The organism is Labrys sp. F242 (assembly GCF_057813875.1).
In genome coordinates, this window is sequence record NZ_JBVASG010000006.1 from 227,090 (window position 1) to 282,933 (window position 55,844).

At 65.0% G+C, this 55,844-nt stretch carries 51 protein-coding genes (2 of these 51 running past the window's edge); 20 read left to right on the forward strand and 31 right to left on the reverse strand.

The features are described 5' to 3' along the window. Nucleotides 1–681: the 5' portion of a branched-chain amino acid ABC transporter substrate-binding protein gene (locus tag ACZYTC_RS29345; RefSeq protein ID WP_488991201.1), read on the reverse strand. The gene continues 453 nt to the left of window position 1, outside the view; only the first 681 of its 1,134 coding nucleotides appear in the window; its start codon is at nucleotides 679–681; the stop codon falls past the left edge of the window. A gap of 255 nt (nucleotides 682–936) precedes the next feature. Here ACZYTC_RS29345 and ACZYTC_RS29350 point away from each other — a divergent pair, with 255 nt between their 5' ends. The 5 genes from ACZYTC_RS29350 (at nucleotide 937) to ACZYTC_RS29370 (ending at nucleotide 5,847) form a co-directional block, all read left to right on the forward strand. Then, nucleotides 937–1,854 (forward strand): branched-chain amino acid ABC transporter permease, encoded by a 918-nt coding sequence (locus tag ACZYTC_RS29350; protein WP_434959956.1) that lies wholly within the window; start codon nucleotides 937–939, stop codon nucleotides 1,852–1,854. 3 nt (nucleotides 1,855–1,857) lie between these two features. Continuing rightward, complete coding sequence (locus ACZYTC_RS29355) at nucleotides 1,858–3,045, forward strand: branched-chain amino acid ABC transporter permease (RefSeq protein ID WP_488991202.1); 1,188 nt, start codon at nucleotides 1,858–1,860, stop codon at nucleotides 3,043–3,045. Next, a complete protein-coding gene (locus ACZYTC_RS29360) occupies nucleotides 3,042–3,845 on the forward strand; it encodes an ABC transporter ATP-binding protein (RefSeq protein ID WP_488991203.1) in 804 nt (267 codons plus the stop codon). The genes ACZYTC_RS29355 and ACZYTC_RS29360 overlap by 4 nt, the downstream gene beginning before the upstream one ends. Beyond that, nucleotides 3,838–4,536, forward strand: coding sequence for an ABC transporter ATP-binding protein (locus tag ACZYTC_RS29365; protein ID WP_434959959.1), 699 nt, complete (start codon nucleotides 3,838–3,840; stop codon nucleotides 4,534–4,536). The genes ACZYTC_RS29360 and ACZYTC_RS29365 overlap by 8 nt, the downstream gene beginning before the upstream one ends. A gap of 150 nt (nucleotides 4,537–4,686) precedes the next feature. Beyond that, the gene (locus ACZYTC_RS29370; RefSeq protein ID WP_434959960.1) at nucleotides 4,687–5,847 is read left to right on the forward strand and encodes a LysR substrate-binding domain-containing protein; all 1,161 of its coding nucleotides are present in this window, start codon (nucleotides 4,687–4,689) and stop codon (nucleotides 5,845–5,847) included. A 233-nt stretch (nucleotides 5,848–6,080) separates the two neighbouring features. On the opposite strand, the gene ACZYTC_RS29375 is transcribed toward ACZYTC_RS29370, so the two are convergent. Next, a complete protein-coding gene (locus ACZYTC_RS29375) occupies nucleotides 6,081–7,061 on the reverse strand; it encodes a quinone oxidoreductase family protein (protein WP_488991204.1) in 981 nt (326 codons plus the stop codon). A 115-nt stretch (nucleotides 7,062–7,176) separates the two neighbouring features. On the opposite strand from ACZYTC_RS29375, the gene ACZYTC_RS29380 reads away from it, so the two are divergent. Beyond that, complete coding sequence (locus tag ACZYTC_RS29380; RefSeq protein WP_434959962.1) at nucleotides 7,177–8,058, forward strand: LysR family transcriptional regulator; 882 nt, start codon at nucleotides 7,177–7,179, stop codon at nucleotides 8,056–8,058. Nucleotides 8,059–8,087: 29 nt separating this feature from the next. Here ACZYTC_RS29380 and ACZYTC_RS29385 read toward each other — a convergent pair whose 3' ends face one another. Genes ACZYTC_RS29385 through ACZYTC_RS29415 form a run of 7 tightly spaced genes read right to left on the reverse strand, consistent with a single transcriptional unit; the run spans nucleotide 8,088 to nucleotide 16,154 of the window. Beyond that, entirely contained in the window at nucleotides 8,088–9,077 is a 990-nt protein-coding gene (locus tag ACZYTC_RS29385; protein WP_441771595.1) for an ABC transporter ATP-binding protein, read from the reverse strand. A gap of 8 nt (nucleotides 9,078–9,085) precedes the next feature. Next, nucleotides 9,086–10,045: an ABC transporter ATP-binding protein gene (locus ACZYTC_RS29390; RefSeq protein WP_434959964.1), complete on the reverse strand. Its 960-nt coding sequence runs from the start codon at nucleotides 10,043–10,045 to the stop codon at nucleotides 9,086–9,088. Further along, nucleotides 10,042–11,013, reverse strand: coding sequence for an ABC transporter permease (locus tag ACZYTC_RS29395; RefSeq protein ID WP_434959965.1), 972 nt, complete (start codon nucleotides 11,011–11,013; stop codon nucleotides 10,042–10,044). The genes ACZYTC_RS29390 and ACZYTC_RS29395 overlap by 4 nt, the downstream gene beginning before the upstream one ends. Beyond that, nucleotides 11,013–12,029, reverse strand: coding sequence for an ABC transporter permease (locus ACZYTC_RS29400; protein WP_434959966.1), 1,017 nt, complete (start codon nucleotides 12,027–12,029; stop codon nucleotides 11,013–11,015). Before ACZYTC_RS29400 ends, ACZYTC_RS29395 begins: the two co-directional genes overlap by 1 nt. Before the next feature lie 20 nt (nucleotides 12,030–12,049). Then, nucleotides 12,050–13,711, reverse strand: a complete 1,662-nt coding sequence (locus ACZYTC_RS29405; protein ID WP_488991205.1) for an ABC transporter substrate-binding protein — start codon at nucleotides 13,709–13,711, stop codon at nucleotides 12,050–12,052. Nucleotides 13,712–13,735: 24 nt separating this feature from the next. Continuing rightward, entirely contained in the window at nucleotides 13,736–14,641 is a 906-nt protein-coding gene (locus ACZYTC_RS29410; RefSeq protein WP_454816941.1) for a proline iminopeptidase-family hydrolase, read from the reverse strand. Next, nucleotides 14,631–16,154, reverse strand: a complete 1,524-nt coding sequence (locus ACZYTC_RS29415) for a leucyl aminopeptidase (RefSeq protein WP_488991206.1) — start codon at nucleotides 16,152–16,154, stop codon at nucleotides 14,631–14,633. Before ACZYTC_RS29415 ends, ACZYTC_RS29410 begins: the two co-directional genes overlap by 11 nt. A gap of 279 nt (nucleotides 16,155–16,433) precedes the next feature. Here ACZYTC_RS29415 and ACZYTC_RS29420 point away from each other — a divergent pair, with 279 nt between their 5' ends. Beyond that, nucleotides 16,434–17,336, forward strand: a complete 903-nt coding sequence (locus ACZYTC_RS29420) for a LysR substrate-binding domain-containing protein (protein ID WP_441771598.1) — start codon at nucleotides 16,434–16,436, stop codon at nucleotides 17,334–17,336. Nucleotides 17,337–17,342: 6 nt separating this feature from the next. Here the strand turns inward: ACZYTC_RS29420 and ACZYTC_RS29425 are convergent, their stop codons facing one another. Continuing rightward, the gene (locus ACZYTC_RS29425) at nucleotides 17,343–17,933 is read right to left on the reverse strand and encodes a HutD/Ves family protein (RefSeq protein WP_488991207.1); all 591 of its coding nucleotides are present in this window, start codon (nucleotides 17,931–17,933) and stop codon (nucleotides 17,343–17,345) included. A gap of 49 nt (nucleotides 17,934–17,982) precedes the next feature. Beyond that, the gene (locus ACZYTC_RS29430) at nucleotides 17,983–18,795 is read right to left on the reverse strand and encodes a hypothetical protein (protein WP_454816947.1); all 813 of its coding nucleotides are present in this window, start codon (nucleotides 18,793–18,795) and stop codon (nucleotides 17,983–17,985) included. Between the two features lie 209 nt (nucleotides 18,796–19,004). Here ACZYTC_RS29430 and ACZYTC_RS29435 point away from each other — a divergent pair, with 209 nt between their 5' ends. Then, on the forward strand, nucleotides 19,005–19,691 hold the full coding sequence (locus ACZYTC_RS29435) for a hypothetical protein (protein WP_488991208.1): 687 nt from the start codon (nucleotides 19,005–19,007) through the stop codon (nucleotides 19,689–19,691). Continuing rightward, nucleotides 19,684–20,370 carry an RES family NAD+ phosphorylase gene (locus tag ACZYTC_RS29440; protein ID WP_488991209.1) on the forward strand — a complete coding sequence of 229 codons (687 nt, stop codon included), beginning with the start codon at nucleotides 19,684–19,686 and terminating at the stop codon, nucleotides 20,368–20,370. The genes ACZYTC_RS29435 and ACZYTC_RS29440 overlap by 8 nt, the downstream gene beginning before the upstream one ends. 86 nt (nucleotides 20,371–20,456) lie before the next feature. Here ACZYTC_RS29440 and ACZYTC_RS29445 read toward each other — a convergent pair whose 3' ends face one another. The 4 genes from ACZYTC_RS29445 to ACZYTC_RS29460 all read right to left on the reverse strand — a co-directional run bounded on the left by ACZYTC_RS29445 (nucleotide 20,457) and on the right by ACZYTC_RS29460 (nucleotide 24,649). Beyond that, nucleotides 20,457–21,230, reverse strand: coding sequence for an SDR family NAD(P)-dependent oxidoreductase (locus ACZYTC_RS29445; protein WP_434959974.1), 774 nt, complete (start codon nucleotides 21,228–21,230; stop codon nucleotides 20,457–20,459). Between the two features lie 139 nt (nucleotides 21,231–21,369). Beyond that, a complete protein-coding gene (locus ACZYTC_RS29450) occupies nucleotides 21,370–22,191 on the reverse strand; it encodes a carbohydrate ABC transporter permease (protein ID WP_488991210.1) in 822 nt (273 codons plus the stop codon). 3 nt (nucleotides 22,192–22,194) lie between these two features. Further along, nucleotides 22,195–23,085, reverse strand: a complete 891-nt coding sequence (locus tag ACZYTC_RS29455) for a carbohydrate ABC transporter permease (RefSeq protein ID WP_488991211.1) — start codon at nucleotides 23,083–23,085, stop codon at nucleotides 22,195–22,197. A gap of 244 nt (nucleotides 23,086–23,329) precedes the next feature. Continuing rightward, nucleotides 23,330–24,649 carry an ABC transporter substrate-binding protein gene (locus tag ACZYTC_RS29460; protein ID WP_434959977.1) on the reverse strand — a complete coding sequence of 440 codons (1,320 nt, stop codon included), beginning with the start codon at nucleotides 24,647–24,649 and terminating at the stop codon, nucleotides 23,330–23,332. 465 nt (nucleotides 24,650–25,114) lie between these two features. On the opposite strand from ACZYTC_RS29460, the gene ACZYTC_RS29465 reads away from it, so the two are divergent. After that, entirely contained in the window at nucleotides 25,115–26,452 is a 1,338-nt protein-coding gene (locus ACZYTC_RS29465) for a hemolysin family protein (protein WP_488991281.1), read from the forward strand. Nucleotides 26,453–26,525: 73 nt separating this feature from the next. On the opposite strand, the gene ACZYTC_RS29470 is transcribed toward ACZYTC_RS29465, so the two are convergent. The 9 genes from ACZYTC_RS29470 to ACZYTC_RS29510 all read right to left on the reverse strand — a co-directional run bounded on the left by ACZYTC_RS29470 (nucleotide 26,526) and on the right by ACZYTC_RS29510 (nucleotide 36,229). Beyond that, a complete protein-coding gene (locus ACZYTC_RS29470) occupies nucleotides 26,526–27,680 on the reverse strand; it encodes an alpha-hydroxy acid oxidase (protein ID WP_488991212.1) in 1,155 nt (384 codons plus the stop codon). Between the two features lie 51 nt (nucleotides 27,681–27,731). Further along, entirely contained in the window at nucleotides 27,732–28,478 is a 747-nt protein-coding gene (hutC, locus tag ACZYTC_RS29475) for a histidine utilization transcriptional repressor HutC (protein WP_488991213.1), read from the reverse strand. A gap of 68 nt (nucleotides 28,479–28,546) precedes the next feature. Next, entirely contained in the window at nucleotides 28,547–29,563 is a 1,017-nt protein-coding gene (locus ACZYTC_RS29480; RefSeq protein ID WP_488991214.1) for a zinc-dependent alcohol dehydrogenase, read from the reverse strand. A gap of 3 nt (nucleotides 29,564–29,566) precedes the next feature. Continuing rightward, nucleotides 29,567–30,898, reverse strand: coding sequence for a histidinol dehydrogenase (hisD, locus tag ACZYTC_RS29485; protein WP_434959981.1), 1,332 nt, complete (start codon nucleotides 30,896–30,898; stop codon nucleotides 29,567–29,569). A 40-nt stretch (nucleotides 30,899–30,938) separates the two neighbouring features. Beyond that, a complete protein-coding gene (locus tag ACZYTC_RS29490; protein WP_434959982.1) occupies nucleotides 30,939–31,739 on the reverse strand; it encodes an ABC transporter permease in 801 nt (266 codons plus the stop codon). Continuing rightward, on the reverse strand, nucleotides 31,736–32,680 hold the full coding sequence (locus tag ACZYTC_RS29495) for an ABC transporter permease (RefSeq protein ID WP_441771610.1): 945 nt from the start codon (nucleotides 32,678–32,680) through the stop codon (nucleotides 31,736–31,738). The genes ACZYTC_RS29490 and ACZYTC_RS29495 overlap by 4 nt, the downstream gene beginning before the upstream one ends. A 187-nt stretch (nucleotides 32,681–32,867) precedes the next feature. Further along, a complete protein-coding gene (locus tag ACZYTC_RS29500; protein WP_434959984.1) occupies nucleotides 32,868–33,974 on the reverse strand; it encodes an ABC transporter substrate-binding protein in 1,107 nt (368 codons plus the stop codon). Nucleotides 33,975–34,026: 52 nt separating this feature from the next. Continuing rightward, a complete protein-coding gene (locus ACZYTC_RS29505; RefSeq protein WP_434959985.1) occupies nucleotides 34,027–35,166 on the reverse strand; it encodes an ABC transporter ATP-binding protein in 1,140 nt (379 codons plus the stop codon). 283 nt (nucleotides 35,167–35,449) lie between these two features. After that, on the reverse strand, nucleotides 35,450–36,229 hold the full coding sequence (locus ACZYTC_RS29510; RefSeq protein ID WP_488991215.1) for an SDR family NAD(P)-dependent oxidoreductase: 780 nt from the start codon (nucleotides 36,227–36,229) through the stop codon (nucleotides 35,450–35,452). A 214-nt stretch (nucleotides 36,230–36,443) separates the two neighbouring features. Between ACZYTC_RS29510 and ACZYTC_RS29515 the strand changes: the two genes are divergently transcribed. Continuing rightward, on the forward strand, nucleotides 36,444–36,956 hold the full coding sequence (locus tag ACZYTC_RS29515) for an OsmC family protein (RefSeq protein ID WP_434959987.1): 513 nt from the start codon (nucleotides 36,444–36,446) through the stop codon (nucleotides 36,954–36,956). Nucleotides 36,957–36,971: 15 nt separating this feature from the next. On the opposite strand, the gene ACZYTC_RS29520 is transcribed toward ACZYTC_RS29515, so the two are convergent. The 7 genes from ACZYTC_RS29520 to groES form a co-directional block, all read right to left on the reverse strand. Next, a complete protein-coding gene (locus tag ACZYTC_RS29520) occupies nucleotides 36,972–37,769 on the reverse strand; it encodes an ATP-binding cassette domain-containing protein (RefSeq protein WP_434959988.1) in 798 nt (265 codons plus the stop codon). Nucleotides 37,770–37,772: 3 nt separating this feature from the next. Next, nucleotides 37,773–38,693 (reverse strand): ABC transporter ATP-binding protein, encoded by a 921-nt coding sequence (locus ACZYTC_RS29525; protein WP_488991216.1) that lies wholly within the window; start codon nucleotides 38,691–38,693, stop codon nucleotides 37,773–37,775. A 23-nt stretch (nucleotides 38,694–38,716) separates the two neighbouring features. Beyond that, the gene (locus tag ACZYTC_RS29530) at nucleotides 38,717–39,592 is read right to left on the reverse strand and encodes an ABC transporter permease (protein ID WP_441771612.1); all 876 of its coding nucleotides are present in this window, start codon (nucleotides 39,590–39,592) and stop codon (nucleotides 38,717–38,719) included. Next, nucleotides 39,592–40,539: an ABC transporter permease gene (locus ACZYTC_RS29535; RefSeq protein ID WP_322433053.1), complete on the reverse strand. Its 948-nt coding sequence runs from the start codon at nucleotides 40,537–40,539 to the stop codon at nucleotides 39,592–39,594. Before ACZYTC_RS29535 ends, ACZYTC_RS29530 begins: the two co-directional genes overlap by 1 nt. A gap of 15 nt (nucleotides 40,540–40,554) precedes the next feature. After that, on the reverse strand, nucleotides 40,555–42,135 hold the full coding sequence (locus tag ACZYTC_RS29540; RefSeq protein ID WP_488991217.1) for an ABC transporter substrate-binding protein: 1,581 nt from the start codon (nucleotides 42,133–42,135) through the stop codon (nucleotides 40,555–40,557). Between the two features lie 102 nt (nucleotides 42,136–42,237). Further along, complete coding sequence (groL, locus tag ACZYTC_RS29545) at nucleotides 42,238–43,866, reverse strand: chaperonin GroEL (protein ID WP_434959993.1); 1,629 nt, start codon at nucleotides 43,864–43,866, stop codon at nucleotides 42,238–42,240. Nucleotides 43,867–43,940: 74 nt separating this feature from the next. Continuing rightward, nucleotides 43,941–44,228, reverse strand: coding sequence for a co-chaperone GroES (groES, locus tag ACZYTC_RS29550; RefSeq protein ID WP_322433050.1), 288 nt, complete (start codon nucleotides 44,226–44,228; stop codon nucleotides 43,941–43,943). Between the two features lie 331 nt (nucleotides 44,229–44,559). Between groES and ACZYTC_RS29555 the strand changes: the two genes are divergently transcribed. The 9 genes in view from ACZYTC_RS29555 to ACZYTC_RS29595 are tightly spaced (at most 58 nt apart) and all read left to right on the forward strand, a layout consistent with a single transcriptional unit that may run on beyond the window. Next, entirely contained in the window at nucleotides 44,560–45,981 is a 1,422-nt protein-coding gene (locus ACZYTC_RS29555; protein WP_488991218.1) for an NtaA/DmoA family FMN-dependent monooxygenase, read from the forward strand. After that, nucleotides 45,978–47,219, forward strand: coding sequence for an acyl-CoA dehydrogenase family protein (locus tag ACZYTC_RS29560; protein ID WP_488991219.1), 1,242 nt, complete (start codon nucleotides 45,978–45,980; stop codon nucleotides 47,217–47,219). The genes ACZYTC_RS29555 and ACZYTC_RS29560 overlap by 4 nt, the downstream gene beginning before the upstream one ends. Before the next feature lie 12 nt (nucleotides 47,220–47,231). After that, on the forward strand, nucleotides 47,232–48,677 hold the full coding sequence (locus tag ACZYTC_RS29565) for an LLM class flavin-dependent oxidoreductase (RefSeq protein ID WP_488991220.1): 1,446 nt from the start codon (nucleotides 47,232–47,234) through the stop codon (nucleotides 48,675–48,677). 39 nt (nucleotides 48,678–48,716) lie between these two features. Then, nucleotides 48,717–49,982, forward strand: a complete 1,266-nt coding sequence (locus ACZYTC_RS29570; protein ID WP_488991221.1) for an acyl-CoA dehydrogenase family protein — start codon at nucleotides 48,717–48,719, stop codon at nucleotides 49,980–49,982. A gap of 5 nt (nucleotides 49,983–49,987) precedes the next feature. After that, the gene (locus ACZYTC_RS29575; protein WP_488991222.1) at nucleotides 49,988–51,253 is read left to right on the forward strand and encodes a GNAT family N-acetyltransferase; all 1,266 of its coding nucleotides are present in this window, start codon (nucleotides 49,988–49,990) and stop codon (nucleotides 51,251–51,253) included. A 58-nt stretch (nucleotides 51,254–51,311) separates the two neighbouring features. Beyond that, on the forward strand, nucleotides 51,312–53,090 hold the full coding sequence (locus ACZYTC_RS29580) for an ABC transporter substrate-binding protein (protein WP_441771621.1): 1,779 nt from the start codon (nucleotides 51,312–51,314) through the stop codon (nucleotides 53,088–53,090). A gap of 24 nt (nucleotides 53,091–53,114) precedes the next feature. Beyond that, the gene (locus ACZYTC_RS29585; protein WP_441771622.1) at nucleotides 53,115–54,743 is read left to right on the forward strand and encodes a dipeptide ABC transporter ATP-binding protein; all 1,629 of its coding nucleotides are present in this window, start codon (nucleotides 53,115–53,117) and stop codon (nucleotides 54,741–54,743) included. After that, a complete protein-coding gene (locus ACZYTC_RS29590) occupies nucleotides 54,736–55,689 on the forward strand; it encodes an ABC transporter permease (RefSeq protein WP_441771623.1) in 954 nt (317 codons plus the stop codon). The genes ACZYTC_RS29585 and ACZYTC_RS29590 overlap by 8 nt, the downstream gene beginning before the upstream one ends. A gap of 10 nt (nucleotides 55,690–55,699) precedes the next feature. Beyond that, a protein-coding gene (locus tag ACZYTC_RS29595; protein ID WP_434960002.1) for an ABC transporter permease crosses the window boundary here: on the forward strand, nucleotides 55,700–55,844 show its start. 851 nt of this gene lie beyond the right edge of the window; 145 of the gene's 996 nt are visible here — the first part of the coding sequence; its start codon is at nucleotides 55,700–55,702; the stop codon falls past the right edge of the window.

Below are 55,844 nucleotides of genomic sequence, written 5' to 3' on the forward strand. Positions count from 1 at the left end.
GATGGCATCCGGCGCCTCGCCCTTGATGCGGGTGAGGATGGTGCGAAAATCCGTGGTGCCAACAGGCAGCAGGTCGGTCGAGGAGGTCTGGCCGCCGGCATCGCCGAAGAACTTCTTGAAGACATCGGCATTGGAGACGCCATAGTCGGAGGTATCGGCCACGATGGCGATCTTCTTGGCGCCCAGCGTCTTGAAGGCCCAGTCCGCCAGCGGCTTGTTCTCGGCCACGAGCGTGGGCGTGACGCGGGTGATCTCGGCCAGGTTCTGCTCGGTGATCTTCGGGCCGATGGCGCCCCACACGATCATCGGCATCTCGAAACGATGGAAGACCGGGATGGTGGCGAGCGCCACAGGGCTGTTCCAATGGCCCGTGGCCGCCACCACCGCTGAATCGTTAGCCAGCTTCATGGCGGCCGACACGCCGGTCTGCGGGTCGGACGCATCATCGAGCGCCACGCCTTCGACCGTATAGGGATAATTGCCCTCATTGGCCTGCTTGATGGCGAGCAGGAAGCCATTGCGGGCGCCCAGGCCCTGGGGCGCGTTGCCACCGCTGAGCGGGCCGAGGAAGCCGAGCTTGATGGTGTCCTTGGCGAAGGCCAGCGTCGGCAGTGACGCCATGGCGGTCGCCAGCAGCACACTGCCGAGAAGGCGGCGCCGGCGTGCGTTGAAGATGGTCATGTCTATTCCCTTGCTCGATGGTACGCCGGACCACGGGTGGGATGCCTGGACTTGTCTTCTTGTTTGAGAGTCCGTGGCCGGTCGGCTTTGTCCGAGGACGAAGGCAAGGGTGCGAAGTTTTTGCGAAAGCGAGAAGTCGCAATTTTTGAAGCACTGCCTCAGAAATGCCTAAGCAGCGCCGGCTTTCATCGCTGCCCCGCCTATGCCTAGAAAAGAAGACCGGACACTCGGCAAACGAGGCGGGAGGGGAATTCTATGGATGCGCTGCTCGCGCAATATCTGCTCAACTGGCTGGTGCTGGCCAGTATCTATGCCTTGGTGGCCTTGGGGTTCAGCCTGCTGTTCGGCGTGCTCAATGTCATCCATTTCTCGCATGGTGACGTCTCGATCACCGCGCCCTTCGTCGCCCTGGCGATGATCCAGATCCTGACCGGCGGCATGCTGGGCTTCGATACTGTGCCGGCCGCCCTGATTGCCTGCCTGATCGCGATCGCCTTTGTCGGCCTGCTCGGCGTGCTGCTCGACTGGCTGGTGATCCGCCGCTTTCGCAACGCCCCGGCCATGATGGCCCTGGTCGCCACCGTGGCGCTCGGCACCGTGGTGCGCGAGCTGATCCGCACTTTCTATCCGCAAGGCAGCAACCCCAAGCCGTTTCCCGCTTTGGTGACGGGCGAAATCTCGCTCTTTGGCCTGACAGTACCGGCCTTCAGCCTCACCGTGATTGTCCTCTGCATCGCGATGGTGGCGGTCCTGTTTGCCCTGATGCGGCATACGCCGCTTGGCATGCGCATCCGGGCCGTCGCCGAAGACCGCAACACGGCGCGCCTGATGGCGATCAATCCGAGCCGGATGTTCGCCGCCACCTTCCTGCTCGCCTCGGCGGTCGGCGCTATCGGTGGCCTGTTCTATGCCAGCCATGCCGGCGTGGTGCGCTTCGATTTCGGCATCCAGCTCGGCCTGATCGGCTTTTCGGCGGCCGTGATCGGGGGCCTCGGCTCGATGCAGGGCGCCATCCTCGGCAGTCTCCTGATCGCCGGCATCGAGATGCTGGCGCAGGCTTTGCTGGCGGATGGAGCCTCCTATCGCCTGGTGTGCATTTTCGTCCTGGTGATCTGCGTGCTGGTGTTCAAACCCTCGGGCCTGCTCGGCAAGCCTGTCTTCGAGAAGGTGTGAGCCATGGCCGCCACCACGCATAATCTATCGCAGGCGCGCGCCGGCACTTCCTTCGGCGCCTTGGCTACCGTTCTCGGCGTCGAACTCATCGGGGCCGTTCTGCTCGGCACCTTGCTCCTGGCCGAACGGACCTCGATCATCGTCGCCCTGTTGGCCTTGCTCGGGGCCGGCTTCGCCGCCCTGCAGCTCAGGCCGCAGATCGAGGAGCATATCATCGTGGCCTTCCGGCGCTATCGCACCAGCGCCACCGTCCTCGGCATCGCCATCGTCCTGGCGTTTCCCTTCTTCATGCAGGGCAGCAGCTACGCGCTGCATCTGCTCATCGTGGCCCAGCTTTATTCGGTGCTGGCGCTCGCCCTCAATTTCCAGCTCGGCAGCGCCAATATTCCGAACTTCGCAACGGGCGCCTCCTATGGCATTGGTGCCTATACTTCGGCGCTGCTGGCGATCAATTTCGGCATTTCCTTCTGGCTGACCCTGCCGATCTCGGCGGTGGTGGCGACCTTGTTCGGCTTTGCGCTCGGCTTCCCCTCCATGCGGACCAAGGAAAGCTACCTTGCCTTAGTAACCATCGCCTTCGGCATCGTCGTCCAGCAATTGCTCAACAACCTGTCGTGGACAGGAGGGCCCAACGGCCTGGTCGGCATTCCCGCGCCGACCTTCTTCGGGCATTCCTTCATCAAGCCCCTCTATGTCTTCGGCTACAAGCTGCCGAGCCAGGCCAATTTCTACTATCTTTCGGCGGCGCTGGTGGGTCTTGCCATCCTCTCGGCGGGACGCCTCCACCACAGCCGGGTGGGCCTGGCCTGGAATGCCTTGAGGGCCGACCCGCTCGCGGCGCGCTGCCAGGGCATCAACGTGGTCTGGTACAAGATCCTGGCCTTCGGCGTCGATGCCTTCCTCGCCGCCTTCGCCGGCACCGTCTACGCCTTCTATGTGAGCTACATTTCGCCCGACAATTTCACCTTCGTGGTGTCGGTCACCATCATGACCATGGTGATCGTGGGCGGCATGGACAACACGCTCGGCGTGATCATCGGTGCCTTCCTGCTGACGCTGCTGCCTGAAAAGCTCAGGGTGTTCTCCGACTACCGCCTGCTCTTCGTCAGCATCATCGTGATCGCCTTCCTGATCCTGCGGCCCCAGGGCCTCTTCCCGCAGCGCGTGCGCAACTATGGGGGCCAGCCATGAGGGAGCCGGTCATAAACCAGACGCTTCTGGAGACCCGGGACCTGACCATCAAATTCGGCGGGCTGACGGCGGTGGACGGGGTCGACCTCCGGCTCGATCGCTCGGAGATCCTGTGCATCATCGGGCCGAACGGGGCGGGCAAGTCCACCCTGTTCAACGTCATCACCGGCATCTACCGGCCCTCCAAGGGCACGGTGGCGCTGGAAGGACGCGACATTACCGGCAACCCCGCCCACCGCATCGCAGCCGCCGGCATCACCCGTACCTTCCAGTCGAGCCGGCTGTTCAACGACCTGACGCTGGTCGACAATGTGGTGATCGGCATGCATTGCCGCACCCGCACAGGCGTGCTCACGGCGCTGCTGCGTCCGGGCAAGGCACGCGCCGAACTCGACGAGGCTGCCGAGCGCGCGGGCGAATTGATCCGCTCCATCTCGCCCGACCTCTACGAACGGCGCCATACCTTGGCAGGCACGCTGCCCCAGGCCGACCGCCGCCGCCTGGAAATTGCCCGAGCGCTTGCTTCCGACCCGAAGGTGATCCTGCTCGACGAGCCTTCCTCGGGCATGGACGATCGCGACACCGATGCCTTGATGGCAAGCATCCGCTCCGTGATGGACCGGCGAGCCGGCCTGTCCTTCCTGATCATCGAACACGACATGCGTCTGGTCAGGGCGCTGCCCGACCGGGTTGCCGTCATCGATTACGGCCGGAAGATCGCCGACGGCGACTTCCAGGAGGTGCGGCAGCTGCCGCGCGTCCAGCAGGCTTATCTCGGACACAAGGCCGGTCATGCTTGAACTCAAATCCGTCTCGACCAGCTATGGGCCGGTGCCCATGCTCCGCAATGTCTCGCTTCAGGTGAACAGGGGTGAGCTCGTCTGCCTGCTCGGGCCGAACGGTGCCGGCAAGAGCACGACCTTCAATGCCATCTGCGGCCTCCTCAAGCTCGACACGGGCTCGATCGGCATCCTGGGCAAGGACGTGGCCGCGGTTGGCACCGAAAGGCTGGCGTCGCTGGGAGTCGGCTTCGTCCCCGAAGGGCGCCGACTCTTCCCGACCCTCAATGTGCGCGAGAATCTCAAGCTCGCCTTCGACGCTGCCAGATGCCGGGTACCGTTCGGGGACAGGCTGGAGGCGATGGCCGGCCTGTTTCCACGCATTCGCGAGAGGTTGACGCAGGGAGCGGGGACGATGTCGGGCGGCGAGCAGGCCATGGTGGCCCTGGCCCGCGCCTTGATCGGCGATCCGCAGCTGGTTGTGATGGACGAGCCCTCGCTCGGCCTATCGCCGAAGCTCATCGACGAATATTTCGACATCGTCGGGCGCATCCGCGACCAGGGCAAGACCGTATTGCTGGTCGAGCAGAATGCCGAGACCGCGCTGTCGATCGCCGATCGCGGCTATCTGCTGGTGCGCGGCCAGATCGCAGCGAGCGGTACCAGCAAGGACCTGCTCGCCAACGACACGGTACATCACCTTTATCTCTAGATCGGCTTTGACCAGTCCGGATCGTCGTGCTGCGGCTTTTCCGAACCCGTGCAGCGGAATTCCATATTTTCCAGCGCCGACGATTTCCGGAAGGATCGATCGGCGGAAGGCCGGGGTGACACCGGCTTCAAGACCAACAGGAGAGCGCGGATGGGCGTGGAGATCGATCCAAAGGTGCGCGAGAAATTCCTCGGCGGCATGAGCCAGGCCGCCTGCACCGTGAACGTGGTCTCCACCGACGGGCCGGCCGGCCGGGCAGGGGTGACCGTCTCGGCCATGGCCTCCGTCTCGGCGGATACGGATCTGCCCACCATGCTGGTCTGCGTCCACCATCTCAGCCCGGCGGCGGCCAAGATCGTCGAGAACGGCGTTTTGTGCGTCAACGTCCTGCGGGACGACCAGTCCTATATCTCGGATGTCTTCGCTGGCCGTTTTCGCGACGAGATCGGCGACAAGTTCGAATGCACCGAATGGGTGACCGCATCGACCGGCGCGCCGCGCATCGCCGATCCCTTGGTGGCGTTCGACTGCAAGCTCTTATCGAGCGAGAAGGTCGGCACGCACCACATCTTCTTGTGCGAAGTGCGCGATATCCATCTCTCCCGCCACGGTTCGCCGCTGATCTATGCCAATCGTTCCTATGGTTCGTCGAACCGGATCGAAGGGGCGAGTTCGCTGCGCGCGGGGCTGGCGGGCGAGACAGCCCGGTTGGTGATTGGCTGTTTCCACACGTTCGGGCCCTATCTCATGCCCTCGCTTATCCGCGAGATGGGCGGCATCGGCGTCAAGCTGATCGAAGGCGATCATCGGCGCCTGCGCGAAAGCCTGCTGGCGGGCGAGAGCGAACTGGCGCTGCTTTATGATTTCGACCTGGGCGGCGAGTTCGAAAAGCTATCCTTGGGCGAGTTGACACCCTATGTCCTGCTCTCAGCCAATCATCCGCTCTGCCATCAGAGCGAGGTGGCGCCCGAGGATCTCGCCGCCGAGCCGATGATCCTGCTCGATGCCCCGCCCAGCCGGGACTATTTCACCGGCATTCTGGAAGACGCCGGCATCAAGCCGCTGATCGCCTATCGCTCGATCTCCTTCGAGATGGTGCGCGGCATGGTGGCCCATGGCCTGGGCTATTCGATCCTGGCGACCAAGCCGGCCTCGGACATGAGCTATGACGGGCTCAATCTGGTGACCCGCCCTCTGACCGGCAAGCACCGCGAGAACCGCATCGTGCTGGCCCATCGTGCCGAGCGCGAGCTTTCGCCTGCGGCCCGGCATTTCGCCGATCTGTGCGCGAAGCGTTTTGCAAAGCGGTGAGATAGGACGAAAGGCGCGACGCCGGTGGTCCTTCGCCCCGTTTTCGGGGAGAAGGAAGGATGAGGGGCTGCGCGACCTTACAGATTGAACGCTTGCTGCTGTCCCTTAGCTCTATCCCGGTCCATTCCAAAAGGAATGGACGATATCCGTAAACGGGGAGAGGCGGCACAAGCATCGTGCTTACCTGCTGGATTGATCATCTCACTCTACCGTCATTTTAAAACGTTGCCTTCCTACGGCGTGATCAGGATGGCCCCGACGACCTGGCGGGCCTCGGCGGCTTCATGCGCCATGGCGATCGCATCGAGCGAGAAGCGTTGCCCGATATCCACGCTCACATGCCCCTTGGCGACTGCATCGAAGAAATCGGCCGCGTTGGCGCGGAAGCTGGCGCTGTCGGCATTGTGGGCGAAGATCGACGGGCGGGTGATGAACAGACCGCCCTTCTTGTTGAGAAGGTCGAGGTCGATAGCGGGGGCCGGGCCGGAGGCCGCGCCATAAGAGACCACCAGCCCGAAGGGGGCGGCGCAGTCGAGCGATTTGATCAGCGTATCCTTGCCGACGGCGTCATAGACCACGCGGGCCTTGCGGCCGCCGGTCGCCTGGAGGAAGGCCTCGGGCCAGGCGGGGTCGTTGAGATCGATCACCGCCTTGCATCCGGCGGCGAGCGCGGCCTCGCGCTTGCTGGGCGAGCCGGTGGTACCGATGACGGTCGCCCCCAGTGCCGTCGCCCATCGCGTGAGGATCTGGCCGACACCCCCGGCAGCCGAGTGGACCAGCAGGAGATCGCCCGGCTGGACTGCGTAAGTCTTGCGCAGCAGATATTGCGCCGTCATGCCTTTGAAGAACAAGGTCGCGGCCGCCTGGTCGCTGACCGAGGGAGGCAGGATCGCCAGCTTGTCGGCCGGGACATTGCGCCGATCCGCATAGGCACCCAGGCCCGCATTGATATAAGCAACCCTGTCGCCGGCCTTGAGGTCGCTGACGCCGGGGCCGACCGCCTCCACCATGCCGGCAGCCTCGAAGCCGAGCCCGCTCGGCAATTGCAGCGGATAGATACCCTTGCGCTGGTAGATGTCGATAAAATTGAAGCCGATCGCCGTGTGCCTGACCTGAACCTCGGCGGCGCCGGGCGCGGGCAGATCCCGCGTCTCGAGCTTCATCACGGTGGGCGCGCCATATTCGCTGACGACGACTCTGCGTTGGACGGACATGAACGGTATCTCCTGAGTGGACGGTATTGCGGTATCGCCGTCCTTTATGATCTCACTTCATTTTGTGATAAATGGGGAGTCGATCGCTAGACTTGAAACGAATGATTTCAAATTAATGGACCGCTTCACCAGCATGGGCGTGTTCGCCAAGGCCGTGGAGGCGGGGTCCTTCTCGGCGGCCGGCAACGCGCTGTCGATGTCCTCGCAGATGGTGGGCAAGCATGTGCGCCTGCTGGAGGATCACCTCGGCGTCAAGCTGATCAACCGCACGACCCGGCGCCAAAGCGTCACCGAGATCGGGCGCAGCTATTACGAGCGGGTTCGCACCATCCTGGCCGAGGTCGAGGCGGCCGAAGTGCTGGCTGCCGAGACACGCGGCACCCCGCGCGGTCAGATCCGGGTGAACGCCCCGGTGACCTTCGGCGCGCATGAACTCGCCAATGCCCTGCCGGACTATCTGGCTGCCCATCCCGAAGTCGATGTCGAGCTCACACTGTCCGATCGCGTCGTCGACCTCATCGACGAAGGGTATGACGCCGTGTTCCGCGTCGGCCCTCTTGCCGATTCGAGCCTGATAGCCCGGCCACTGCGGCCCATGACGTTCACCGTCTGCGCGGCGCCGGCCTATCTTGCGGCGCATGGCCATCCCGAAAAGCCGGCCGACCTCGACAAGCATGAGAGCCTCGGCTTCATGCATGGAAATACGCGTGACCAATGGCGTTTTGCCGGTCCCGAAGGCTTGGAGACGGTCGAGCTGTCCTATCGCTTCCTAGCCAATAATGGCCAGGCCCTGCTCACGGCCGCATTGGCCGGCCTCGGCATCATGCTCCAGCCGGCGTCCCTGGTGCGGAGCGACATCGAAGCCGGACGCTTGATCCGGCTGCTGGAGGGCTACGAGCCCCCATCTCGGGTCATGAACATCCTCTATGCTCCGGACCGCCGCATCACCCCGAAGCTGCGCTCTTTCGTCGACTTCGCCATCGCCCGTTTTGGCTGAGGGCAGCACAAATCCTTGTGCATCTTGCTTTAAGACGCGATCGGGAAATGGCACGCGACCTTGCGACCGGGGCTGTAGTCCCGCATCTGCGGGCGCTCCGAACGGCACAGGTCCTGGGCGACCGGGCATCTGGGGTGGAAGCGGCAGCCCGGCGGCGGGTTGAGCGGGCTTGGCACATCGCCGGTGAGGATGATGCGCTTGCGCGTTCCGCTCGGCGTGGTCTCCACGATGGGAACCGCCGAAATCAGGGCCTGGCTGTAGGGATGGGCCGGCGTGGCGAACACCTCTTCGGCCGGACCTTCCTCGACGATGGAACCCAGATACATCACCGCGATGCGGGTCGAGACCTGGCGGACGACAGAGAGGTCATGGGCGATGAAGATATAGGTGAGGTTCAGCTTCTCCTGCAGGTCGGCGAGCAGGTTGACGATCTGTGCCTGCACCGAGACGTCGAGGGCCGAGACCGGCTCGTCCAGAACCACCAGGTCCGGATTGAGCGCGATGGCGCGGGCAATGCCGACGCGCTGGCGCTGGCCGCCGGAGAACTCGTGCGGATAGCGCATGACGTGATCCGGCAGCAGCCCGACGAGATCGAACAGCTCAGCCACGCGCTTGGCGATCTGCGCCGACGACAGTTTGGTGTGGATGCGCAGCGGCTCCGCCACCAGATCGCCGACGCGCCGCCGCGGGTTGAGCGAAGCCGATGGATCCTGGAACACCATCTGCAGCCGGCGCCTCAGCGGCCTGAGCTTGGCCAGCGACGTGCCGGTAATGTCTTCGCCTTCGAAGATGAGCTGTCCCTCGGAGATGTCGTAGAGCCGGACCAGGCAGCGAGCCAGCGTGGACTTGCCGCAGCCCGATTCGCCGACGAGCCCGACGGTTTCCCCGTGTCCCACCGTCAGGGAAACATTGTCGACCGCATGGACTGTGCGCTTGCCCTCGGCGGAAAAGCGGCTGCCGATCGAGAAGCGCTTGCCGAGCGCGCGCGTTTCGAGGATCGGCCGATTTTTTTCGATCATCTGTCCGCTCATGCTTGCGCCACCCGGAAGCAGGCGGCGGCGTGGGTGCCGCTGCCGAGGCTGGGCTTGTCCATCAGGCAGGGTTCGTAGCGCGCCGGGCAGCGCGGACCGAAGGCGCAGCCCTCAGGCAGCCTGAGCAGCGAAGGCGGTGAGCCGGGAATGGCCGGCAGGCGGCGCGGCTTCTCGCCGGTCAAAGGCGGGATCGAACCCAGGAGCGCCCGCGTATAGGGGTGCCGCGGATCGGAGAACAATTCCGCCCGGCTGCCGCGCTCCACCACCCGTCCCGCATACATGACCATGACCCGGTCGGCGAGCTCGGAGACCACGCCCATGTCGTGCGTGATGAAGACGACGGCCGAATTATGGGTCGAGCGCAGCTTGCGCACGAGATCGAGGATGCCGGCCTGCACGGTAACGTCGAGCGCCGTGGTGGGCTCGTCCGCCACCAGCAGGGCCGGGTCGCAGGACAAAGCCATGGCAATCACAGCCCGCTGGCGCATGCCGCCGGAAAGCTGGTGGGGATAGCGCGACATCGCCTCGCGCGGATTGGGGAAGTTCACCTCCGCCAGCAATTCCTCCACGCGCTCGAGCGCCTTGGCCTTGCTGATTTTGCGATGCGCCTGGATCTGCTCGGCGATCTGCCAGCCGATGGTGTAGACCGGCGTCAGCGCCGTCATCGGATCCTGGAAGATCATGGCGATCTCGTTGCCGCGCAGGCGCCGGAGTTCGCGCGCGGGCAGGCCCACCAGTTCGCGGCCCTTGTAGCGGATCGAGCCTTCGATCCTCGCGTTGGGATCGGTGATCAGGCCCATCACCGCCAGCAGCGACACGGTCTTGCCGGAGCCGGATTCGCCGACGACGCCGAGGATCTCGCCTTCGGCGAGGTCGAAGGAAACCCCGTCGATGGCGCGCACCAGGCCGTCATCGGTGCGGAAGGAAACCCGAAGATCGCGTACGGACAGCATCATGACGTCCTCACGCGCGGATCGAGAAGGATATAGACGAAATCGACCACGGCGTTGGCCACGACCACGAACATGGACGCATACATCACGGTTGCCATGATCATCGGCAAATCGAGGTTCTGCAAGGCGTCATAGGTGAGCTTGCCGATGCCATGCAGGCCGAACACCACTTCCGTCAGCAAAGCGGAGCCTCCCACCAGCGCGCCGAAATCGAGTCCGAACAGGGTGATGAAGGCAATCAGCGAGGTCCTGAGCGCATGGCGCAGCAGGATGCGCGTTTCCGACAGGCCCTTGGCGCGAGCCGTGCGGATATAGTCCTCCTGCAGGGATTCGATGATCGCCGCCCGCAGCACGCGCCCGTAGATGCCGATATAGAGCACGGCGAGCGTGACCCAGGGGATGACCAAAGTGAGGAACCAGCCCTTGGGATCGTCGAAGAAGTTCTTGTAGCCGAGCGGCGGCACCCAGCCGAACAGCCAGGTGTCGTGATAGCGGCTCTGGGTGATCAGGTTCATCACCTCGCCCAGCCAGTAGACCGGCATGGAAATGCCGATCAACCCCGCCGCCATCAGGAGCCTGTCGATCCAGCTGTCACGTGTGGCGGCGGCGATCATGCCGATGATGACGGAGACCACGACCCACAGGATCGCCGCCCCGAACACCAGCGAGAGCGTGACCGGGATGGAGTCCAGCACCGCCGGCACCACCTTCCAGCCGCGATTGACGAAGGAGGTCAGGTCGCCGGTGACGAAGATCTTCTTCATCATCAGGCCGTACTGGACATAGAGCGGCTGGTCGAAGCCGAAATTGTGGCGCACGGCCTCCAGCACCTCGGGCGAGGCGTTGCGGCCGGCGATGCGAGCCGCCGGATCGGCACCGGGTGTGGCGAAGAAGATCAGGAAGACGATGACCGAGATGCCGAACATCACGAACAGCATCTGGCCGAAGCGGCGCAGGATGGCATAGATCATCAGTCGCGCCCCAGTCGAACTTTGGAACGCGGGTCGAGCGCGTCGCGCAGGCCATCGCCGAAGACGTTGAGCGCCATCACCGAAAGGGCGATCGCGATGCCCGGCGCCAGCGCCACCATGGGGCGCGTATAGAGCAGCGCCTGCCCGTCCTGGATGATGGTGCCCCAGCTCGCGGCGGGCGGCTGCACGCCGATCGACAGGAAGGACAGTGCCGATTCGGTCAGCATGTTCAGCGCCATCATCAGCGGCACGAAGACGATCAGGGTGGTGGTGATGTTGGGCAGGATGTCACGCCACAGGATACGCCGTCCCGGCACGCCCAGATTGATGGCGGCGAGCACGAATTCACTTTTGCGCAGCGACAGCACCTGCCCGCGAATGGGGCGCGCCACATAGGGCACATAGACGATACCGATGATGATGATCGGCAGCCACAGACTGCCGGATTCGATCACGATCGGCCCGATCGAAATGCCCTGCGCGATGGTGACGATGGAAAGTGAAATTGCCAGCAGATAGATCGGAAACGCCCAGAGGACGTCGAGGAAGCGCGACAGGATCGTGTCGACGATGCCGCCGAAATAGCCGGCGATCAGGCCCGCGGCCGTGCCGAAGATCAGCGTGAAGATGGTGGCGGCCCCCGCGATCATCAGCGAAGAGAGGCCGCCATAGAGCATCCGGGCCATGACGTCGCGCCCCTGGCTGTCGGCGCCGAGGAAATAATTGCCGAGCCGCCAGGTCGGGCCGAGCGGCGTGTAGCCGAGCCCGAGCCCCTCTGTCGACTGCTCCATCACCGGTACCTCGGCGCCATCGATCTGAATGACGGCGTCGAGCGTGGAGGCGAACGGATCGACCCCGGCCCAGCGCGCATAGAGCGGTGCGCTGAGACAGGCAGCCACGATCAGCAGGAACAGCCCCAGGGATGCCATGGCCGCCTTGTTGCGTCTCAGCTTCACGAAAGCGAGGGCCCAGGGCCCTCGCGATCGGCGTGGCATGGCGACGACGTCATTCGCCACGGAGGTTTCCTCGAAGTGTGTCACTGAACCCAGGCCTGCGTGACCATCCAGTTGAACTGCGGGTTGAACTTGAAATTGCCGACGCGCTTGCTGACGAAGTCGAGGCGCTTGGGCGTGAAGAGTCCGACGGCCGGCGCCTTGTCGGTGATCTGCCTGTCGATCTCGGCCCACATCTTGTCGGCAGCCTTCTGGTCGGTGACACCCAGGTCCAGCGCCTTCTGCATCTTGGCGTCGATCTCCTTGTCGCAGAAACCGGAGATGTTGATCGAGGCGTCCGAGCCCTCACGGAAGGAGGCGCAGCCGAACAGGATGTTCAGGAAGTCCGAAGCCGCCGGATAATCCTTGTACCATTGGCTGACCGACATCTGCACCTTGTTGTTGGTGTTCTGGATGTAGGTGAACTGGATGTTGGTCGAGATCGGCTTGACGTCCGCGACATAGCCGATGCTGGTCAGCACGCTCTGCAGATAGACGCCGATGGAGCGCGAAATGGCAGTGTCCTCGACGATGATGGTGACCTTCTGGCCCTTGGTGCCGGATTCCTCGACGAGCTGTTTGGCCTTGTCGAGATCGGTGGCCGACCATTTGGCGCCGGGATTCTTGGTGAAGGGGCAATAGTCTTCATGGCCGGGGAAATCCGGCGGCAGGACCTGGCAGACCGGCGTGGCCAGCACCTTGCCGCCGAACAGCTTGACCAGTGTGTTGCGGTCGATCGCAAAGGCCACGGCCTGGCGGGCTTTCTCATTGTCGAAGGGAGCCAAGCGGGTGTTGAGCGGGGCGTACCACCATGCCGAAAGCGGCGAGATATGGAGCTGATCCTTGAATTTGGTGCCGAGTTCGCCGAGACGATCACTCGGCAGCGGATCGAACATCCAGTCCGCTTCCCCGTTCTGGATCGCGGTGACGGCGGCTTCCTCGGACAGGCCGAAATCATACTGCACCGCGTCGGGATAGCCGTCCGGCTGGGCCTGCTCGCTCCATTGCTTGAAATGGGGATTGCGCGAGAGCGTCATGCCCTTGTTGGGGTCGAAAGCCGAGATCATGTAGGGGCCGGTGCTGGGGATGGGCCGGGAGCCCATGTCTTCGGCCGGCGTATCCGCAGGCAGGATCACCACATGCGGCAGAGCGAGCTTGTAGAGGAGCTCGGCATCCGGCTTGGTGAGATTGATGGTGATCGTGCCGGCGGCCTCGTCGGCGACGATGCCGCCTTCCAGCGTGCAGCTCTTGGTATCGGCCAGGCATTTGTCGGCCCCGACGATGCCGGCATAGAAGGTGCCGGAGGTCGGGCCGGAAATCTTGAAGATGCGCTGGAAGGAGGCGACGACATCCTTCACGCCGAGATCCTGTCCGTTCGAGAACTTGATGCCCTTGCGCAGCTTGAAGGCGAAGGTCTTGCCCTCATTGCTGACCGCGGGCAGGGCCTCGGCCAGATCCGGCACGACCTCGAAGCCGTCCTTGCCTTCCGCCTTGCGGAAGATGACGAGCCCGTCATAAACAGGCTGGTACATCTGCCAGCCCTGGTCGGTGTAGTTGATATGCGGATCGAGGGTTCCGGCTGCGGAGCGGGCCAGCAGGCGGATGGTGCCGCCGCGATGTTCCTTGAGATATTCGGCCTGTGCCGGCGCCAGCCAGGAGCCGGCCAGCAAGGCCGTGGCTGTAACAGCCAAAAGCAGTCTCTTCATTGTCGATCCCCTCTTCTTGACAGTTCAACTGTCGTGTTGATCCAGGAAGTCCCCGACCACCCGCATGCATCTTTCTTGTTCTTCCACATGCGGCATGTGGCTGGAATGCTCGAATATTTCCCAGCGCGATCCCTTGATGCCGTCCTTGTAGGGCTGCACGGTCGCGGGGGTGGCTTCGTCATGGCGTCCGGAGAGGATCAGCGTGGGCACCTCGACGGCGGGCAGGCGGTCGATGACGCTCCAGCTCTTCAACGTGCCGATGACATGAAACTCGTTGGGGCCGTTCATCACATTGTAGACGGTAGGATTGCGTGCCACCTGGGCGAAGCTTGCCGCCACCTCGGGCGGGAAGGGCACGACACGGCAGACATGGCGCTCATAGAAGACCATGGTCGCCTCATGATACTCCGCATCCTCCGTCGTGCCGGCCTCTTCGTGCCGGGTCAGCGTTTCCTGTATGTCGAGGGGCAGGTCGGCGCGCAGGCGGTTGGCTTCCTCCACCCACAATTTCATCGACGCCGGTGAATTGGCGATGGTCAGCGACTTCAGACCCTCAGGCCTGATCACGGCATATTCGGCACCCAGCATGCCACCCCAGCTCTGGCCGAGCACATGGAAGCCGGCACGAATGCCGAGATGGTCGACCAGGTTCTCGAGCTCGTCGATGAAGAGCGCTGGCGTCCAGAAATCGGCGCCTTTCTCCGGCAACAGGGTGGAATTGCCGCAACCCAACTGGTCGTAGTGGATGACGGCGCGTCCGTCGCGGGCGAGCAGCTTGTAAGCATCGACATAATTGTGGGCGACGCCCGGTCCGCCATGCAGGATCACCACCGGGGCCTTGGCGCTCCCGAGCTCGCCGCTGACCCGATACCAGGTCTCGTAGCCCTGGAAGCTAGCCCGGCCGTCCCGGCTGGTGATCTCAAGCGACATTGTGTTTCCCATTCTGGTTATGGACCCATTCTTCCAGCATCTGCACGCCGAAGGCCGTGGCGCCCTGCCGGCCCAAGGGACGGTCGCTCTCGGCCAGTTCCTTGCCGGCGATGTCGAGATGGACCCAGGGGCGGTCCTGCGTGAAATGGCGCAGGAAGGCGGCTGCATAGGGCGCGTCGCCGTCTTCCATGTCCTTGGCATGGTGCCTGAGGTCGGCGAAGGGCGAGTACAATCCCTCGTCATAGGCGCGGTCGAGCGGCAATTGCCAGAACCGTTCGCCGACCGTTTCTCCGGCTGCGATCATCTGGGAGGCGATGGCGTCATCGGTGCTGAACAGGCCGGCGAAGACCGACCCCAGGCCCCGCATCACCGAATAGGTCAGGGTAGCCAAGTCGACGATCACCGAGGGCTCGAAGCGCGAGGCGGCATAATGGAGGCAGTCGGCCAGGAGCAGGCGCCCCTCCGCATCCGTATCGAAGATCTCTACGGTCTGGCCCGAGGCCGTCGTGATGATCTCGCGCGGCTTGAGTGCGGTGCCCGAAGGCAGGTTCTCGGCGATGCCGAGCACGCCCACGGCATGGACGGGGCTGCCCTGCCGGGCAAGCGCCAGCAGGAGGCCGATCACCGCGGCCGCGCCGCCCATATCGGCCTTCATGTCGAACATCTGCGCGCCACCCTTGATGCAAAGGCCGCCGGAATCGAAGCAGACGCCCTTGCCGACGAAGGCGAGGGGCTGTTCGCCCGAGCCCTTGCCGCGATAGCGCAGCACGGCCACCCGCGGCGCGCGGGCCGAGCCGGAACCGACGGCCAGGAGCGCGTTCATGCCGAGCTCCTGCAGCCGGGCCGCATCGAGAATCTCGACCTCGATACCGGCCTGGCGCAAGGCCTCCAGATGATCGGCGAAACTGTCGGGATGAAGATGGTTCGGCGGCAGGTTGACCAGGGTGCGGGCATAGTCGACGCCATCGGCGATGGCATTGGCGCGGGTCAGCGCCGCCGTGAGTTCGGTCTTGCCGGCGCCGACAAGCTCCAGCCGCCAGGCTTGATCCGCCTGCGCCACTGGACGCGTGTTGCGCAGGTCGAAGCGGTAGCGGCGCAGCCGGACGCCGAGCGCGACGCGCGCCAGGATTTCCGCCCCGGACAGGCTGGCTTCGGTGATGGGATCGAGGACGAGCGTCGCCTCGCCGATGCCCTTGCTTTCCAGATGCGCGGCAAGCGCGCCGCCGGCTCGCGCCAGGGACAGGGCATTGAGCGCCCCGGCCTGACCCAGCGCCAGCACGATCACCCGCCGGGCCGATACCGCGAGCGGTGCGATGATGTCGGTGCAGGTGCCGGATGCGGCGAGGGAGATCGGATCGGAGCAGACCCGGGATAGAAGGCCGCCCATTTCGGCGTCCAAGGCCGCTGCCCGAGGGCCGAGTTCCTGCCCGGCAGGCTGCAGGACCACGATGGTGGCGGCTGCGGAGGAGATCCCGTCTGCCGGCTCGAACACAGGCACTGGAGATTGCGGCATCGGACGGAGGACTCCCTATATTGCAGCGACACGCGCGGGGACTGTCTCCTGGCGCATATCCTCGCTCCGGCGTACGGCCCTTGCCGTTCGATCCGAAGTTCTGGCCCATGCGCAGAGCCGCGACCGCCTTTGGCGACGGTGCGGTGCCGATGTCCCCTGTGGTCGCTTTGTCGTGACGACTTGGTCCTTCTTCGGTATCCTTGAAGACGGCAGGCGATCAAACGCCAATTTCGACCACATCGGTTGACAAAAACTCATCTGACAATTCATCATCGGCGCATGGCACTCCCCTCACTCAATGGCATGCGCGCTTTCGAGGCCGCCGCGCGTCTCGGCAGCCTCAAGGAAGCGGCGGAAGAGCTGCATCTGACCCCCTCCGCCATCAGCCGCCACATCCGCACCCTCGAGACCACGCTGGGCCAGGAACTGTTCGAGCGCGGGTTTCGCCAGGTCACCCTGACGACGCGGGGGTCCTATTATGCGCGCTGCCTGTCGGAGGCCTTCGAGGCGATCTGGCGGGCCACGGACGATGTCAGCTTTCACGACGGCCCACGCCAGGGCAAGGCGCATCGCGTGCGGGTGCTATGCGTGCCCCCGGTGCTCAATCTGTGGCTGGCCGACCGGCTGCCGGGCTTTCGCCGCGAGCATCCCTCCGTGGATCTGGAGGTGATGACCTCGGGCAAGCGCGCCAATTTCGACTTGGCCATCGTCGACGAGTTCGACTACAAGGCCGGTCCCGCCTTGACGCTGCTGATCCCGCTGGTGCTGACGCCGGTTTGCGCCCCGTCACTGCTGGAGGGCCCGCTGCCGCTGCGCTCGCCGGCGGATCTCATTCATCATCATCTGATACACGAATGCGAAACCACGCGATGGATGCGCTGGTTCGAGCAGGAAGGCGTGGCCTACAGCCCGCCTAAATCCGGCACCATCATGGATGATTGCACGCTGATCATGCGTGAAACCATCAACGGCGTCGGCATTGCCCTTGCCGACACCATGATGGCGCAGGATTTGCTGGAGCAGGGCCGGCTGGTCGCCCCGTTCCCCGCCCGCCATGTCTATCCGGCCGGCATCTATCTCTTTCGGCGCCGCAGCGTGGGCAACAAGCAGGGCGCCAGCCTGTTTCAGGACTGGCTGCTGGCCGAGGTCGCCGAGCACAAGCGGGCGATGGCGATCGCCTGAATCATATCAAATCGCCATGGACCTCATCTGCAGGACAATGGCGCGTGCCTCACGGCCGTTCTGGGCTGCAAGGCATGCCGGTCCTTCTGCGCTCAGCAACGCCGTATCGCGTGTCGCCAGTTGGAGGGGGGCTTGCGTGACGGGCTTCAGGCTCCATGTCCCGCTGGCAGCGAAGACGATGACGAGATCGTCGGGCGGTATTTCATAGTCGCTAGGGGCGGCCAGCACCTTCTGCGCGACGTGGCGCCAGCGCTGGCGGCTGGCCATGACGTTGAAGACCCGCACGGGCCCTTTGACCGGCCTGCCGATGGGGGCAAGGCCGGTATCGAAGCGGAATGGCGCCAAGGGCAGGAGCCGATGCCTGGAGTGCCCGAAGTCGAGCTCCAATTCCTCGCCCTCGATCAGGGTGATCACCCGCTCCGCACCGGGAAAGCTCGAGAAGGCGCCGTCCTCGATGATCGGAGCGCTGCTGATCCTCACCTCGAAATCGTCGCGCGAGCCGGCTGGCGGCGAAAGATAGATCTCGTCGGTTTCCCCGCGCCCGTTCTTCCAGGGCAATGTCGCATAGGTGGTGCGGGCAAGGTGTTCGACGGCCATGACGGTCCAGTTTCGTTGGGGCAGGGATTTCGGTGGCGGCCGGCGCCAGTCAGGCCAGCCGATCGAGGAAGCGGAGGAGGCCCGGTGCCAGCGCCGCGCCTCGATCCGAGGCGATCGCTCCATCGGCGGCCAGATGAAGACGCCGGATGCCGCTGTCGGTTCTGCACAGATAGAAGCCGGCGGGCGGCCGGCAGAGCAGGGGGGAAAGGGTAAGCTGGGAGCCTGATGGGACGATTTCGGCCAGCCAGGGCGTGCCGAGCAGGGCATTGGCCGCCCGGAGGTCGCCAGCCCGTAGGAAGGCGCGAACCTGGCTGGACGAGCAGCGCTGGGCATTGGCCGAGACTTCCGGGACGCAGGTCACGCCGAAGCCGAGGGACCTGCCGAGATGGGTGAGCAGGTCGGCATCGCCGGCTCGCGACCGGCCGAAGCGGAAGTCGTCGCCTGCAACGACGTGGCTGATGCCGAGAGCCTGCTTGAGGATCCTGTGGGCAAATTCCGCCGGTGTCAGCGAGGCGAAGGCTGCATCGAAGGTCGGCGAGAAGACGTAGTCGAGCCCCAGGGCGCCAAAGCGACGGGCCTTCGTCGCAGGGGTGGTCAGGCGAAAGGGAGAATCCGCCGCGCAGAAGAAACTGCGCGGATGGGGCTCGCAGGACATCACGGCGATCGGCAGGTCCCCGCCGGCAATGATCTCGGCGGCATCGAGCAAGGCCTGGTGGCCGCGATGGAAGCCGTCGAAATTGCCGAGCAGCAGCACGGCGCCGCGGTCGGGGTCTCCAGCGGGCAGGCAATCGGCGACGTGGCGCAAGCCGCCGTGGCCTGCCGGCTGCCATTGCTCATGCTGGATAGGCTGTGTCCATGTCATTGGGCAAATTCCCGGAAGCGGCCCTGCTTCGACGCTCGAAGGTTAGCGATCCGCCGCAAAGACGGGAATTCGCATTTTCCGAAACGCTGCTTTGGGAAAACCGTGGCATGCCGACGGGGCAAGGCCGCTGCTTGGACGGAGTCTCCTTGATGAGATGGGTTATCATGCTATATAGATAACCATGATAATTCGGATTTGGAGCTGACGACATGACGACCGCCCAGGCACTCAAGGCATTGTCGGGGATCACCACCATCACGGGGACCCCGGAAGAGGTGCGCGACGGCCTCGGCCATCTCGGCGCCAAGGGGACGCAGGTCATCGCCGTGACGCTGGACCAGGTCAGTTCTCCGGCGGTGAAGGTGCTCGCCCATACGTTCGAGAGCATCGCCCCGCTCGTTGGCGCAATCATGGCCCGGCGCGAGAAGGCCGCCCTCCAGTCGATCATCGAGGCCCTGGTGCCCCAGGTGCCGTTGCCCCAGCATATGCTGGCCGAGGCCAGGATGACGGCCGAGGCGCGCAAGGCCGTGCTGGAAGATGGCGAATGGCTCACTGCTGCCCAAGTTGCGGAGGTGGCGGGGTTCAGCGCGACCAATCCCAGTGCCCAGCCTAACAAGTGGAAGAAGGACGGGCAGATCTTCGCCATCCGCCATCAGGGTATCGACTATTTCCCCGGCTACGGCCTGGACCCCTCGACCGGCTATCGGCCGGCCAGGCCGCTGGGCGAGGTGCTGAAGATCTTCGGCCAGGCCAAGGATGGCTGGGGGGCGGCCTATTGGTTCGGCTCCGACAACAGCTATCTGGGCGGGGAGCGTCCCCAGGACCTGCTGCTGAGGGAGCCCGACCGGGTCATCGCGGCGGCCCGCGACGAAATGGAGGGCGTGCTGCATGGCTAGGGGCGCGCTGAGGCTTGCCAAGGCACGCCCGCTGACACCCGCACCGCCATCACAGCTTGCCGCCAAGACGACACTGATGACCTGGCCCAAGGGCCAGGTCATCCACCGGATTCACGTCAACAGATATGGGCCGGCCCAGTTCAATCCCGGCCTTGCCGGCAATGCCCGCTTCAGCCCGATCAAGAACGAGGAGGGTGCGCCGATCCCCACCCTTTATGGCGGCACCTCCTTCGACTGCGCCGCCATGGAGACCGTCTTCCACGACGTTCCCTTCACCGCGCGCCTGAAGACGCTCGACAAGGCCAGGCTTGCCGGCCAGGTGCATTCCCGGCTCGAGCCACGGCAGGATCTCCTGCTCGTCGATCTCAGCGCGACGGCCTTGCGCCGCCTCGGGGTACGCCGGACCCAGCTCATCGATACGGAAAAGGACCGCTATCCCGGCACGCGTGCCTGGGCCGCGGCCTTCCATGCGGCTCTTCCCGAGGCGCAGGGCCTGTGCTGGATTTCCCGGCAGGACGACCGCGCCCTCGCCCTCGTCCTGTTCGGCGATCGCCTTCCCGACGATGTCCTGGCTCCAGTGGGTGGGCAGCGTGTCCTTCTCGGCTCGGGCGAAGCCCTCACCGAGCTGACAGGGCTGGCCGACCGCATCGGCGTGAAGCTGGTCGCAGGCAAGGCCTGACGGCGGAGACGAGGGTCTTCCAGAAACAGGGGGTATCGCGTCCACCGGGAGCGGGGGAACTGCACTCCCGATGGACGCGAGAGCGGCTACCAGATGGTGTAGCCGCAATCGACGACGACGACGGCACCCGTCATGGCACTCGCGGCGTCGCTGGCCAGGAACAGGATGGCCGAAGCGATCTCGTCGGCGCGCGCCACGCGCTTCATCGGCGTCATCTCCATCCACACCGGGAACAGATCCGGCTTGTCGAAGCCGCCGCGCGACATCGGCGTGTCGACATAGGTCGGCGCCACGGCATTGACGCGTACGCCGTGGGGCGCCCATTCGCCGGCCAGCGATTTGGTCATGTGGTGCACGCCGGCCTTGGCGGCATTGTAGTGGACTTGGCGCTGGGGCTTGTTGGAGATGAGGCCGGACATCGAGCCCAGCGTAACGATGGAGCCCTTGCCACGCTGCAGCATCGCCCGCCCGAATTCGCGGCAACTCCAGTAGCAGCCGTTGAGGTCGACATCGATCACCTTGCGCCAGACCTCGTCGGTCATGTCCTCGCCGCCGGTATCTGGCCAGGCGATGCCGGCATTGGCGATCAGGATGTCGACGCCGCCATGGCGTTCATTGGCCTCGCGCGCGGCCCTGCCGACAGCATCGGCATCGGTGACGTCGAGCTCGACGGCATCGACGGTCCAGCCCTTGGCGGTCAGCGCCTCCCGGCCACTGGCGAGCACGGCCGGGTCGAGATCAGAGATCACCACCTTGGCGCCGGCCTCCAGCAAGGCCTCGGCGCTGGCGAGCCCAATGCCGCGGCCGCCGCCGGTGATGAAGGCCGACTGGCCGGATAGGTCGAATTTCTTCAAATACATCGCTGCAATATCCTCCAGACGAGAGAAGGGGCGATTTCTTCCAATCGACCTTCTCGCGAACTCTTTGTTTCGACGTGTTTTTCCTGATCGAGAAATCTATCGACTTCTCGATCAGGAAAATACTTGAGTGGTAGCGCCGTCACTTGACGGCGCCGAAGGTGAGACCTCGGACGAGCTGGCGCTGCGTGAGCCAGCCGAAGATCAGGATGGGGCCGATCGCCATCAGCGAAGCGGCGGAAAGCTTGGCCCAGAACAGGCCCTCGGGGCTCGAGAAGCGGGCGATGAAGGCGGTGAGCGGCGTGGCCTGCGTCACCGTGAGGTTGATGCTCCAGAACGCCTCGTTCCAGGACAGGATGATGGCCAGCAGCGCCGTGGAGGCGATGCCGGGCATGGTCATTGGCAGCAGCATCCACACGAATTGCTTGAGAGGGCCGGCGCCGTCCATGCGCGCCGCTTCCAGGATCTCCTTGGGCACGTCGCGAAAGAAGGTGAAGAGCATCCATACGACGATCGGCAGGTTGATCAGCGTGTAGAGGCCGGTCAGCCCCGCGAGCGAGTCCAGCAATCCCGCCCACTGAAACAGGAGATAGATCGGCACGAGCACGCCCACCGCCGGCATCATCTTGGTGGACAGCATCCACATCATCAGATCCTTGGCGCGGGGGCCCGGGAAGAAGGCGAGGGCGTAGGCCGCCGGCAGGCCGATGAGGATGCCGAGCACTGTCGAGCCGACCGAGATGATCACGCTGTTGGCGAAGAAGTGGAGATAGTCGGCGCTCTCCAGGATCTCCTCGAAATTGTGCAGGCTCGGCTGGAAGAACAGGATCGGGGGCGTGGCGATGGCCTGTTGCTCGGTCTTGAAGGCGGTGAGTATCATCCACAGGATGGGAAAGAACAGCACCAGAGTGAACAGCCAGCACAGCACGCTGACGATGACGCGACGGGTGAGTGTGACGGCCATCGATCAATCCTCCAGCGTGCGCGAAATCGTGCGCATGAGGAAAATGGCGACGAGGTTGGCGAGAACCACGGCGAGCATGCCGCCGGCCGAGGCGCCGCCGATGTCGGAATCGAGAAGGGCGGTCTTGTAGATCAGATAGGGCAGGGTGGTGGAGGCGTCACCCGGGCCGCCGGCGGTGGTGACCAGGATCTCGGCGAAGATCGAGAGCAGGAAGATGGTCTCGATCATCACCACGATGGTGATGGCCCGGTAGAGATGCGGCAGCATGATATGCGCAAACAGCCGCAGCCCGTTGGCGCCGTCCATGCGGGCGGCCTCGATCTGCTCGCGGTCGAGCGATTGCAGCGAGGTCAGCAGGATCAGGAGGGCGAACGGGATCCATTGCCAGGCCACGATGATGATCACCGATAGCAATGGATAGTCGCTGAACCAGTCGATGACCGGCAGGCCCAGGGAACGTGAGATCCAAGCGAACAACCCGTTCACCGGATGCATCAGCAGATTCTTCCACACCAGGGCGCCGACCGTGGGCATGATGAAGAAGGGCGCGATGCACAAAAGGCGCGCCAGTCCGCGGCCGAATACCGGCTGATCAAGCAGGATGGCGCCGAGGACGCCGACCACCACCGTAATCGCCAGCACGCTCACCACCAGGATGACGGTGTTGAGGATGGCATTCGTCAGCCCCGGATCCTCGAGCAGATAGCGGTAATTGTCGAGGCCTGCAAAACCGGACTGGTCGAGATAGTTCAGATTATAGCGCTGGAACGACAGATAGACCGTCAGTGCCAGCGGCACGATCATCCAGAAGAACAGCAACAGGACGGATGGCGCCAGCAGGGGACGCGTATCGACGCCGACGCCGCGGTGGCGAGCGAACAGGGCGACGGCCATGGAGCTCCTTTCGGATCGATCCTGGCGCGTTTGGCGATCCGGTCTGTGGTCCGGAAACGCAATAACGCGACGAAACTGGGCGGTGGGACGGGCAAAAGCCCTTGCTCGCCCGCCTTTCTCCGGGGATTAGCGACGCGATCCCGATTGAGGCAGGATCGGGATCGCGCCGCCGAAGATGCGTTCCGGGAGAGAAAACGCATCTTGAGGGATTGCCGGGCGGTTCGCCCGGCAAGCTTGTTTCGGCCTATTTCTTCGGATAGCCGGCCTGGCGCATGGCGCGCTGGGTCAGCGACTGGGCCGCCGCCAGGCCCTGGTCGACCGTCTTCTTGCCGGCGATCACGGCGGCGAACTCCTGGCCGACCGCGGTGCCGATGCTCTGGAACTCGGGAATGCCGACGAAGGAGATGCCGCGATAGGGCACCTTCTCCTGGGTGGCGTCCGTCATGTTGGCGGTCTGGATGGTGTCCAGCGTCAGCTTGGCGAAGGGGGCGGCCTTGATGTAATCGGCATTGTCATAGGTCGATTGGCGCGTGCCGGGCGGCACGGTGACGATGCCCGAATAATCGGCGACCAGCTTGATGTAGTCGGGCGAAGTGGCCCAGTAGATGAACTTCTTGGCCGCATCGGGTGCTTTGGAGGAAGCCGGCACCGCCAGCGCCCAGGACCACAGATAGTGGTTGCCCTTGTTGAACTTGCCATAGGGCGGGTGGGCATAGCCGAGCTTACCGACAACGCTGCTCTGCTTGGGATCGTTGAGGAAGCCGGCCGAGACGGTGGCGTCGACCCACATGCCGCATTTGCCGCTGGCGAACAAAGCAAGATTCTCATTGTAGCCATTGGAGGCGGCGCCCGGCGGGCCATATTTCTTCAAAAGATCGACATAGGCAGTCAGGCCTTCCTTCCAGGCCGGCGTATCGAATTGAGGCTTCCACTCCATGTCGAACCAGCGTGCGCCATAGGAATTGGCGACCGGCGTGATCTGGCCGATATTCTCGCCCCAGCCGGGCTTGCCGCGCAGGCAGATGCCATAGACGCCGTGATCGGGATCATGGATCTTGGCGGCAAAGCCATCGATATCCTTCCAGGTCGGCTGCTCGGGCATGGTCAGGCCGGCCTTGTCGAACAGATCCTTGCGATAGAAGGTCATCTGGCTTTCGGCATAGAAGGGCAAGGCGTAGAGTTTGCCGTCATAGGACAGACCGTCGCGTACCGATTTGAGCACGTCGTCGAGTTTGTAGTCGGCGGGCACGGCATCGAACGCCGTCAGCCAGTTGCGCTCGCCCCACATTGGCGCTTCGAACAGGCCGATGGTCATGACGTCATACTGGCCGCCCTTGGTGGCGATATCGGTGGTCAGGCGCTGGCGCAGGGTGTTTTCTTCCAGCACCACCCAATTCAGCTTGATGTCGGGATTCTTGGCTTCGAAATCCTTCGACAGCTTCTGCATCACCACCATGTCGTTGTTGTTGACGGTGGCGATGGTGAGCTTGGTTTCGGCCTGCGCCGGCAGGCCGGCGATGAACGCCGCCACCGCGCCAAGGCACAGTGTCTTGAGAGCTCGCATGGTTTCCTCCTCCTTCTGGTGTCGTGTTCGACATCTCAATGCGCTGCAAAGTCGATGGTCGGCCCGTCCCTGGCGCGAAGACAAGAGTCCCCGTGTTGCAGCATTGAAAAAATGCGCAAGCTTCATCCAAATTCGGGCAAGACAGGCGAGTTTTGGCAGCGATTGCTAGCGGGCCAGGCTATTTTCCTCCGGGTGTTGGTATTTTTCTCTCATATTTTTTCATAACATTCCAAAAGTTATCATGGAGATTGTTTAAGTCAACAACGAAGCTGCCGGCAGCGGGCGCGATCTGCTGTCATCCAGAGGGGGCTGGATTTCCAGGCGCATGGCGGCGGGTGACTACTCCTTTCCACGGGGTTTCGCACAGCCTTGACGAGGAGCGGTTTGCCTCCCGGCTTCAGAGCGGCGATGCTAGGAGAGATCGTTTTGTGAAAGGACCGCGCCTGTGGCGCGGAAGGGGAGATGATGTCCGGTTCCGACGACGGTGCTCTCGTCATGGATTTGTTGAGGGTACTAGCCGTCTTCGCTCTCGTCGCCGCCAACGGGTTTTTCGTGGCGGCCGAATTCTCGCTCGTCGCGGTTCGCCGCAGCAGGGTGGCCGAACTTGCCGCGGCGGGGCGGACGAATGCCCGGCCGCTGTTGCGCGCCATCGACAATCTCGACGCCAATCTGGCGGCAACCCAGCTCGGCATCACCATCTCGTCCCTGGCCCTGGGCTGGATCGGCGAGCCGGCACTTGCCCACCTCATCGAACCGCTGCTCGGCTGGCTGCCTGGTGGGATCGCCACCGTCGGCGCGCACGCCATTGCCGTCGCCATCGCCTTCGTGATCATTACGGCTCTCCACATCGTCCTGGGCGAGCTCGCGCCCAAGAGCCTGGCCCTGCAGCGTAGCGAGGGAACCGCGCTATGGATCATCAGGCCGCTGGGATTGTTCCTGTTCCTGCTGCGTCCGGCCATCCTCATGCTGAACGGCCTCGGCAATTTGGTGCTGCGGGCGTGTGGATTGCAGCCCGGTTCCGGAGAGGAATCGCTGCATTCGCCAGAGGAACTCAAATTGCTGGTCCGGGCCAGCCAGGATGCCGGCATCCTGCAGGATGCCCAGGAGGAGGTGATGGTGCGCGTGCTCAGCATCGGCGGGCGCCGCATCAGCGATATCATGACCCCACGGCGCGAGATCGACTGGGTCGATATCGACGACGATCCCAAGGAGACTCTGCGCATCATCCGCGAATGTCGTCACGACCATCTCCTGGTGGGGCGCGGCAATATCGACGAGCCGCTTGGCATGATCGTCAAGCAGGACCTGCTCGACCGGGTACTGGATGGCGAGAGGCTCGATCCGCTTGCCGCCATCCGCCAGCCGATCATCGTGCATGAGGCCATGCCGATCTTCCGGGTGCTCGACCAGTTCAAGCGGACCCCGATCAGGCTTGCCCTCATCGTCGACGAATATGGTGGCCTCGAAGGCATCGTCACCCAGACGGACCTGCTCGAGGCGATGGCGGGCGACATGCCCGAGGTCGAGGGGGAAGAGCCCGATATCGTCGAGCGTCAGGACGGCTCCCTGCTGATCGACGGCATGATGCCGGCCTATGCCGCATTCGACCGGCTGCAACTGCATACGCGGCCGCAGGACCGCGACTTCCACACCATTGCCGGCTTTGCGCTCTCGCAGCTCGGCCACCTGCCGGATGTCGGCGAGCAGTTCGATTATGGCGGCTGGGTGTTCGAGATCATCGACATGGACGACCGCCGCATCGACAAGCTCCTGGCGCGCCCGGTGGACAGGGCCGAGCCGTGAGGGTGGAATACACATAACTCAGATCGCGACGATTAAGGCGCGACTTGCCTTCTCCACGGAGTGATGCAGCACATTACGGGCAATCAGCCGGAATGACGGCCTTCGTGCCGAGCGACTTCAGTTCGTCGATCGAAGCGATGCCCATTAGCGCCAGCGTGATCGAGACTTCCCGGGTGAGGATGTCGATCACGTCGGCGACCCCGGCCTGACCCGCGGCGGCGAGGCCATAGGTATAGGCCCGGCCCAGCATGACACCGTCGGCGCCGAGCCCGATGGCCTTGATGATGTCGGCGCCGCGGCGAATGCCGCCATCGAGCATCAGGCAGAAGTCGGGACCAACAGCCCGGCGGATGGCGGGCAGGGCCGCGATGGTACTCGATGCGCCGTCGAGCTGGCGTCCGCCATGGTTGGAGATCACCACGCCGTCCAGGCCGATCGCCTTGGCCCGCTCAGCATCCTCGGGGGCGAGAACGCCCTTGACGACCAGCCTGCCCTGCCAACGCTCGCGCAGCCAGGCCATGTCCTTCCACGACACCGTCTTGTCGATGTGACGCGAGAGATTGGCGGCCTGTTCGAGCGCGCCGCGCCCAAATTCGCGCCGGTGCTCGATCGCCCGGACGCTGGGCATGCCGCCCGCGGCCACGTCGAGAAGCCAGCCCGGCTTGCGGGCGAGGCCAAGGAAAAGCCCCGGCGTCACCCGCGTCAGCGAACGGAAGCCGTTGCGGACGTCGCGTTCCCGGATGCTGGTGATCGCGGTGTCGACGGTCACGAACAGCGTGTCGGCGCCGGCGGCGCGGGCTCCTTCCAGGAACTCCTCACAAAGCGAGCGGTCGTCGAGCATATAGAGCTGGAAGTGGAGCACGCCCTTGCTCGCTCGCCTGACATCGGCGAGCGAGGCGATGGAGAAGTTGGAAAGGCAGAGCGCGATCCCCGCCTCATGCGCCGCCAGGGCCGCCTTCTCCTCGCCTTTGCCGGCATAAAGGCCGAGGAAGCCGACCGGCCCCAGCATGAAGGGCAGGGGATAGCGCATGCCGAGATAATGCGTGGAGAGGTCCTGCTCATGCGGCTCCACCAGTACGTTCTGGCGAAGCGTCAGCCGGGCAAAATCGTCGCGATTGGCCCGAAGCGTATCCTCCTCGAAGGATCCGCCATCGATATAGTCGAAGAAGATCTTCGGGAGGCGGCGGCGGGCCGCCTCCCGATAGTCGTGCACGTTCACCAATTGCATGGAATTACGCCGTGATGGGATCGAGGGTGTCGAGGAACAGCGAGCAGGCGTTCAGTCATGAACACGCTTTGCTCCTGTATGAAGGTAACGGCTGCCCAGCGAATAGCGGCTGCCGACATAGGTGAAGGTGTTCACGGTCGCGACAACCGGCCCCGAGAAGGTCTTGCGGTGCAGCACGAGGCAGCTGTCGCCGGGGCGGATATGGAGCAGGCGCGCGGTTTCCTCCCCCGCCGGCAAGGCGCTGATCAGATGCTCCACCTCGGTGAGCGGCGTCGATTGCTGCAGATATTCGTAGGTCGCCGCAACCGTGTAGTCCTGGTCGAGATAGCCGCTGACCAGATCGGTGTTGACGTAGCGCTCCTCGAGCTGCACCGGCACGCCGTTCTCGAAATGGATGACGATCGAGTGGTCGACCGGCTTGATCGCCTCGAATTCGAAGGCGATCATCAGTTCGGGCGTGGGCTGCGATATGCGTTCGAGCGTGACGACCTCGGCGCGATGGCGGCTGCCGCGCGCCTTGATCTCGGTGGCGATATTGCTGATCTCGATGAGCGTCGATTGCGGTTTAGGCGGCGCCACGAAGGTGCCGACTCCAGGAATGCGGCGCAAATGCCCCTGCACCGTCAGCTCGCGCAAGGCCCGGTGCACGGTCATGCGCGAGACGCCGAGAGCTGCGACGAGGTCGTGCTCCGAAGGCAGCCGCGCATGGCGCCCCCATTTGCCGCTGGTGATGTTGCCGAGGACGAAGTCCTTGACCTTCTCGTAGAGGGGAGAGGCGGAGTCGGAAAGAACGTCCATGGTCCTGTCTCCTGCTTGGGGGTGTCGAGAAAGCCTGTCGGGTCATGCAATCGGGAAAATAAGGCCTGCTAATCCGTGAACTGGACGATGGTTTTCAGTTTCGCGCTTGGACCGGCCAGCAAACGCTCATAGGCCGCCGGGATCTCGTCCAGGGCTGGCAGGACTTCGCAGAGTTGTTCCAGCGCCCCTTGCAACTGACCCAGCAGCGAGGTGGCCTGCACAAGCTCGTCGTCGGCGAAGGCGTGGCAGCCGATCAAGGCGATCTCGCGTTCGACCAGCTGGGTGGGGTCGAGGTCCAGCCTGCCGTGGCCGATGCCGACCAGGCAGAGAGCCCCCGCGCCGGAGAGGAGGCCGAGCGTCGTGGCGATTGCCCCGGCATGTCCCGTCGCATCGATGGCATGACGCAGTCGCCGCTCCCCAAGCGCAGCGGCGATGTCGTCGGCCGCCAGGTCGACCCGCCTGCCTCCGCTCAGGGCGGACACCAAGTCGGCGCGCGCGGCGTTGGATTCGCTGAGCAGAATGGGGCCATCGTGCAGATGGGCGAGCAGCAGGGCGCACAATCCCCCGATCGTGCCGCAGCCGACCACGAGGACCGGCTCGCCGCGCGATGCGGCGAGGCGCCGTACCGCGTGCAGCGCCACTGCCAGCGGCTCGGCCATGGCGGCGATCCGCGGCGGCAGCGAAGGCGCATGCGGCACGAGCAACCGGGCCGGCAATTGCACGGCATCCGCAAAGCCCCCGTCGCAGGCCTCGCCGACGAAGCCGAGATTCTCGCAGACATTGTGGCGTCCGTCGACACAAGCGGGGCAGTTGCCACACCAGAATCTCGAATCTGCGACGACGACATCACCGACCGCAAACCCGCTCACACCCTCACCGATCGCCGTCACACGGCCGCAGAACTCGTGGCCTGCAACCGAGGGGCGGCGGGTGATCCATTGGCCGGTCCGATAATTGTGCAGGTCCGAGCCGCAGATGCCGGCGGCCCTGACTGCGAGATTGACATGGCCGGGCGGCGGCGAAGAGGGGGCTTCCACCGCCTCGACGCGCAGGTCCCTGACATCGTACAGCCGGACGGCCTTCATCGCTCAGCCGCCCTTCTTCTTCAGATAGGCCTCGCGGATCGGCGAGACGGCATTGGCATGGGAGGAAAAGCCCTCATAGAGCGCCAGCTTGTGGGAGTGGCGGGCGAATTCGGCATAGGCCGGCGCGGTGACATAGCCGATCGAAGAACGCTTGACGAAATCGGTCACCGAAAGCGGACCGTAGGTGCGGGCCCAGCGGCTGGTCGGGAGTACGGCATTCGGCCCGAGCGAGAAATTGGCGATGCTGACCGGCGTGTGCGTCCCCATCAGGATCTCGGCGGCCTCGGTGATGTGGCCGAGATGGATGAAGGGCTCCTCGGACAGGATTTCCAGGTGCTCGGGCGCATAGTCATTGACGAACTGGTAGCTCTCCTCGATCGAGGAGGTCAGCACCACGCCGCCGGTGCTGCCCGTCAGCACGGCCTTGGAGAAGGTGACGCGCTGCTCGGTCATGCGGGCCCAATGCTCGGGCAGCGCGGCGAGCGCCTCTTCGGCAACCCGGCGGCTATGGGTGACCAGATAGGCCGAGGAATCCGGCCCGTGCTCGGCCTCGATCAGCAAATCGAGTGCGGCGAGGCCGCCATGCACGGTGTCATCGGCTAGGATCATCACCTCGGAGGGACCGGCCGGCAGGCCGGTATCGATGACGCCCGACAATAGGCGCTTGGCGGCAACGACCCAGGGGCTGCCGGGGCCGACGATCTTGAGGGCCGGCTTGACGGTCTCGGTGCCATAGGCGACGGCCGCGACCGCCTGTGCGCCGCCGACCTTGTAGACGGTCTCCACTCCCGCGAGCCTCGCGGCGACCAGCGTGGCCGCATCGACCGAGCCGTCGGGCGCCGGCGGCGTGACGATGGCAAGGTTGGGAACGCCGGCGACCACGGCCGGAACCGAGGTCATCATGGTCACGGATGGGAAGGAACCCTTGCCGCGCGGCACATAGAGGGCGACCGACTGGATCGGGGTGAAGCGGTCGCCGGCATAGGCGCCCGGCCGGATTTCCTTCAGCCACATGGCCTCGGGCTTCTGCTCCTCATGGAAGCGGCGGATATTGTCGATGCCGAAGGTGATCGCCTGGATGACGTCGCCATCGACCTGCTTGAAGGCGGCATCGAATTCGGCCGGCATGACCTTGAGGTTGGCCTCGCTCACCTCGGCCCTGTCCAGTTCCCGGCCGAAGCGGGCCAGCGCGGCATCGCCCTCGGTCCTGACCGCCTCGAGGATCGGCGCGACCTTCTCGATGAATTTGGAAATGTCCGTTTCCGAACGGCGCAACAGGGCGGCCTTCTCCTCCGCGCTGAGGCTGGCATAGTCGTAGAAGCGGGCTGAGGTCATCGTTCTGTCCTGGATACGCGGCCGCTGGCGGCCTTTGACGTCATTTGGATTTGAGGAAGATGTCGAGGCCGACGAGCCGATCGAGCAGCGCGATGGCGAGGCCGGCGCAGGCGATGAAGACGACGGAAATGGCGGCGAGGTCCGGCGTGATGATGGAGCGGATGGAGTTGTAGATCTGCACCGGCAGCGTGACGGAACGCGCATCCACCAGCAGCAGGCTGACCAGGAACTCGTTGAGGGCGAGGATGAACATCAGGAGCGAACCGGTGATGATCCCCGGCAGCACCGCGGGCAAAGTGATGTAGATGAAGCGCTGCAAAGGCGGCGCACCGCAATTGGCCGCAGCCAGTTCCAGGTCCGGGCTGAGATTGCTGGCGCTGGCCGTGACCGCCCAGATCATGAAGGGCAGGTTGATCACGCAGCAGGCGATGCCGACGGGCCAGAGCCGGCCGAGCACGCCGAGATTGCCGAAGACCAGCATCATGCCGATGCCCGAGCCGATCAGCGGGATGGTGAAGGGCAGGAGCAGATAGACCTGGATCGAGCGCTCGAAGCGGATCCTGTATTTGGCGAGCGCGATGCCGGCCAGCGTGCCGACGGGTACCGCGATGAGGGTGCAGATCGTCGCCACGATCAGCGAGCGCACAAAGGCCTGGCGCAGATCGGTTGCCTGGGCGATGGCACCGTACCAGCGCAAGGAGAAGCCCTCGGGCGGGAAGGTGATGATGTTGCCCGCGGTGAAGGAGGCACCCAGCACCACGATGGTCGGCGCCGACAGCATCACCAGCGCTGCGATCACGAAGCCCCAGATCACGATGGACTTGCTGGTGCTGCCGGTCATTTGCGTTCTCCGCTCATCGCCAGAGTGCCGGCGCCGAACAGCATGAACACCACGCCGACGAGAATGGAACCGACCGCCACCAGCATCAGCGAGAGCGTGGCGCCCAGGCCCTGGTCGGAGGTGCGGAAGAACTGGTCGTAGATGGCGTTGGCGATGAAGTCCTGCGTGCCGCCGCCCAGGATGGCGGGCACCGCGAAATCGGTCAGCGAGAGGGTGACGACGACGAGGCCGGCGCCGACGAGGCCCGGACGGGCGAGGGGCAGGACGATATGGCGGAAGGTCCGCACCCAGCCCGCGCCGAGTGAACTGGCAGCGGCTTCCAGTTCCGCCGGTATCGCCGTCAGGGCCGGCGCCAGCATCAGCACGGCGAAGGGCAACATGTATTGGACCAGGCCGAAGAGGACGGCGGGATAGTTGTAGAGCAGGCGCATGGGCGCCACGCCGACCAGGCCGAGGGCCTCGTTGACCATGCCCTGATTGCCCAGAATGATCAGCCAGCCATAGGCGCGCACCACCTGGCCGATGAAGAAGGGTAGGAACAGCGCGACCAGAAGGAACTTGCGCAAGCCGGAGGACGGCGTGCGCACCATCAGATAGGCATAGGGGAAGGCCAGGATCAGCGTGGCTGTCGTCACGATGACGGCGCCCATCAGGCTGCGCCCGGCCACGGCGGTGAAGAAGCTTTCGCTCACCACGCGCTGGTAGTTGGCGAGCGTGTAGTTCTCCGACATCAGGAAGGTGCTGGTGTCGAGGACGCGCAGGCTGGCATCGCCCATCTGGATCAGGCCGAGCACGAGGAGGCCGACCAATACGAGCGCGGGCAGCAGCATCAGATAGGGCAGCCCGGCCTTGAAGCTCGACGGCCACACCAGGGCAGCCAGGCGCTCGAGCGCATCCATGATGCGCCAGGTCAGGGGATAGGCGGCACGCGAAGAGCGCATCCTGTCGGTCCTCGATGGAATCTGCCTTCTCCCCTTATGGGAGAAGGTGGCCGAGCGTAGCGAGGTCGGATGAGGGGAGATACGCAACCTTGCAAGGTATCTGCCAACACCCCTCATCCCCCTGCCGGGACCTAAGGCACTTCCATGGGAAGTGCCAGATCCCGCGAGGGGAGAAGGCTGGTTTGTCTCACCCCTGCATGATTTCCTTGAACTTGGCGAACCACTTGCTCTCGTTCTCTACCTGGGTCCGCGACGAGATGCGGATGAGGTGCTTGAAATCCTCTTCCTTGGTCGGATAGGCGGGGTTGTTGACGAGATCGGCCGGCGGGGTGAGACCGGGTACCACGCCCGGCAGGCCCAGGCCGTCGAGCCAGATCTGCTGGGCGTCCTTGGTCAAGGCGTGGTTGATGTACTGCTTGGCCCAATAGAGCTCGTTCTCCGGCAGGCCTTTGGGAATCCACAGCCCGTCCGTGTCGAACTTGGCGCCTTCCTCCGGCACCACCCAGGCGAGGTCGATGCCGTTCTTCTTGGCCTCGCGCGCATTGGTGGAAATGGTGCAGGCCGCGTCGATCTCGCCCTTCTGGAACCAGGTGGTGAAATCGGGATCCTCGCCCAGCAAGGGCTGCTGCTCCTTCACCTTGGCGATGAAGTCCCAGGCCGCCTGCATGTTGGCCGGAATATCCTCCAGCTTGCCGCCGCCGGCGATCTGGGCAGGGAAATGGAAGCCGATGCCGTCATTGTAGAGCGCGATGCGGCGCTTCAGCTTGGGATCGAGCAGATCCTTCCAGGATTTGGGCGCTCCGTTGGGGAAGGCCGATGGCCGATAGGCCAGCACATAGACATAGCCATAGGTGTTGACGATCGGATAGCCGTCGAGGCCGACGGGCTTGGCAAGCTCGGTGGTGTTCTTGAGGTTGGGCAGGTCGGAAAGATCCTCGGTCACGCCGCGCAGCGCCGATTTGGTGGCATTGGTGGTGGTGTCCCAGTTCACATGGATCGGCGGGGTACGCTTCTGGGCCACGGCTGCCCACAGCTTGGGCTGGATTTCGTTGTCCTCGGTCAAATCGTGGCGCACGGCGATGCCGGTCTTCTTGGTGAAGCTGTCCGAGACACCCGCCTTCAGGGCGTCGACCCAGCTGCCGCCCCAGGCGCGCACGATGATTTCGGAGGGCTTTTCGGGCTCGGCGGCCATGGCCCGGCCCGTGCCCAACGCGGCCGTCGCGCCCGCCGCCAGCAGGGAGGCGAGCAAAGTGCGCCGGCGGATCTCAACCGACAGGAACTGATCTTGTGACATCACTGGTTCTCCTCTGGATCGGACCTTCTCGGGTCACTTCTTGGACTTGGCGTCACTTCTTGAAGACATGCATATCCTTGGCATTCCATCCCAGGCTGACGGCCTCGCCCGGGTCGAATTGCTGATGCGCGATGGGATCGTGATCGAAGACCCGCAGCAGTGCGCCGTCGAGAGCCGGAACCCGTATTTCGTAGACGATGCGCTCGCCCTCGAAGATGGAATCCTCGACCACGCCGTCCACGATGGTCTCGAGGCCCTGCAGCTTCGCCGCGCTCGGCGCGATCCGGACCTGCTCGGCCCTGACCGCGCCCTGGCAGGCCTGTCCGGGAGCCGGCGGTTCGGCGGGATTGGCTGCTACGCCGACCAGGCTGCGACCCGCACTGGTGAAGGCCAGGGTGGAGGCTGTCGCGGCACCGGCGACGCCCTCGATGAAATTGGTGACGCCGATGAAATTGGCGACGAAGGCGTTGGCCGGCGTCCGGTAGGCGTCAAGCGGGCGGGCCTTCTGCTGGATCTGGCCGCCATTCATCACGATGATCTCGTCGGAGACCACCAGGGCCTCGCGCTGGTCGTGGGTGACGTTGATCGTCGTCACCCCGAGCTCCTTCTGGATACGGCGGAACTCCAGCTGCATTTCCTCGCGCAGCTTGCGATCGAGGGCGGCCAGCGGCTCATCGAGCAGCAGGAGGTCGGGCTCGAACACCAAAGCGCGGGCGATCGCCACGCGTTGCTGCTGGCCGCCCGACAACTCGTTGATGCGGCGCGCGCCATAGCCGCCGAGGCGCACGAGCTCAAGATAGCGCTCCACCTTGGTGGCGATGCCGCGGGCATCGTGGCGGCGCATCTTGAGGGGAAAGGCGACGTTTTCGGCGGCTGTCATGTGGGGGAACAGCGCCAGCCTCTGGAACACCATGCCGATGGCCCGCTTATGCGCCGGCACGGCGCTGACGGGCCGGCCGTTGATGAAGATCTCGCCGCGGGTCGGCGCGTCGAAGCCGGCCACCATGCGCAAAAGCGTGGTCTTGCCCGAGCCGGACGGGCCGAGAATGGTGAGGAATTTTCCCTTGGGCAGGTCGAAGGATGCGCTTTTGACCGCATGGACATCGCCAAAGACCATGGCGACGTCCTTCACGGACACGGCAAAGGAGCTCGCTCCGCCAGACAGGCGGCTGCCGAGGGGCGCAGATTCCATTTCGTTCCCCTGTCTTCCCGGGTTGCCGCGTTCGGTCCCGCAGGCCGAATTCATGGCAGCACGAAGCTGTCTATACAGCTACATACAAATACGGTCAACGCTGTCTGCGCAATTCTTGCCCGCACCGCTATTGTGACTAATTATTGTGCAGTGCATGAAGATCGAAGCTGAAGCGATCAAAGCGCTTTGCGATGAGACGCAATCACCTGAATCGCAAAGACGTGTCGAAACGCGACGTTAAAATGGGCAAGCGTTCGCCCGTGAACGCGCCTTGCTCCCGGAATCAGATGGAGGCGAGATAGCCGCCATCGACCGGGATGCAATGGCCGGTGACATAGGCCGCGGCATCCGAACACAGGAACACCGCGACGCCCGCTATATCCGCCTGCTCGCCGAAGCGCCGTTGCGGGATCTTCGCCAGCATCTGCCCCTGCCACGCCTTGTCCTGGTAGAACACCTCGGTCATGGCCGTGCGGAAATAGCCGGGCGCGATCGCGTTCACCCGGATGTGGTGAACAGCCCATTCGGCCGCGAGGGCGCGGGTGACCCCGAGCAGGCCGGATTTGGAGGCGCCGTAGGGAACCGCGGTGGGAATGCCGACGAAGGAGGTGAGGGAGCACAGATTGACGATAGCTCCGCCTTGGCCCCCACCATCAGCTCCGGCCATGATCCGGCCGGCTGCCTGCGAGCAGAAGAAGGCGCCCTTGAGGTTGGTCGAGACGATGCTGTCCCACAAGGCCTCGTCGACGTCCAAGGATGGGCGCACGGTCTCGACGCCGGCATTGTTGACCAGGATGTCGAGGCCGCCGAGTGTCTCGGCCGCCTGGCCGATCACGGCGTTGCAGTCTTCGACATCTGCGACATCCTGGGCCAGGGCGACGCAGCGGCGCCCCGTTGCCTCGACGAGTTGGCGGGTGCTTTCGAGATTCTCCAGCCGGCGTGCCGTCACGGCGACATCGGCGCCCGCCTCGGCCAGGGACACGGCGATGGTCTGGCCGATACCTCGGCTGGCACCGGTGACGATGGCGCGGCGGCCGGTGAGGTCGAAAATCGGGCGCGACATGGTGCTCCTCTCGCCATCGGGCAAATGCGATCGCCGGCTGCTCTGCAATCGGGTCGGTGAAGGCTGACTTAATTTCATCAGACAAAATCGCGCGGATCGCAAGGTGCCTGGCTTGCAGGGATGAACCCCAGGGGACGGTAGAGGCATTTGCCAGGCGGTGTGCGGCGCCTATAGTCCGCGCCAACGCGACATCGTGATGGTCCGGGAGGGACAGATGGATTCGACTGAACTGCGCGCCATGCAGGCGCCGATCAAGGAGCGCTATCGCGCCGACCCGACGACGGCGCTGATCACCCTGAAAGCCAAGGGCTCGATCGATGGCGAGGGCATTGCCTGCAAGGTTGAAACCGGGCGGGCGCTGGCGACCGCCGGCCTGCATCCGGCGACTGGCGGATCCGGGCTGGAACTGTGCTCCGGCGACATGCTGCTGGAAGCCCTGGTGGCCTGTGCCGGCGTGACGCTGAAATCGGTGGCGACGGCGATCGACCTGCCTCTCAAGGCCGGCCAGGTCAGCGCCGAGGGAGACCTCGATTTTCGCGGCACGCTGGGCGTCGACAGGGAGGCGCCGGTCGGCTTTGCCGAGATCCGGCTTCGCTTCGACGTCGACACCGAGGCGCCGCAAGAACGGCTTGACCAGTTGCTGAAGCTGACCGAGCGCTATTGCGTGGTGTTTCAGACCATCAAGAACGGCCCGAAGACCAGCGTGTCGCTGCACCGGATGGCCTGACGCGCGGGATTCTCCTCAACCGGACAGGGAGAGGTTTGCCTCCAGCAGGCGGCGGGTGGCCGGCTCCCTGGCTTGCCTGGTGATAGTGCCGGACGGCAGGTTTTCCACCAGGCGCCCCTTGTCGAGCACCAGGATGCGGTCGCAGAAGGACTGCACCACCGCCAGATTGTGGCTGATGAACACATAGGTCAGGCCGAGCTGCTGCTTGAGGTCAAGCAGCAGCGCCAGAATCTGGGCCTGCACGGAGACGTCGAGGGCGGAGGTCGGCTCGTCCAGAATCAGGCATTCGGCCTCGACGCCGAGCGAGCGGGCGATGTTGATGCGCTGGCGCTGGCCGCCGGAGAATTCATGCGGGTAGCGCTCGGCCGCGTCGGGGCTCAGTCCCACCAAGCGCAGGAGCCGGGAGGTGCGCTCGCGTGCGTCCTCACGGTCGGCGGCGATGCCCAGCCGCAGCATCGGCGTTGCAATCTGGACGCCGACGCGTCGGCGCGGATTGAGGGCCGAGGACGCATCCTGCAGCACGAGCTGGAGACGGCGGCGCAGGGGTCGGCGCGCCTGGTCGGACAGCCTGTCGATCCTGGCGCCGCCGAACAGGATCTCGCCACCGTCGGGCTGGTCGAGGCCGGTCAGCAGGCGCCCGATCGTCGACTTGCCCGAACCGGAGGCGCCGATGATGCCGACGATCTCGCCGCGTTCGATCGCGAAATCGACATCCTCGACGGCGACGACTTCGTGCCGCGGGCCGAACAGGCCGGTGCGCACGCTATAGCGGCGGGTGAGGCCGCGGACCTGGAGGAGGGGAGGTGCCGCCATCGCTTATCGTCCGGCTGCGCGGGCCAGGATGGCCGGCCGATCCTGCTCGCTCATCACGCTGGGCATGGGGCGGGGCAGGGGATGGTCCAGGCGTGGCACCGCGTCAATCAGTGTCGCCGTGTAGGGATGTTGAGGTGCCGCAAGCACCCGCGCGGTCTGCCCGGTCTCGACGATGCGTCCCTGCTGCATGACCGCGATGCGGTCGCTCAGGAACGACACCACGCCGAAATCATGGGTGATCAGCAGGATGGCGGTGCCATAGCTGTCGCGGATCCGCGACAGCAAGGCCAGGATCTGCTTTTGGGTGGCTGTGTCGAGCGCCGTCGTCGGCTCGTCGGCGATGATGAGCTTGGGGCGGCTGTTGATCGCCATGGCGATCAGCACGCGCTGGCGCATGCCGCCGCTCAGCCTGTGCGGATAGGAGGCCATGACGCGTTCGGCCGCTTCGATGCCGACTTCGCCAAGCCAGCGCACAGCTTCGCGGCGGGCCTCGCTGCGGCCTAACCCGTTGCGGAAGGCGATCATGTCGGCAAGCTGCCGGCCGATGGTGGATGTCGGGTTCAGGGAGGTCAGCGAGCTCTGGACGATGAAGGCGATGTCCTGGCGCAGGATGCGCTGGCGGTCGCGCGTGCCGGCAGCGAGCAGATCCCGGCCCTGGAAGAGGATGCGCCCTTGCGTAATCCGGGCGGCAGGACGCGGCAGCAGGCCGACGATGGAGGCCGCCGTCATGGTCTTTCCCGAGCCGGACTCGCCGACGAGGGCGAGAATCTCGCCGGCCTGGAGATTGAGGTCGACGCCCCTGACGGCCTTGATGGTGCGGCGGGGTGTGGTGATGGTGACGTGCAGATCTGCGAGGCGCAAAAGATCCGAAGGGCCTGGCGACGCTTGAACCTTGTGATGCGCAATGGGGGCAATGATCGACATGGCCGCTCCTTCAACGAGTGCGATTACGCGTGGTGATGAGGATCCAGCCAGTTCCGCAGGCCACTGCCGAGCCAGTTGAAGGCCAGCGAGACGACGATGATGGCGACGCCGGGGACAATCACCACATGCGGCGCGCCCTCGGCGAACACGCCGACGCCATCCACGGTCATCCGCCCCCAATCGGCCGAGGGTGGCTGGATGCCGAGTCCGAGAAAGCTGAGGCCGGAGGAAAAGCCGATCATCGGCCCGATCAGCGTGGTGGCGTAGATGATGGCGGGCGAGAGCACGTTGGGCAGGAGCTCGCCGAACAGGATGGCCGTCCGGCCGGCGCCGAGCAGGCGCGCCGCATCCAGATATTCGCGCCCGGTTTCCGCCAGCACCGCGAAATAGACCACGCGCGTCATATAGGGAACCAGCGACAGCGCGATGGTGGCGATGATGGTGGTGAGGCCCGGGCCGAGCATGGCGGCGATGGCGATCGCAAACAGGATCATCGGAAAGGCGAAGAGCACGTCGATGCCGCGCATGATCACCTCGCCCAGAGGCTTGCGCGCGAAGCCGGCGGCGAGGCCAAGGCCAAGGCTGACGATGAAGGCGATGGCGACCGGGACGATGCTGGCGATCAGGGACAGGCGCGCGCCCCAGATCAGGCGGGAGAGGATGTCGCGCCCCTGGCCGTCGAGCCCGAGCAAATGGCCCGGCGTGCCGGGCGGTGCGAGCCGGAGGGCGCCTTCGCCGATGTCGGGATCATAAGGCGAGATCAGGGGCGCCAGGGCTGCCAGGCCGACCACCGCGACGATGATCGCAAGGCCGATGACGCCGCGATTGATCCAGCGTCGCCGTATGGGCGCGTCGGTGGGGGATGGCCCGAGGGAATTCGAGGCTTGGGAGAGCGACATCAGGCTCTTGCTCGCGGATTGAGCCAGACCAGGGCGAGGTCGACGATCAGGTTGATCACGATGAAGGTCGCGGCAATCATCAGGACGCCGGTCTGGATGACCGGGATGTCATGGGCGGTGATGGCGTTGTAGAGCTGGGCGCTGAGGCCGGGCCAGGCGAACACCGTCTCCACGAAGATGACGCCGCCGAACAGCGTGCCGAATTGCAGCCCGCCGATGCTGACGATCGGCGCCAGGATATTGCGGGCGATCTGGGTGAACAGCAGCCTCGGCGTCGACATGCCGGCCGAGGCGAACATCCTGGCATAATCGGCATTGAGCGCGTCGATGACGCTGGCGCGCGTCAGGCGCATGATGATGGCGATGGCGAGCACGGCGGCCGAGAAGGCCGGCAGGACGAGATGGGCGAGAAGATCGGCCAGGGAATGGGAGCCCCTGAGATTGTACATGCCCGATGAAGGCAGCCAGCGCAGCTGCTTGGAGACCAGCCAGATCAGCATGATTCCGAGCCAGAACACCGGCGTCGCCGCGAGGCCCTCGCTGATTGCGGCCGCCAGCCGGTCGAACCAGCCCCCGGCCCGCAGGCCGGAGAGCACGCCGAGCAGGACGCCGACAGTCAGCGCGATCACCAGGCTCGCCAGGGCCAGGATGAAAGTGTTGACATAGGCGGGGACAAGGATGTCGAGCACCGGCACATGCATGGTGATCGATGTGCCGAAATGGCCGCCCAGCAGGCCCCACAGCCAGGCGCCATACTGGACGAGGAAGGGTCTGTCGAGGCCGAGATCGCGGCGGATCTGGTCGGCGGTCTCGCCCGAGGCGTCGCGGCCGAGCATGATCGCCACCGGGTCTCCCGGGCTGAAATAGACCACCAGGAAGACGAGGAAGGTCACCAGCACCAGAATGGCGAGCGAGGCGACTGCGCGGCGTGCGATGAGGGCGATCATCCCAGCACCCCCGGCCTATTGCTTTTCCTTCAGCCAGACATGGCTGAGATCGTACCAATCCTGGGCGGGGGTGGCGAAGCCGCCGACATTCTTGCCCACGGCATAATGGGTGCGCTCGTAATAGATCGGCAGCTTGCCGACATCGGCGGCCAGGATCCGGTTGGCTTCGCGCCATTTGTCCCTGATGTCCTCGGCCTTGACGGCGGTGATCGCCTCATGGACCGCCTTGTCGAACGCCGGATTGTTGTAGTTGCCCGTATTGCCGCTGCTCTGGCTGTGGGCGACGATGTAAAGCCAATAGGGCGTGAGAAAACCCCATTCCATCGAGGTCAGGGCAACCTCGGGGCCGCTCTTCTTGTTGCGGGCCAGGAAGCTGTTCCAGTCATAGGAGCGGATCTCGAGCTTGATGCCGGCCTTGGCCGCGTCGCGCTGGATCCATTCGGCCACCGGCTCGCCGCCGGCATAGATCTCCAGGAGGCCGCTGACACCGTCGGGGTGGCCGGCTTCGGCCAGCAGCTGCTTGGCTTTCTCCACATCGTGCGGATAGTCGCGGAAGGAGGGGTCGAAGGCATCGCTCCCCGGGTTCAGGATGCCATAGGCAGGCCCGGCCGTATCCTTGAGCAGGTCGCGCGCCAGCCCGGCCCGGTCGATCGACAAAGCGAGCGCCTGGCGCACGCGCGGATCCTTGAAGGTCTCGTTGGCGGTGTTGAAGGTGTAGTAATAGACCGAAGGCAGGTCGACATTGTCGACGCTGAAGCCCTCCGCCTTCAGCTTGGCCACGCTGTCGCGCGGCGGCCAGGAGATGATGTCGACCTCGCCGGTCTCCAGCGCGGCGACACGGGCATTGCCGTCAATGATCGGCCGGAAGATGATGCGGTCGAGGAAGGGCTTGTCGCCCCAATAGCCGTCGAAGCGCTCGATCTCGACCTTCTGGCCGCGGACCCGTTCGACGAAGCGATAAGGGCCGGTGCCGACGGGATGCTCGGCATAGCCGTCATTGCCGTATTTGCGGATGGCCGTGGGGCTGGCAATGCCGCCCGAGCCGCCGCTGCCCTGGGCGAGCATCCGCAGGAAGGGACTGAACGGCTCGGCGAAGGTGAGGACGACGGTGTGGTCGTCGGGCGTGTCGATCCGGCTGAGCGAGGAATAGGTATAGGCGAGGTTGGCGGCGCTGATCTTGTCGTAGAACTCGAATTTCGGATCCCAGCCGCGGCGGATGTTGAAGGCTACGGCCTCGGCATTGAAATCGGTGCCGTCATGGAACTTGACCCCGCGGCGCAAATGGAAGGTGTAGACCCGCCCGTCCGGCGAGATCTCCCAGGATTCGGCGAGGGCCGCCTTCAGGGGCGGCACCTTCACCTCAGCGCCGGATTTCGACAGGTCCTCGGTCACCAGCGCCTCGTGGACGTGACGGGCGATGCGAAAGGTCTCCCAGCCGCCTTCCCGGCCTGGATCGAGATTGGTGATCTCGGCGTTCTGGGCGACGATCAGCGTGCCGCCATATTTGCCGGCGTCGTCGGCGAGGGCCGCGCCATGAACGAGGGCGAACAGGGCGCCGGCGAGGCTCAGCCTGAGGCCCAGGGAAACGAACCGCATCGTAATCTTCCATTCATTCCAGTCAGAGGAGCGGACGCGCCGGGCAACGGTGCGTCGCGGCAGGCGGAAGGCCGGGGGCGATCCGCCTGCCTGATGTCGGCGTCAGAAGTCGCCGATGCCGCCGCCCGGCGGGCCGACCGGCGGTTTTTCCCGGGGCAGCTCGGTCACCAGGGCCTCGGTGGTGACGATCAGAGAGGCGATCGAGGCGGCATCCTGCAGGGCGGTGCGCACCACCTTGGCCGGATCGACGATGCCGGCCTCCAGGAGATCGACGAAGGTCTCGGTCTGGGCGTTGAAGCCGAAGGTCGCCGACTTGTTCTCGGTGATCTTGCCGACCACGATCGAGCCCTCGACGCCGGCATTCTCGACGATCTGGCGAATCGGCGCTTCCAGGGCCTTCAGGACGATGTTGATACCGGACTGGACGTCGGCGTTCTCGCTTTTGAGCTCGGCAACGGCGGTCTTGGCCCGCAGCAGCGCAACCCCGCCGCCGGGCACGATGCCTTCGGCGACGGCAGCGCGGGTGGCGTTGAGCGCATCGTCGACCCGGTCCTTCTTCTCCTTGACCTCGACCTCGGTCGAACCGCCGACGCGGATCACCGCGACGCCGCCGGCGATCTTGGCCAGGCGCTCCTGCAGCTTCTCGCGGTCATAGTCGGAGGTGGTCTCCTCGATCTGCGCCTTGATCTGGGCAACGCGGGCGCTGATGTCCTTCTTCTTGCCGGCGCCGTCGACGACGGTGGTGTTCTCCTTCTCGATGCGCACGCGCTTGGCGCGGCCGAGCTGGGAGAGCGTGACGTTTTCGAGCTTGATGCCGAGATCCTCCGAGATCGTCTCCCCGGCGGTGAGGACGGCGATGTCCTCCAAGATGGCCTTGCGGCGATCACCGAAGCCCGGCGCCTTGACGGCGGCGACCTTCAGCCCGCCGCGCAGCTTGTTGACCACCAGGGTGGCGAGCGCCTCTCCCTCGACGTCCTCGGCGATGATCAGCAGGGGCTTGCCGGTCTGCACCACTGCTTCGAGCACGGGCAGCAAGGGCTGGAGCGAAGAAAGCTTCTTTTCGTGGATGAGGATGTAGGGGTCCTCGAACTCCACCACCAGCTTCTCGGCATTGGTGACGAAATAGGGGGAGAGATAGCCGCGGTCGAACTGCAGGCCCTCGACGACGTCGAGCTCGGTCTCCAGGCTCTTGGCTTCCTCGACGGTGATCACACCCTCATTGCCGACCTTGTCGACGGCGGTGGCGATGATGGCGCCGATCGAGCTGTCGCCATTGGCCGAGATGGTGCCGACCTGGGCCACTTCCTCGGACGACTTGACCTTCTTGGCGCGCTTTTCGATATCCTTGATCGCGGCAGTAACGGCGAGGTCGATGCCGCGCTTGAGATCGAGGGGGTTGAAGCCGGCCGCCACCGCCTTGGCGCCTTCGCGCACGATGGCCTGGGCGAGGACCGTGGCGGTGGTGGTGCCGTCGCCGGCAAGATCATTGGTCTTGGAGGCGACTTCGCGCAGGAGCTGGGCGCCCAGGTTCTCGAACTTGTCCTCGAGCTCGATCTCCTTGGCGACGGTGACGCCGTCCTTGGTGATTCGCGGCGCGCCGAACGATTTTTCGATCACGACATTGCGGCCTTTCGGGCCGAGCGTGACCTTGACGGCATTGGCCAGGATGTCGACGCCGCGCAGCAGGCGCTCGCGGGCATCGGAGGAGAATTTGACGTCTTTTGCTGCCATGGTTGAATTCCTTCGGGCCGGGCGGTGACGAAAGCGCTCCGGGCCTGTCTGACTGTGAAAAGGGGGAGGGGACGTCAGGCAATGATGCCGAGGATGTCCGCTTCCTTGAGGATGAGCAGGTCCTGGCCGTCGATCTTGACTTCCGTGCCGGACCATTTGCCGAACAGCACGCGGTTGCCGGCCTTCACGTCCAGCGGCTGAAGCTTGCCGCTCTCGTCGCGCGCACCGGGGCCGACGGCGACCACCTCGCCCTCCTGGGGCTTTTCCTTGGCGGTGTCAGGTATGATGATGCCGCCCTTGGTTTTCTCGTCGCCTTCCAGGCGACGCAGAACCACGCGATCATGGAGCGGTCGAAAGCTCATGGATTCTACCTCAGATTGATTGAAGCACCGCGATCTGCCGCCTGATTCAGGCGGGTTTTCCGGCTTGAACCCATGCTAGGGCGGGTCAAGCGCCGTCGTCAATAAAAAGAATACAAAATATATAGACAATATGTAATTGATGCGTAATCATACCTCCATCGATTGCCGGACGCAGCCTGCGGCGACAGCAGGCGCGGCCATCCCGGCGAACCAAACTTCCCCCAAAGCGTTTTGCGATTCGACGGGCTCACCAAGAACCGCAAAGACGCGTCGAAACAATGAGTTAGAGCAAAAAGCGTTCAGTCATGAACGCGCTTTGCTCAAGAAATGGATGACGTACGTCGTGTCCGCCGAACCGATCATTTTGAACGGGTTCACCATGAACTCGGTTTCCCATGTCAATTACGGGCTGTGGCAACACCCCGAGGATGAGACGTACCGTTATACCGATCTCGATTATTGGATCGAGCTCGCCCGGATCCTCGACGAGGGTCGCTTCGACAATCTGTTCATCGCCGATGCGCTGGGATTGCTCGACGTGCATGGCGGCAGCGCCGAGGCCTCGCTGCGAACCGGCACGCAATCTCCCCTCGGCGACCCCCTGCTCCTGGTTTCGGCCCTGGCGGCGGCCACGCGCGATCTCGGTTTCGGCATCACCGTCTCGACGAGCTACGAAAAGCCCTATCTGCTCGCCCGCAAATTCACCACGCTGGATCATGTCACCCGTGGGCGCATCGCCTGGAACGTGGTGACCTCCCAGCTCGACAGTGCCGCGCGCAATCTGGGGCTGGAGGCCCAATACCCTCACGACGAGCGCTATGACCGCGCCGACGAATTCCTCGAAGTGGCCTACAAGCTCTGGCAGGGCTCGTGGGAGGACGATGCCGTCCTGCGCGACCGCGGCAGCGCGGACCACCCCGAAGGGCTCTATAGCGATCCCTCCAAGGTGCATGGCATCGGCCATCGCGGCCCTTATTACACCGTTCCCGGCCCGCATCTTTCCGAGCCCAGCCCCCAGCGCGTGCCAGTGATCTTCCAGGCCGGCGGCTCGCCGCGCGGACAGGCTTTCGCGGCGCGCCATGCCGAGGTGGTCTTTGTCGCCGGGGCCGACGCCGCCGGCATCCGGCGCAATGTCGCCAGCATCAAGGAACTGGCCCGCGAGGCGGGCCGGGCGCCGGGAGCCATCCGCTTCATCAGCGCTCTTGCCGTGGTCACGGCAGGGGATGACGAAACGGCCCGCACGAAGTTCGACGATTATCGCCGCCATTACAGCCTGGAAGGCGCCATCACCCATTATTCGGCGAGCACCGGCATCGATTTTGCCGGTCACCCCCTCGACGAGCCGCTGCGCTATCGGGACACCAACGCCAACCGCTCCCTGCTGCGCATGTTCGACGACCCGGCTTCCGGGCGGCGCTGGACCTTGCGCGAGGCTTTCCTGCCCGATGGCGGCTTCGGGCGGGTGAAGGCGCTGGTGGGCGGGCCGGCCCGGGTCGCCGACGATCTCGACGCCTGGCTCGCCGAGACCGATACCGACGGCATCAATCTCATCCATATCGTCAATCCCGGTAGCTTCCGCGATTTCGCGCAGCATGTCGTGCCTGAGCTCGACCGGCGCGGGCGCCTGCGCGAACGCCGGACCGGGGCGCTGCGCAGCCGCCTGTTCGGCACCGATTCGCCACGGGTGCCGCTCGACCATCCCGCCGCCCGCTTCGCCTTTCCGGCAGCCCAGACGGCGGAGGCCCGGTCATGAGCGCCGATGGAACGCCGGCAGGCCTGAGCAGGGAGGAGCGGTTTCGGCTATGGGTCGAGGCGGCCGAGCAGGTCGCGGCGGAACTGCAGCGGACGGGGGCGGCGCGCGATGCCGCCGGTGCCGATCCGGTGGCGGAGATCGATTTGCTGCGCAAGGCCGGACTGCTGACGATCTTCCTGCCAGAAGCGGTTGGCGGGGGCGGTGCCAGCACCCGGCAGGTGCTGCAGATCATCCGCATCCTGGCCAAGGGCGACACCTCCATCGCCCAGATCGCTACCTACCATCTGTTCGGCACGGCCCTGGGCCGGAATGGCGCGAACCAGGCGCTGTTTGCCCGGCGCGCGGAGGGCTTCCTCCGGCAGGGCTGGTTCCATGGCGGCGTGGCCCAGGCCGCCTATGAGCCGCTCATCAGCGCGACGCCGCAAGGCACGGGCTTCGTGCTCAACGGTTCCAAGCCCTTTGCCAGCGGTGCGGCGGTGGCCGACACCCTGCATGTCTGGGTGCGCTTCGCGCCGGGGACGGAGATCGGCGGGGGCGATGCCGGCGGCCATATCGGCCAGTTCGTGGTGCCCAATCCCGCGCCGGGCCTGAGCTTCGGCCATGACTGGGACAATATGGGTCAGCGCCTGACCGTCTCCGGCAGCGCCAGTTTCGACAATGTCGCGGTGAGCCTGGACGACCTCGTCGCGCATCGCCGCGAGGACGCCCCGCAGACGCCGGCCGAGACCCTGCATGTGCCCATCATCCAGCTCGCCTTCGGCGAACTCTATCTCGGCACGGGGCTCGGCGCCTTCGAGGAGGCGCGAGACTATATCCAGACCCGGTCGCGGCCCTGGCTTTCCTCCCCGGTCGCCAAGGCTAGCGAGGACACGCTGGTGGTCGAGCGCTTCGGCCGGCTCTCCGTCGCGCTGGCCTCGGCCATCGCCCTGTCGGATGCGGCGGGTGAGGCGGCCCAGCGCGCGGTGGAACGCGGGAGCGCTCTGACCGAGCAGGAGAGAGGCGAGGTCGCCGCCATCGCCTACCAGTCGAAGGTGCACTCGACCGAGGTGGCGCTGGAGGTCACCTCCCGCCTGTTCGAGCTGATGGGCGCGCGGGCCACCACCAGGGCGCTCTCCTTCGATCGCTACTGGCGCAATGTGCGCACCCACTCGCTGCACGATCCCGTGCACTACAAGGTCCTGGAAGTGGGCGACTACGCCCTCAACGGGACGGTTCCTCCACCCACCTATTATTCGTGAATGGTTTGAACGATGTCCGTTTCATCACCGCCGATTGCTGCCAAGAAACCCTTTCTGCTCAATGGCTTCGGCATGGCCGTCGTCGGCCACGTCTCGGCGGGCCTGTGGCGCCATCCCGACGACCGGGCCGACACCTATACCAGCATCGATTACTGGATCGGCCTCGCTAAATTGCTCGAGGAAGGCGGCTTCGACGGGCTGTTCTTGGCCGATGCGCTCGGACACCTGGACGTCTATGCCGGCACGCCCGATGCCTCGCTGCGCACCGCCGCCCAATCCCCGGTCAACGATCCTCTGCTGCTGGTCTCGGCCATGGCGGCGGCAACCCGGCATCTGGGCTTCGGCATCACGGTGTCGACCACCTATGAGCAGCCCTATCTGCTGGCGCGTAAGTTCACCACGCTCGACCACCTCACCAAGGGGCGCATCGCCTGGAATGTCGTCACCTCCGTGCTGGAGTCGGCCGCGCGCAATCTCGGCCTCGAACGCCAGATCGATCATGACGAGCGCTATGACCGCGCCCAGGAGTTCGTCGACGTTGCCTACAAGCTGTGGGAAGGGTCGTGGGAGGAGGATGCGGTCATCCGCGATCGCAAGCGGGGGATCTATACCGATCCTTCCAAGGTCCATGCCATCCATCATCGCGGCACCTATTTCACCGTGCCGGACGCGCATCTGTCCGAGCCGAGCCCCCAGCGCACGCCCCTGCTCTACCAGGCCGGCACCTCGACGCGCGGGCGCGAATTCGCGGCGCAGAATGCCGAAGTCGTCTTCCTGGGCGGTACCAATTCGCCTTCGATCCGCCGGCGTATCGAGCAGATCCGCTCGCGCGCCGTCGAGCTCGGCAGGGCGCCCGACGCCATCAAGTTCATCACCGCCATCAGCGTGGTGACGGCTGAAACCGACGAGGAAGCCGAGGCGAAATATCGCGACTATCTCTCCTACACCAGCGTGGAGGCGGCGCTCGCTTTGTTCTCGGCCTGGACCGGGGTCGACTGGTCGCAATATCCCCTCGATCATCCCATCGAATATATCGAGACCAATGCCGGCCGCTCGGCTTTGTCCAGCCTCACCAGCATCGATGCCGACCGGCGCTGGACCGTGGGCGATGTCGCCGACTATATCGGCGTTGGCGGCATCCATCCCACCCTGGTCGGTGGGCCCAAGAAGGTTGCCGACGCGCTTGAGCGCCTTGCCGACGAGACCGGCATCGACGGCTTCAACCTTGCCTATGCCATCAGCCCCGGCTCCTTCGAGGATTTCATCCGCTTCGTCGTGCCCGAGCTTCGGCAGCGCGGCCGCATCCGCGAGCGGCCGGCGACGCCGGTGACCCTGCGCGAACGCTTCCAGGGCGATGGCCAGCGCCGACTGCGCGAGGACCATCGCGGCGCCTCCTTCCGCGACTTCACCCGTTTTGTCCCCACGCGGGACGTGCCGGCCGCGACCGCGGCCGAGTGACCCCCATTTGCCGACAGTTTTGAACAAGGACGAGACAAAGTGGCCTATGACGCAACCGTGAGCGCCCTGCGCGATACGCGCAGGGATGCCGCCATCGAGATCTATGCCGGCCTTTCGGAGGCGGAGTTCGTGGAGTGGCGCAGCCGCGCCGAACATGTCGCCGCCGAACTCGCGGCCAGTGCGCTCGAACGCGACCGCGCCAACCAGGATCCGTTCGAGGAAATCGGGCTCCTGCGTAAGGCTGGCCTTCTCGGCCTTGCCGTGCCGCGAGCCCTGGGTGGCGCCGGCGCCAATCTCGCGCAGGCGCTCGAGATCAGCCGTATCATCTCTGCGGCGGACGGCTCGATCGGGCAACTGATCGCCTATCACTATTCCAACGGGGTGTGGAGCTACATCCTCGGCACGCCCGAACAATGGCAGGGCACGGCTCGCGGCGTTGCCGAGGAGGGCTGGTTCCAGGGCGGCGTCAGCAATCCGCGCGATCCCAAGGCCGAACTGGAGAAGACCGCGAACGGTTATCTGATCAGCGGCCGGCGCACCTTCGCCACCGGCGCCTCGATCGCGCAGATCCTCACGGTCACCGTGTGGGACGGCGAGAAGCGGGTGCATTTCCAGGTCCCGCCCTCGCGCAAGGGCATCAGCTTCGAGGGCGATTGGGACAATCTGGGCCAGCGTCTCACCGCCAGCGGCTCGGTGATCTTCGATCGAGTGGAGGCGACCGAAGCGGACCTCCTGTCGGGTCTCGACCACTATGTCGGCGATGTCGAGCAGCGCGACGGGCTGCGCGTGCTGTTCAGCCAGCTGATCTTCGTCAATTTCTATCTTGGCATTGCCGAGGGAGCGCTCAAGGCTGCGGCCGCCTATGTGCGCAGCCATGGCCGGCCCTGGCCCGAGTCGGGGCTGGAAAGGGCTACCGAGGATCCCTACCATCTCCAGCTCTTCGGGCGCCTGTCGGCGGGCATCGCCGCCGGCGTGGCCTTGGCGGACAAGGCCGCGGCCCTCTATCAGCCGGCACTGCTGGCCGGCCCGGCGCTGACGGCGCAAGCGTGGGGCGAGCTTGCCCTTCTGATCGACCAGGCCAAGGTCATCGCCACCAAGGTCTCGCTTGAGGTCACCGCCGATATCTATGAGGCGACGGGCGCCCGCTCGACAGCCAACAAATACGGTCTCGACATCTATTGGCGCAATGTACGCACCCATACGGTGCATGACCCGGTGTCCTACCGCCTGCGCGAAATCGGCGAATTCGCGCTCAACCAGACGCTGCCGAAGCCTCGCGTCTTCACCCCGCCGGCGAAGGCCTGAGCGCCATGTCGCTGCACGCCGTAGACCTCCCGGCCGTCAGGGCGCCGAGCCCGGCACCGGCCCGGGTTAGGATTCTGGAAGGCACTTCGGAGCTGATCCAGGCCGCCCGGCTGTTCCGCACCGCCATGGTGGGGCTACCGAATTTCGGGCCGATCGATGCCGACTTCGTCGCCGACATCTATGAGCCCGGCCGCGCGCTCGGCGCCTTCGCATCAGGCACGCTGGTGGGTACGGTCAATTCCTATGCCAGCACCCTGACGGTGCCGGGTGGCGGACGCCTCGCCCATGCCGCCGTCACCCATGTCGGCGTGCTGCCAACCCATACCAGGCGGGGCATCGGAACGGCCCTCCTTGAAAGGCAATTGGCGGAGGCGCGTTCGCGCGGCGATGCCGTCGCCACGCTGCGGGCCTCGGATGCGCGCATCTACGCCCATTTCGGCTATGGCATCGCCAGTTCGCAGGTCAGTTTCGACCTCGCCGCCGAAGGAGCGCGTCTGCGCCCCGAGGTGCCGCGTGGCGGGCCGGTGCGGTTCGTCGACCCGGACGAGGCTTGGTCCCTGCTGCCCGTCATCCATGCCCAGGCCGGCACTGAGCGGGCCGGCACCATCGCCCGCTGGCGCGGCTGGTGGCACTTCCAGCGCTTGCGCCAGGACCTGTCCAAGGCGCCGGCCTATGTCGTGGTGGTCGGGGAGGAAGGACGGGAGAGCGGCTATGTGCGTTATCACCCGATCGGCCTCGACGAGTGGTTCGCCGGTTCGGATCGCACCCTGGTCGTGGACGATCTGGTCGTGGCCGACGATGCCGCCTATGGCGCACTGGTCGCCCATCTTCTCAGTGTCGATCTGGTGCATCGCATCCTCTTCCCCGGCCGGCCGGTGGATGACGCCCTGCCATGGCTGTTCGAAAACCATCGGCAGGCGCGTGTGACCGGCCAGCGCGACGAAACCTGGCTGCGTCTTCTCGATGTGCGCCTGGCGCTGGAAACGCGCCGCTATGGCGGTGAAGGCGAGGTGGTGCTCGCCGTCAGCGACCCCCTTTTCGCCGAGAACAATGGCCGGTTCCGCCTCTCGGCGCAGGGTGCGGTGCCGACAGACGCTCCGGCGCAGGCCGAGCTCGACATCGCCGCCTTGGCAACGACCTATCTCGGCGGCACGCGCTGGTGGCAACTCGCCAGGGCCGGCCGGGTCAAGGCCGAGAGCGAGGCGGTGCTGTCCACGCTCGATGCCTTGTTCGCCACGTCGGCGCAGCCCCATGCCGGCACCGTCTTTTAGGCCTTTCGCCATGGCGAAGCGGCCTTCGTCCTTTCTTCGATACATCAGGAAACAGACTATGAAATCCCGGCATTTCGCTCGTTCTAGGCTGCTCGGCTCCGCGTCGCGCTTTACGGCCGCCCTGCTGCTGACGGGCGGCCTCGCTCTCGGCGCTGCACAGGCGGCTGACGACGTTCCGTATGGCGGGACGCTGCGCATCGCCTCGCTCGACCCCGATCTCGACGCCTTCGATCCCTTGACCGGCTACAGCACCGATTCCTGGGAGATCCTGCGCGCGGTGACACGCCAGCTCGTGACCTATCCGGGCGCACCCGGCGACATCAAGGACGACACCAAGCTGGTGCCTGACCTTGCCGAGTCCTGGGACGTCAGCCCCGACGGTAAGACCTACACTTTCCATCTTCGCGATGGCATCAGCTACTCCGGCTCGACCACGCGCAAGATCACGGCGGGCGATTTCGTCTACGGCATCAAGCGCTTCTGCGATCCCAACAAGCAGGTCGCAGCCATCAACTATTTCAATCTCGCCTTTTCCGGCTTCGCCGACTACTGCAAGCAGTTCGCCAAGGTGCCGACGGGCGATCTCGCCGCCACCAAGGCCTTCACCGACACGCATGACATCGCCGGTGTCTCCGCGCCCGACGACAGGACGCTGGTGCTGCGCTCGGACTCCAAGAACTATGATTTCCTCAACATCCTGTCGATGAACTTCGTCACCCCGCTGCCGCCGGAAATCGCCTCCAAATATTTCCCGGATTCGCTGGAGTTCAGGAAGAACCTGCCCTCGAGTGGTCCCTACTACGTCGCAGCCTACGACCAGGGCCAGAAGCTCGTGCTCAAGAAGGTGGCCAACTACAATCATGCCGCCGATCCAGCCCGCAAGGCCTATGTCGATGAGATCGTCGTCGACTTCACCACCAATACCGAAGACGCCGTGGTGCAGAAGATCCGTGCCGGTGAAGCCGACCTGTCGCTCTATCTCGACGTGCCGCCTTTGGCCGCGATCCGGCAGTATCAGGCGCAGAAGAGCCCCTATCTGCATGCATCCAACAGCGGCTCGGCCAATTTCATCACCTTCAACGCCCGGCCGGAAGCCACCGGCCCCGGCGCCACCGCCCTGCGCAAGCTCGAAGTGCGCCAGGCCCTGGCCTATGCGGTGAACAAGGCCCATCTCGTCCAGCGTCAGGGCGGCTCGATCGCCGCTCTCCCGCTCGGCCAGATCATCACCTCGACCATCCTGGGCTACGAGCCCTTCGATCCCTACGCCACCCCGAAGAGCGCGGGCGATCCGGCCAGGGCCAAGGAACTGCTGGCCAAGGCCGGCTATCCCGACGGCGTGACGCTGGATGCTGTGTACCAGACCACGGCGCAGACCCAGGCCATCGCGGTGACGCTCAAGGAAGACCTGGCTGCGGCCGGCTTTACCCTCAACCTCATCCCGGTGCCGAGTTCGCAATACCGGTCCTACATCCAGGACCCCAAGAGTCATTGGGATGTCTTCCTGGGGGCAGCCTTCGCACCCGACTGGCAGGGGCCGAGCACGCGCATGCTGCTTGGAGGCTGGCTGAATTCGGATGCCTCGCCCTGCGGCACCGGCAATACCCATGCGGTCTGCTATTCCAACAAGGAGCTCAACCAGCTGGCGGCCGAGGCCTTCCCTTCCGATGATCCAGGCCCGATCTGGGCCAAGGCCGATCGCCTCGTTTCCGCCGACCTGCCCTGGATCCCCCTGTTCGAGAAGCGCAAGGTCGCCATCACCTCCGATCGCATTGCGCTGTGGAACTGGTCATCGCTCGCCGTGCATGCCGACATCACCAACATTGCCCTGCGTAAGTAGCGACAGGGGGCAGGAGAGGCGGCCATGGCGATTTTCGCGGTCGACAATCTGGATGTGAGCTTTGGAACGCGCCGGCATCGCATGGAAGTGGTGCGCGGCGTCTCCTTCGGCGTCGAGGCCGGCAAGACCCTGGCCATCGTCGGCGAATCCGGCTCCGGCAAGAGCGTGTCGCTGCTGGGGGCCACCGGCCTGCTGCCGCCCTCGGCGGTGGTGACGGGCAGTGCGCGCCATCGCGGCACCGAGCTTCTCGGCCTGTCGGCGGGCCGGTTGCGTCGCCTGCGAGGCGCGCAGATCGGCTTCGTCTTCCAGGATCCGCTCTCCAATCTGCATCCGCTCAAGACGATCGGAAGCCAGATCGGCGAGGCGATCACGGCTCATCAGCGCGTGGGGCGGTCGGCCCTGCGCACGCGCATCCTCGATCTGCTCGACGAGGTCGGCATTCGCGATCCCGCCCGGCGCATCGACGACTACCCTCATCAGTTCTCCGGCGGCATGCGCCAGCGCGTGATGATCGCCATGGCGATCGCGCTCGGCCCGGACTTGCTGATCGCCGACGAGCCGACGACGGCGCTCGACGTGACGGTGCAGGCCGCCATCCTCACGCTCCTGCGGCAATTGCAGGAGCGCCATGGTATGGCCCTGATCTTCGTCAGCCATGATCTCGGCGTCGTCAACGATATCGCCGACGACGTGGTGGTGATGCGCAGGGGAAGCGTGGTGGAGCAGGGGCCGGCGGCGCGCATCTATGGTGCACCGAAGGAGCCCTATACCAGGCTGCTGCTGGGAGCGGCGCGCCACGGCCTGGCCCTTGGCTCCGCGGTGCCGGTCGAGACCGCTCCCCTGTTGACGGTGGAGGGGATTTCCCGACGCTTCCGCCGGGGCGGCAAGGCCGAAGGCACGCTGCAGGCGCTCGATCGCGTTTCCTTTGCCCTGCGCGAGGGAGAGATCCTGGGGGTGGTCGGCGAGTCCGGTTCGGGCAAGTCGACCATCGGCCGGATCGTCGTCGGACTGGACAGGCCGGACGAAGGCCAGGTCAGGCTCGGCGACAGCGTCTATGCCCACGCCGGCGCCATGACCCTCACCAGGCAGCAACGTTCCGCCATCCAGATGGTTTTCCAGGATCCCTATGGCAGCCTCAATCCGAGGCGACGGATCAGTGCCATCCTGGCGGAGCCCTTCATCATCAACACGGATCTGTCCGCACCGCAGATTCGCTCGCGCATCCGCGACCTCGTCGAGGTGGTCGAGCTGCCCCAAGACGTGCTCGATCGCTATCCCGCCCAGCTTTCCGGCGGGCAGCGCCAGCGCATCGCGATCGCCCGCGCGGTGGCACTGGAGCCGCGCGTGATCGTGGCCGACGAACCGGTATCGGCCCTCGACATCACCACCCAGGCCAGGATCATCGCGCTGCTGCGCTCCCTCAGAAGCCGGCTCGGCGTCTCCATCCTGTTCATTTCCCATGATCTGGGCGTGGTGGCCGATCTGTGCGATCGCGTGCTGGTGCTGCAGGCCGGCCGCATCGTGGAGGAGGGGGCGACCGCGCAGGTCTTCCGGCGTCCCGGGCAGACCTATACGCAGGCGCTCATCGCAGCCATTCCGGGGCAGAAGGCGAGGGATCTCAACCGGCATGAAAGGCTGGTCCTGCATGGTTGAGGCGACCCGGACTTTTACCGAGGGCCCCGAGCAGGTTTCCTCCCGCCTTGAACTGAGGCGGCCGCCTAACGGCCTATGGGCGGTGCTGGCGGAGCCATCCGTGCGCTTCGGCGGGCTGTTGGTGCTCGCGGTGGTGGCTGCGGCGCTGCTGGCACCCCTGGTGGCGCTCTGGCTCGGCCACGGACCGACGGAGCAGTTCAGCGACATCGCCCTGTCGGAGGATGGTTTGCCGATCGGGCCGAGCTGGGCCTTTCCGCTCGGCGCCGACGGCGATGGCCGCGATGTCCTGGTCCGCACGCTCTATGGCGCGCGCGTTTCCCTGCTGGTTTCCATCCCCGCCACGACGCTCGCCATGGTGGTGGGAACCTCGATCGGCCTGATCGCCGGCTATTTCGGCGGGCTGGCGGACCGGGTGATCTCGCAGGGCATCGACGTGGCCTTGTCCTTTCCGTTCGTGGTGACGGCGCTCAGCCTGCTGGCGCTCAACCGCGGCGCCAGCGGCCAGCCGATCGCCGATCCCCTGCTGGTGGTGGTGCTGATCATCGCCCTGTTCTCCTGGACCTATTTCGCCCGCCTGACGCGGGGGCTGGTGCTCTCGCTTCGGCACAGTCCCTTCGTGCAGGCGGCGCAGACGCTCGGCGCGAGCCGCCGGCGTATCTTGATCCGGGAGATCCTGCCCAATGTCGCGCCGGTCGCCCTGGTCTATTGGGCCGTGCAACTGCCCAACAACATCGTGGCGGAGGCGACTCTGTCCTTCCTGGGGGTCGGCATCCAGGCTCCGACGGCGAGCTGGGGCAACATGATCGCGGATGCGCAACGCTCCTCGCTCTACCAGCTGCAGCCCTGGTTCCTGCTCGGGCCAAGCATCGCCCTTTTCCTGACGGTGGTGGGCTTCAACACGCTGAGTGCGGGCCTGCGCAACATCCTCGATCCCCATCGGCGCTGAGAGACGGATCATGCTGCGCTTCATTCTCGGCCTGGCCTTCAGGGCGGTCACCACCTTGGTGATCGTCCTCGTCATCGCCTTCTTCATCACACGCCTCGCCTACCAGAATCCGGCGGTGATGCTGGCGCCGCGCAATGCCAATCAGCAGGCGATCG

What these genes read in the sequence shown, in the direction of transcription:
- ACZYTC_RS29350 (WP_434959956.1), top strand. Translation starts at nt 937, where the DNA reads ATGGATGCGCTGCTCGCGCAATATCTGCTCAACTGGCTGGTGCTGGCC.
- ACZYTC_RS29355 (WP_488991202.1), top strand. Translation starts at nt 1,858, where the DNA reads ATGGCCGCCACCACGCATAATCTATCGCAGGCGCGCGCCGGCACTTCC.
- ACZYTC_RS29360 (WP_488991203.1), top strand. Translation starts at nt 3,042, where the DNA reads ATGAGGGAGCCGGTCATAAACCAGACGCTTCTGGAGACCCGGGACCTG.
- ACZYTC_RS29365 (WP_434959959.1), top strand. Translation starts at nt 3,838, where the DNA reads ATGCTTGAACTCAAATCCGTCTCGACCAGCTATGGGCCGGTGCCCATG.
- ACZYTC_RS29370 (WP_434959960.1), top strand. Translation starts at nt 4,687, where the DNA reads ATGGGCGTGGAGATCGATCCAAAGGTGCGCGAGAAATTCCTCGGCGGC.
- ACZYTC_RS29375 (WP_488991204.1), bottom strand. Translation starts at nt 7,061, where the DNA reads ATGTCCGTCCAACGCAGAGTCGTCGTCAGCGAATATGGCGCGCCCACC.
- ACZYTC_RS29380 (WP_434959962.1), top strand. Translation starts at nt 7,177, where the DNA reads ATGGACCGCTTCACCAGCATGGGCGTGTTCGCCAAGGCCGTGGAGGCG.
- ACZYTC_RS29385 (WP_441771595.1), bottom strand. Translation starts at nt 9,077, where the DNA reads ATGATCGAAAAAAATCGGCCGATCCTCGAAACGCGCGCGCTCGGCAAG.
- ACZYTC_RS29390 (WP_434959964.1), bottom strand. Translation starts at nt 10,045, where the DNA reads ATGATGCTGTCCGTACGCGATCTTCGGGTTTCCTTCCGCACCGATGAC.
- ACZYTC_RS29395 (WP_434959965.1), bottom strand. Translation starts at nt 11,013, where the DNA reads ATGATCTATGCCATCCTGCGCCGCTTCGGCCAGATGCTGTTCGTGATG.
- ACZYTC_RS29405 (WP_488991205.1), bottom strand. Translation starts at nt 13,711, where the DNA reads ATGAAGAGACTGCTTTTGGCTGTTACAGCCACGGCCTTGCTGGCCGGC.
- ACZYTC_RS29410 (WP_454816941.1), bottom strand. Translation starts at nt 14,641, where the DNA reads ATGTCGCTTGAGATCACCAGCCGGGACGGCCGGGCTAGCTTCCAGGGC.
- ACZYTC_RS29415 (WP_488991206.1), bottom strand. Translation starts at nt 16,154, where the DNA reads ATGCCGCAATCTCCAGTGCCTGTGTTCGAGCCGGCAGACGGGATCTCC.
- ACZYTC_RS29420 (WP_441771598.1), top strand. Translation starts at nt 16,434, where the DNA reads ATGGCACTCCCCTCACTCAATGGCATGCGCGCTTTCGAGGCCGCCGCG.
- ACZYTC_RS29425 (WP_488991207.1), bottom strand. Translation starts at nt 17,933, where the DNA reads ATGGCCGTCGAACACCTTGCCCGCACCACCTATGCGACATTGCCCTGG.
- ACZYTC_RS29430 (WP_454816947.1), bottom strand. Translation starts at nt 18,795, where the DNA reads ATGACATGGACACAGCCTATCCAGCATGAGCAATGGCAGCCGGCAGGC.
- ACZYTC_RS29435 (WP_488991208.1), top strand. Translation starts at nt 19,005, where the DNA reads ATGACGACCGCCCAGGCACTCAAGGCATTGTCGGGGATCACCACCATC.
- ACZYTC_RS29440 (WP_488991209.1), top strand. Translation starts at nt 19,684, where the DNA reads ATGGCTAGGGGCGCGCTGAGGCTTGCCAAGGCACGCCCGCTGACACCC.
- ACZYTC_RS29445 (WP_434959974.1), bottom strand. Translation starts at nt 21,230, where the DNA reads ATGTATTTGAAGAAATTCGACCTATCCGGCCAGTCGGCCTTCATCACC.
- ACZYTC_RS29450 (WP_488991210.1), bottom strand. Translation starts at nt 22,191, where the DNA reads ATGGCCGTCACACTCACCCGTCGCGTCATCGTCAGCGTGCTGTGCTGG.
- ACZYTC_RS29455 (WP_488991211.1), bottom strand. Translation starts at nt 23,085, where the DNA reads ATGGCCGTCGCCCTGTTCGCTCGCCACCGCGGCGTCGGCGTCGATACG.
- ACZYTC_RS29460 (WP_434959977.1), bottom strand. Translation starts at nt 24,649, where the DNA reads ATGCGAGCTCTCAAGACACTGTGCCTTGGCGCGGTGGCGGCGTTCATC.
- ACZYTC_RS29465 (WP_488991281.1), top strand. Translation starts at nt 25,115, where the DNA reads ATGTCCGGTTCCGACGACGGTGCTCTCGTCATGGATTTGTTGAGGGTA.
- ACZYTC_RS29470 (WP_488991212.1), bottom strand. Translation starts at nt 27,680, where the DNA reads ATGCAATTGGTGAACGTGCACGACTATCGGGAGGCGGCCCGCCGCCGC.
- hutC (WP_488991213.1), bottom strand. Translation starts at nt 28,478, where the DNA reads ATGGACGTTCTTTCCGACTCCGCCTCTCCCCTCTACGAGAAGGTCAAG.
- ACZYTC_RS29480 (WP_488991214.1), bottom strand. Translation starts at nt 29,563, where the DNA reads ATGAAGGCCGTCCGGCTGTACGATGTCAGGGACCTGCGCGTCGAGGCG.
- hisD (WP_434959981.1), bottom strand. Translation starts at nt 30,898, where the DNA reads ATGACCTCAGCCCGCTTCTACGACTATGCCAGCCTCAGCGCGGAGGAG.
- ACZYTC_RS29490 (WP_434959982.1), bottom strand. Translation starts at nt 31,739, where the DNA reads ATGACCGGCAGCACCAGCAAGTCCATCGTGATCTGGGGCTTCGTGATC.
- ACZYTC_RS29495 (WP_441771610.1), bottom strand. Translation starts at nt 32,680, where the DNA reads ATGCGCTCTTCGCGTGCCGCCTATCCCCTGACCTGGCGCATCATGGAT.
- ACZYTC_RS29500 (WP_434959984.1), bottom strand. Translation starts at nt 33,974, where the DNA reads ATGTCACAAGATCAGTTCCTGTCGGTTGAGATCCGCCGGCGCACTTTG.
- ACZYTC_RS29505 (WP_434959985.1), bottom strand. Translation starts at nt 35,166, where the DNA reads ATGGAATCTGCGCCCCTCGGCAGCCGCCTGTCTGGCGGAGCGAGCTCC.
- ACZYTC_RS29510 (WP_488991215.1), bottom strand. Translation starts at nt 36,229, where the DNA reads ATGTCGCGCCCGATTTTCGACCTCACCGGCCGCCGCGCCATCGTCACC.
- ACZYTC_RS29515 (WP_434959987.1), top strand. Translation starts at nt 36,444, where the DNA reads ATGGATTCGACTGAACTGCGCGCCATGCAGGCGCCGATCAAGGAGCGC.
- ACZYTC_RS29520 (WP_434959988.1), bottom strand. Translation starts at nt 37,769, where the DNA reads ATGGCGGCACCTCCCCTCCTCCAGGTCCGCGGCCTCACCCGCCGCTAT.
- ACZYTC_RS29525 (WP_488991216.1), bottom strand. Translation starts at nt 38,693, where the DNA reads ATGTCGATCATTGCCCCCATTGCGCATCACAAGGTTCAAGCGTCGCCA.
- ACZYTC_RS29530 (WP_441771612.1), bottom strand. Translation starts at nt 39,592, where the DNA reads ATGTCGCTCTCCCAAGCCTCGAATTCCCTCGGGCCATCCCCCACCGAC.
- ACZYTC_RS29535 (WP_322433053.1), bottom strand. Translation starts at nt 40,539, where the DNA reads ATGATCGCCCTCATCGCACGCCGCGCAGTCGCCTCGCTCGCCATTCTG.
- ACZYTC_RS29540 (WP_488991217.1), bottom strand. Translation starts at nt 42,135, where the DNA reads ATGCGGTTCGTTTCCCTGGGCCTCAGGCTGAGCCTCGCCGGCGCCCTG.
- groL (WP_434959993.1), bottom strand. Translation starts at nt 43,866, where the DNA reads ATGGCAGCAAAAGACGTCAAATTCTCCTCCGATGCCCGCGAGCGCCTG.
- groES (WP_322433050.1), bottom strand. Translation starts at nt 44,228, where the DNA reads ATGAGCTTTCGACCGCTCCATGATCGCGTGGTTCTGCGTCGCCTGGAA.
- ACZYTC_RS29555 (WP_488991218.1), top strand. Translation starts at nt 44,560, where the DNA reads ATGACGTACGTCGTGTCCGCCGAACCGATCATTTTGAACGGGTTCACC.
- ACZYTC_RS29560 (WP_488991219.1), top strand. Translation starts at nt 45,978, where the DNA reads ATGAGCGCCGATGGAACGCCGGCAGGCCTGAGCAGGGAGGAGCGGTTT.
- ACZYTC_RS29565 (WP_488991220.1), top strand. Translation starts at nt 47,232, where the DNA reads ATGTCCGTTTCATCACCGCCGATTGCTGCCAAGAAACCCTTTCTGCTC.
- ACZYTC_RS29575 (WP_488991222.1), top strand. Translation starts at nt 49,988, where the DNA reads ATGTCGCTGCACGCCGTAGACCTCCCGGCCGTCAGGGCGCCGAGCCCG.
- ACZYTC_RS29580 (WP_441771621.1), top strand. Translation starts at nt 51,312, where the DNA reads ATGAAATCCCGGCATTTCGCTCGTTCTAGGCTGCTCGGCTCCGCGTCG.
- ACZYTC_RS29585 (WP_441771622.1), top strand. Translation starts at nt 53,115, where the DNA reads ATGGCGATTTTCGCGGTCGACAATCTGGATGTGAGCTTTGGAACGCGC.
- ACZYTC_RS29590 (WP_441771623.1), top strand. Translation starts at nt 54,736, where the DNA reads ATGGTTGAGGCGACCCGGACTTTTACCGAGGGCCCCGAGCAGGTTTCC.